The sequence below is a fragment of the Marinomonas sp. TW1 genome, assembly GCF_001625355.1.
GTDB lineage: Bacteria > Pseudomonadota > Gammaproteobacteria > Pseudomonadales > Marinomonadaceae > Marinomonas.
On record NZ_JSEE01000005.1, the window covers coordinates 173,014 to 230,684 of the forward strand.

Below are 57,671 nucleotides of genomic sequence, written 5' to 3' on the forward strand. Positions count from 1 at the left end.
ATTCGTTGCTTGGTATAATTTGGAAAAGGGCGATACAAATACGGTCTTATTGGTTTGGATGAAAAGACACAATATTCTTTGTTATCCTGCTCGGAAACTACGTTTAAAATGTCCCGCAAAACCCATTCAATGCCATCATCTCCTTCATAATAACGCACATTAGTCTGATGATAGTCCGGCTGTTGCTGGTGCAAATTTGGGATAATGGTGTTTTTTAACGATTCAATGGTTTTGTCCAAACGTTGACGTTTTTCCTCAGCCAGATCAAGTAAAATGTCTGGGCTTTCAGCGGAGAAAAAGCGGCGTTTCCCCTTGGGGAAGTAGCTCACAACGCCTTTGCTTTGCAATTGCTTTAAGGATTCATAAGCACTACCACGGTTCACACCACTGTGTTCCGCGATATCTCGAATCGATGACGGCCCCAATTTTAATAGGGTTTGATAAAGCAAAGTTTCTCGTGCAGTTAGTCCGAGTTGTTCAAACGCATCTTGACTCATGGCGGATAAGGACACCTGATTAAAAACAAATAAGTGAGTAGAATACACCGAATACGCGTGACACGCAGGTCTATTGTCCATGCGATAGACAAAGCGTACAGAGAAAAGTTTGGAGAGAAAAGTGACAGATGAACAACGATTTGGTGGCATTCGCCGCTTGTATGGCATTTTGGCTTATGAAGCGTTCCTGCGCTCGCACGTTTGTGTCATCGGGATTGGCGGCGTGGGCTCGTGGGCGGCAGAAGCGTTAGCGCGCTCCGGTATTGGTCGTATTACCTTGATCGATATGGATGATGTGTGTGTGACCAACACCAATCGTCAAATTCATGCGTTAGAGGGCAACGTTGGTAAAGCCAAAGTGGATGCCATGCAAGAACGCATCGCCTTGATTAACCCTGACTGTCAGGTGACTTGTGTTGAGGACTTCATTACTCCAGACAACCTTGCTGAACTGCTCTCTGAGCCGTCTGATTACATTATTGACGCCATTGACAGTCTTAAGCCAAAAGCGGCTCTGGTGGCTTGGTGTAAGCGTAACAAGCGAAAAATCATTACAGTTGGTGGTGCTGGCGGACAAATTGATCCAACACAAATCCAAATCGCGGATTTATCACGCACCGAACAAGATCCGCTCGCGGCCAAGTTGAGAAATTATCTGCGCCGCCATTATAACTTTCCTCGTAATACCAAGCGACGCTTTGAGATTGAATGTGTTTATTCCCTTGAACAGCTAAAATACCCGCAATTGGATGGAAGCGTTTCTGAATCTCGACAAAAAGGGGATACAGAAACCAAGATGAACTGTGATACGGGTTTTGGTGCCAGTACTGTGGTCACAGCGACCTTTGGTTTTGTGGCGGTGAGTCGAGTGCTTAAGAAACTGGCTCACAAGGTGGACTAAGTAATGATACCGACCACAATGACTTTCTTTGAACGCTTTGAGGCCGATATTCTATCTGGCAAAAAGACCATTACTTTGCGTGATGACGCTGAAAAGCACTATGTTCCTGATTCTGTAGTGACTGTATCTACTTTCGAAGGTGGTCGTGAATTTTGTCGATTAAAAATAGTGTCTGTCGAGCCTGTCTTGTTTGACGCTTTAACGGATTATCATGCCGAGCAAGAAAACATGACGCTGGCTGAATTAAGGGAAGTGATTCAAAACATTTACCCAGGGATTCAACAGTTGTATTTGATCTCTTATCAGCTGGTTTATGCATGACAAACAAACTGATTCTGCTCATCTACGACAAAGAATGTCTCGCCTGACATCTTGTATCCAATATTAATATCTTGCTGTCATGTGCTACTGAAAATCTTAGGTAAAACCAAGATTAATAACTTAAAGCAGGATGATAATGAATGATTTTAGTGAGATGTTATCCTGTCCAAAATCGCCAATACGCCATTGGTCCGTGAGCTGGTTAGATAATGAGACAAGTTGAGTTCTGCCAGTTCGGCTTTGAGATCTATTTGTTGGATATCGGCTCGTGTTTTTCCTTGTACTAAGCTCAAGATGGCAACGAGTACGCCACGCATGAGTTTGGCGTCGCTGTCGGCTTTGAAGTGGCGTTCATTGCCTTTTTCTTCAACGATTAACCAAACAGCGCTTTCGCAGCCTTTTATTTTGTTTTCTTCGATTTTTTCGTCGGCGGACAAGCGCGTTAAGGTTTTGCTTAACGTTACTAATGCTTTGAAAGTGTCTTCTTTGCTTCGGCAAGCCTGTAGTTGGGCTTTTATGTTTACTGCCTTTTGTTGTCCTAAAGAGTCGGTCATTGCTTGTTACTCGTCGTTTAATAGATCTATGGCTTCTAGAAGGACATCGCAGAAGCGATTGGCTTCTTGCATGGTGTTGTAACAGGCGAAAGAGGCTCGCAATGTTCCGGACACTCCAAGTTGTGCCATCAAGGGTTGGGCACAGTGGCTACCTGCTCGAACAGCGATACCTTGGCTATCCAGATAGGCGTTGAGATCCAATGTATGAATATTGGGTACAGATAACGACACCAATGTGGTGTGCTGCTCAGGAGAGTATATTTCCACATTAGCGGCTTTTTGTAGGGTCACCCATACATGATTCGCAAGCTGTTGTTCCCAAGCTAGCATGCTTTGTCTGTCTTGTTGGTCGATAAAGTCGCAGGCGGTGGCCAAACCTATGGCACCTTCCATATGGGGAGTGCCCGCTTCAAGACGATAAGGTAAGACATTGAATTCAGTGGCTTGGTAAGACACCTTAGACACCATTTCGCCGCCAGTTTGGTAAGGCATTAACACTTCTAAAGCGTGGTGTTTACCGTACAACACGCCAATACCGGTTGGGCCATACATTTTGTGGCCTGAAAACACATAGAAGTCACAATCTAACTTAGTCACATCCACTGGATAGTGTGCCACGGCTTGCGCGCCATCTACTAGGGTAAAGGCGCCATGTTGTTTGGCTTGCTGGATAAGTGTCTCAATGGGCGTGTGAACGCCAATGGCATTGGAGACTTGTGTGACGGCAAAAATCTTAGTGCGTTCAGTAAAGTAGTGAGTCAATTCCTCTTGCCATTGAGCATCTGATGTTAAAGGCAATACGCGCAGTCGTGCGCCTGTGCGAAACGCCAGTTGCTGCCAAGGCACGAGGTTAGCGTGATGTTCTAAACTGGTGATGAGTATTTCGTCACCGGCTTGAATCAGGTGCTCTAAGCCATAGGCCACAAGATTAATGGATTCGGTGGTGCCTTTTGTCCAAATAACCTGACTTTGTTCTGGCGCATTAAGGAATTGCGCTACGCGCTGACGTGCGTTTTCAAACTGGTCCGTGGCCATATCACTCAAATAATGGGCGCCACGATGAACATTCGCATTGGCGGTTAAGTAATAGTTTTGCATGGCTTCTAACACACTTAATGGTTTTTGTGTGGTGGCCGCGTTATCCAAATAAATAAGAGGGTTGTCGTAGGCCTGTTGAGCCAAAATAGGAAACTGCGAACGAATGGAAAGAGGGTCGAATGCCATAACTGCCTAATATCGGTATATTCTTAGAAAACATCCGTAAAATTGTACCTTAATAGCCATAAAATTCAGGAATTAATGGCCTTTTACTTGCGTTTTTTTTAGACAGAGATAATGATTGATAACAGTTATAAATTCATTGGCTTAAAAAGGTACAAAGCGGTGGCGGATTTTTTATATAAAGGTGTCGTGGACTGGTTTTTGGAGCAAGTATCGCAAGATGCACTCAATCCTGGCGATAAAATGCCGTCACTGCGCGCTTTATCTAAGCAGCTTGGACTCAGTTTAAATACGGTCATTCATGGTTATGAATTATTAACCAAAGACGGTTGGATCGAGTCTCGCCCTAAATCTGGCTATTTTGTCTGTCATCGAAGCGAAGTGAAACCCGCTTTGTTACTTGCTGGCGAGTCTCCACATGTCTCAACAGGACAAGACACAAAATCCGCTTGGGCATGTTTAGCTCACCACGGTGCTCTTGTGGATCAAGCCAGTGCCTATGGCCAAACCTCGTCTAAACAAGAAGACGATGCTTTGCCTGTCTTGGGCAAAGGCCATTTGTCGGTCAGGGAAGTAGTTAATGATTACTTAAAAGACATGGGCATGAAATCCAGAGCTTCCCAACTTTGGTTAGGGCGCTCCCCGCTGGCGATGTTGACCCAAAGTATTCAAACACTGACCGAGAAAGGGGAGTCGGTTTTAGTCATCACACCTTGTGATCCTAGATTGACCAGTACTCTACAAAGCTTGGGCCGTCGTGTCATTACCATCACGGCTGGTGATCGTGGCGTGGATTTGGATTTGGCCATTCGTTGTTTGCGAGAAGAGCCGATCAAACTCATTGTTTTGCCTGGTCAGTTTGCTTTCCCTGCAGGGCAATTGATCAGCAATTTGAGCTTACGTCGTTGGTTAGCCATTATCGAAGAGACTCAATTACCGGTTATTGAATGGGACCTGTGTTCACATTTAGCTTATCGCAGCGGGCCATTACTCACCTATAAGTCTTTAGATCAATCGGATCACATTGTGTACATTGGCGGTGTCGAGAATAAGGCCTCTGAGATGACAATGGCTTGGTGTTTACCGGGTCGTCATCATGAAGTATTGGATGGGGCTTTCTTAGCGGCAGACATGGCCTTGAATGATGTTCAGCAGGCTTGCCTTAGTGACATGCTTAAGATCAACAGTAAAGCGTCTATTACGCGTCGAGCAAGGGACGTTTGGGCGAATGCGGAACGCATCAAAGCCTATTTAGACGAACAATTAGGAGACCAGATTAGTCTGGTCAGCGGTAAAGGTGGGATGGCGTTATGGATGCGCTTAGCAAAACCGGTCAATAAAGAGACCATGCCTGCTTTGATTGCGAGCTTTCGTCATGTCATTGTCCCTGGTGGTTTATTAAGCCCAGAGCAAGACGCAGATCACTGGCTCGCATTGAATGTGACGGTGGACGACGTCACGTCGGCTGTTAGTCTTTTAAAAGATTACTTATTGCCTGACTTGGGGATGTCGGAAGTCGCTTCTGACATCAATGTTGAAGTGACTTCCGAGCTGCCACAAGACGCTTTAACGAAACAAGAGTCATCCACAGAAGATCACGTTAACGCAACAACGGAACCGTCAGCAGATCAGCAAGAAGTTGAGACGTCCCAGGATAAGAGTCGGTCGGAAGAAGAAAGAAAAGCACCTGAACCTCTCTATAATCCTATGTTGGATTTAATTAATCATGATTTTGGTTAATCGCATCAATATTAAGGCGCTTAAAGCGCCTTTTTAATGCTCTCAAGCATGCTCAAATGGTTTTGATAATCCAACGGAATGGAAATTAATTGATCGCCTTTTAATAAAGCTAATGAAGGGAAAGAGTTTAGATGTAAGTGCCTTGCTTGCTCTATTTCTTCTTCCAACAAAGCTTCTTTTTCTACGTGCATCATGGCTTTCTGAAAACCTTCGGCTTTTAATCCTATGTGTTCAGCGCATTCGGTTAAGGTCTCTAGGTTAGAAGGGTTTTTAGCGTCCAAATAATAGGCATGCTGAATAGCATGATACATTTCTTCTTCCAAACCAAAATCCCGTGCCACATAGCAGGCACGACAAGCTGGGTAAGTAGAGCGTCTTGGCTCGTTTTGTTGCCAAAAGTCAAAATTGAATTCTGTGCCGAGTTGTTGGTGAATGTTTTGCCAAGTAGCTTGTAACTTAGTACGCATGTTATTTGGCATGGGCGCATCAGAATCGACAGCTAAGCCGCCTAGCATCGGCTGTATTGATAATTTTTCCTCGTCAATGAGCCCTTGAAGTGCTTTTTGGAGCTTGCTCCAAGTGGGGCGAAACCCCCAACACCAGCTGCACATTGGGTCATAACAATAAATCAGTGTAGCGGTCATTTTGCTTTCCTCTATAGACGAACTGTGGTTACGCCAATAAAAAATACGGCATGACAAATTAGCAAATATGAACCAGAAGAGAAACAAAAAAGCGGCCATCCGTTTTAAACCGATGACCGCTTCTCAGACTTATTTTAGCTTCGGCCGTGTTTAGCCTTTGATTACTTGAGCAATGGCTTCACACAAAGGGGCCATATTATCGTGCGTCATACCCGCTACGTTAATACGCCCAGATCCGACAATGTAAATACCGAACTCATTACGCAATTGGTTGACTTGATCTGGCGTTAATCCAGAGAAAGAGAACATACCTTGCTGCTGTGAGATGAAAGAAAAATCTTGTTCTACGCCTTTCGCTCTCAAGGTATTCACAAACAGGCTGCGCATTTCATGAATTCGCGTGCGCATGGTATCCAGTTCGCTCTCCCATAAAGCATACAGCTCAGCGTCGTTCAAAATTTCAGCAACCACCGCTGAACCATGAGAAGGCGGGTTCGAGTAATTGGTGCGGATACAGCGCTTGATTTGAGTGAAAGCCGATTCTGCTTGCTCACTGGTTTCACAGACAATGGTTAATGCCCCAACACGTTCATTGTATAAGCCAAAGTTCTTAGAGAAAGAACTGGCAATCATCATTTCAGGCACATGATCCAAGAAGGTTCTTAGGCCTTGAGCATCGTCGTTTAAGCTTTGTCCGAAACCTTGGTAAGCAAAATCAAACAGTGCTAAGAAACCTTGCTTACTGCAGAGCTTCGCTAACTGATACCACTGCTCTGGCGTTGGGTCGATACCGGTTGGGTTGTGACAACAGCCGTGAAATAACACCACATCGCCTTCAGGTATTTGCGATAGGCTAGCGAGCATGGCTTCAAAGTCTAATGTTTTGCTGTCAGCGTTATAGTACGAGTAACTGCCTACTTCTAAACCGACTGATTGGAAAACCGATTGGTGGTTTGCCCATGTTGGGTTGCTGACCCAAATAGTGGCTTCAGGAAGGTGTTTTTTAATGAATTCAGCCGCAACGCGAAGGGCGCCAGTACCACCAGGAGTATGGGCAGTCTGAGCAAGTTGCTTACTAATAATCGGGTGACCTTCACCAAACAATAAGGTTTGTACGGCACTGCGGTAGTTAGGTCTACCTTCAATGCTTAAATAGGTTTTTGATTTTTCCTGGAACAACAAACGCTCTTCCGCTTGTTTTACAGCCTTTAGAATAGGCGTGTGGCCTTGTTCATCCTTATACACACCAACACCAAGGTTAATTTTGTTTGGGTTGGGATCTTTTTTGTAAGCGTCGTTCAGACCTAAAATTGGGTCCGCTGGAGCAGCTTGGATATGTTCAAACATGTTAACTCCCCAAGAGGGTTATTTTCTTTTTTATTATGGATTAGAAGATATTAAAAATCAGACATATGGTACTCGAAGACGTGAGTAACCGCTATAAATGAGGTCAAAAAGCAGGTGGAATTACTGTATCAAAATGTCATTTAACGTTAGAGCTTGTTTTTTTATGGTAAAGCGAGCTCTCCAAGAGCCAAGTAGGCTTGGTTAACAAGGCTTCTAGCACGCTGAGCCTAGATTAGGTTAGGGCTAGGTATGTTTGAAAAGGGGGGGATTAATTTAATCGTCCCAACCATTAGATATGTCGTGATATAAGCGTTTCTGTTCTAGATGCTGTTCAATCGCACGTCTTGCTTTCAGCATTCTAGCGGCATCATCCTTTTGATTGCGCTGTTTTTTTTCATTATCCAAACTAATCGAAGCGTGTAGAATATCTGTTTTTACTTCGGTTAGTGTTTCAGACAAATTGCTCATCGTAACCCCCTTTCTAGCCTTTCGATGACGTAGAAATGCACAGAGTACTGTCATCAATCGTTGAAAAAAGTCAAAATAGACAGACAACTTAGTTAAGGAAGGTGCGAATAAAGGGCAATCCACACGCCGATCCCTATGGGGGTCAGAACAGTGCGAAAATGATTGCTATCGCCAGTGGCGCTTATTTGTACCTACCCTAAAAACGTATAAAAAACGTAAATCGTTCAAAAATCAACCTATTTTTTACACGTTTTTTATGACAAACACATTAATTTAATCACGGCGGACGGTAATGGACGTTTCTTTTATCCTGGATTCATTGAATGACAAGCAACGCGAAGCGGTGGCAGCACCATTGCAAAACAGCTTGGTATTAGCTGGGGCTGGATCAGGAAAAACTCGAGTATTAGTACATCGCATCGCTTGGCTGATGCACGCTTATGAGCTGTCTCCATACAGCTTGATGGCGGTGACCTTTACCAATAAAGCGGCTCGAGAAATGCAAGGGCGGATTGAAGAGCTGGTTGGCGTACCTCCGCAAGGTATGTGGGTGGGAACCTTTCATGGACTAGCACACCGTCTATTACGCGCCCATTGGCGTGATGCTGGATTGAAAGAAAACTTTCAGATCATGGACAGTGATGACCAACTGCGGTTGATTAAGCGCATCATGCGAGAGTTAAGCATTGATGATACCCGCTGGCCACCCAAACAAGTCGCCTGGTTTATTAACGGGCAAAAAGATGAAGGCCGTCGTGCTGCGCATGTGCCTGACAGTCATGACCCTTTCACAAAAGGCATGCGCGAGCTTTATTACCATTATGAAGAAGCCTGTGAACGAGGTGGATTGTTAGATTTCGGTGAATTATTACTGCGCGCCCATGAGTTGATGCTCAGTACGCCAGCATTACTACGTCACTACCAAGAGCGATTCCGCCACGTTTTAGTGGATGAGTTTCAAGATACCAACACCATTCAATACGCTTGGCTACGTGTCATGGTTGGCGATCAAGGTACGATCACGGCTGTTGGGGATGACGATCAGTCAATTTACGGTTGGCGTGGGGCGAAAATCGAAAACATTCATAACTTTAGTAAGCACTTTGACGATGTTCAGACCATTCGCTTGGAGCAGAATTACCGTTCCACTGGCCATATCTTGAACGCGGCCAACGGTTTGATTCAACATAATGATGATCGATTAGGCAAAGAACTGTGGACCGACAGCGGTGAAGGGGAGCCCATTTCTGTCTACGCGGGTTTTAATGAACAAGATGAGGCGCGCTTCATTTTAGGCATCATTAAAGAATGGCGAGATAAGGGAACATCGCTCACTGACATGGCGATTCTATACCGTTCCAATGCTCAGTCTCGGGTGATTGAAGAATGCCTTGTTAGGGAACAGATTGCTTATCGTATTTATGGTGGACACAGATTTTACGACCGATTAGAAATAAAAAATGCCTTAGCCTATGCTCGCTTAGCACTCGATCCGAACGATGATGGTGCCATGGAGCGAGTGGTGAATGTACCGCCTCGTGGTATTGGTGAGCGCAGTATTGGTACGTTAAGAGAGATCGCGCGTGATCAAGGTTGCTCTATGTGGCAAGCTGCGCAAGAAGTGGTGCGACAGTCTCTTATGCCGGCTCGTGCTACCAATGCCATCAAAGTCTTTCTGCATCTGATCGAAGGTCTCAGTACGACGGTTCAGCAGCCTGATCTGAATTTGAATGACATTTTTGAACAGATCATCGATGAAGCAGGTTTGATTCCTTTCCATGAAAAAGAGAAAGGGGAGAAAGGCGAAGCACGTATTGAGAACTTAAAAGAGCTAGTCGGTGCCGCTGGTGGCTTTAGTTGGAACGACGAAGAGGAAGAATTTAGTTCGCCTCTGATGGCCTTTTTAGATCAAGCGGTATTGGATGCAGGCGATCAGCAGGCGGACGAATATCAAGATGCCGTGCAACTAATGACCTTGCACTCGGCAAAAGGGTTGGAGTTTCCTCTGGTATTCTTAACGGGCGTCGAGGAAAACGTTTTCCCCAGTAAGATGTCATTTGAAGAGCCTGGTCGTTTAGAAGAAGAGCGACGCTTGTGCTACGTCGGTGTCACCCGAGCGATGGAAAAGCTATACATTACTTACGCTGAATCACGTCGTTTGTTTGGCAGTGAATCCTTTAACAGTCCTTCTCGCTTTATCAAAGAAATACCACAAGACTGTTTACAAGAGGTGCGTCTGCGTTCGCAGATCAGCCGTCCAGTGTCCTTACAGCGTCCAGACTACCAATCAGAGAAAGAAAAGCTGCAAAACAGCCGTGTCTTAAACCGTTATCAAGCACCAGAAGTGAATGTCAGCATGGGGGATCGTGTGAAACACCCCGTGTTTGGTGAAGGCTTAGTGGTGAATTATGAAGGTCAAGGGCCACAAGCTCGTGTGCAGGTTAACTTTGATGATGAAGGCAGTAAGTGGTTGGTGCTGTCTTTCGCCAAATTGGAAGTGCTTTAGGTTTTAAGTATTCGAGAGATCACTTACATAGATTGTAGGTGATCTCTTTTGCTTGCGCCTGTCTCCCCTCGGGAGCAACGCGTCAGCACAAATTAGGTAGACATGAAGAGATTAAACTCATTTATATTCATTGAAAAAAATTTCGAATCGATCTGGATCTTTTTCCGCTTTCACTGCATTTAAAAATATTTGATCATAGGAGCTCCAAAATATTCTTGGATCTGATTCTTGAAGTGATTGTTTTAATGTATCTATTTTGGTGTTTAAACCTAAGATTAATTTATTTAAGCTTCGGGGAGCGAGTGCAATGCCAAAAATAAAACCGTTTTCATTGCTATTTCTAAATACATCCCACCAAAACTCTTGGTTAGAATCCCCCTGAAATAGAAGAGTGGCATCGAAAATATCATTTTCTACTTTTGGGCTATCGATACCTTTTTGTCTTAATAGCGCCATACCTTTTTCGTTTTTAGTATCGACATACACTCTATTGGCGCTAGTAAAGGGGATGATATATCGCCACTCCTTTTCGTACATCCATTCGTCGGATTTGGTTAAGTAGTAGTATTTCGCAATTTCTTGAACAGAGGTCGCCAGAAATGAACCATCATAAGGACGCTTTTTTCGATAATTAACTTTGTCGAACATTGCATCAGAGCTAGTTGCTATGTGGGCTACATTGAATAATTGAAAAGGATCTAATTGATCAATATCCAATTCTATTACAATGCCTTGATGATCTTCAGCATAGTGAGACCACATCAATAGATTATCTGGTGATTCGGTTAATGAAATAACTCCATGCCCATCCATAAATTTACTTAACTCTCTAGCAAAATCACTTCCTAAAGGGTTGTTATGCGCTATGGCAAGTTGACCTATTGATTGCGTAGTTGATTCAGTGATGGAAACTTCAAAGGGGTCGTTTAGTCCTGACCTTGGGGTGACCCTTAACCAAGGATCTTTTAGGAACTTTGAAGAAACAGATTTTGATAAATATTTATATAATTTCATAGCTAGGACGGTTATACCTAAAATATATTTATAGAAGACTAATTTAGGGAAATGATGGTTGCTGTAGGTTTAACGTTCACCCTCAAACCCATGCCAGATACGAAGTACGATGATTATTTCTCTGTGAATGGAATAACGCACAATGTAATTGCCAAATATCATATCTCTTACTGTTTCTGGTGACGGCGCTAATTTAACAGCGGCTCCGATATGAGGAAAATCCACGAGTAGATTTATTTTACTAATGAGTTCTTGTGCTACTCGTAACGCTGCATTTGGGTTGTGTTTAGCTATAAAATCACGCAACCGTTTTAAGTCGTTAATGGCTTCTTCCGTGTAAACCAGTTCCATTATTTTACCCTCGGTGCGTCCTGTTCGTTATCTGTTCCCCAGCTGTTTAGCCATTCGTGAACTTCTTTGCCCGCGACCACTTTTCCTTTTGCAGCGGATTCCATCGCCTCTAGAGTTTGTTGCCAACGTTCTTGTTCTAGCTGCTGCTTCTCAAGATACTCAATTAAAGCTTGATTGATTACCCAGCCTTTGCTTCGTTGTAGTTTGTTAGCAATTATCTCTAAGCGCTGCTCAGTATCATCTTGTAGTCTTACTGTTGTGACGCTCATATCATTTATACTCTCGTTTATAATCTACAATACAAAAAATACACTGTAATACATCATAGTTTAGTTTGTATTTTTTTAATTGCAGCAAATTTTTTTAATTGGTTGTAGACTGTTTAGAGTTGTAAGTATTTAGTTATTAGGAGTGTGACATGGCGATTCGTGTTGGTTTGATTGGTTTTGGTTTGTCTGGCCGGGTGTTTCATGCGCCTTTTGTGGCAAATGATCCACACATGTCGTTAGCTTATGTTTGCAGCTCTAAAGCGGACGAAGTCAAAGCCGTTTGGCCAGATGTGGCGGTTGTGACGGCGGCAGAAGACATCTTTACGGCATCAGATGTGGATTTAGTGGTGATTACGACACCGAATCAGTTGCACTTTGATCAAGCCAAACAGGCTTTGGAAAATGGCAAGCATGTTTTATTGGAAAAACCATCTGTTACCAGTGTTAAACAAATAGAGTCTCTCTGTACCCTTGCTAAGCAAAAAAGCTTGATCTTCTGTGTGTATCAAAATCGCCGTTTTGATGGTGATTTACTGAGATTAAAGTCTCTTATCGACAGTGGTGAGTTGGGTGAACTCAAGCACTTAGATTCTCGCTTTGATCGCTTTCGCCCGTTTCCTCAATCTCGCTGGCGTGAAGAGCCGGGAGTTGGGACGGGGATTTTTTGGGATCTCGGGCCGCACTTATTAGATCAGGCGTTGTTTTTGTTTGGTCCTCCAAAATGGCTGCATGCCAGCATTGATCGTTTGCGAGAAGCGAGTCAAACCCATGATTGGTTTGAAGTGGAACTGGGTTATGAAGACAAAAGGGTTCGTTTGGCCTCAACACCGTTTGAAGCGGGAGATATGCGTCGCTTTAACGCCAGGTTTAACAAGGGCAGTTGGCAATGTCTTGGTTTAGATCCGCAAGAAGAGGCTTTGAGAGCAGGTCAAATGCCTTGGCAAGAAGATTTTCCATCGCAAGCTCAACAACAGATGAACAAACGTTTCATTGCTCATACTCAAGAGGATATTGAGACCATAGTAGAAGCCTCGACAGCGGGACAATACGCGTCATTTTACGCGCAATTAAGACAAGCTATCTTAGGTCAAGCGGATGCCCCTGTGCCCATGACGGAAGCTTGTCAATTGATCTATTTGCTTTGTTTAGCTGAGCAATCAGCCGAGACAGGGCAACGTGTCTCATGGCATTACACTGCTCAATTTTAGGAAAACGCTTAAATTCTGACTTTTTGTTCAAAAAAGGTTGAGCAAAATTCCTACAATTCTTATTATCTGTCGCCCTTTTTGTGTTTTTGCGTGAAAAGGGCACTTTTCTGTCTGATCTTATAATAAAAATACAATCGATGGCGCATTTAGGGTGTTCTATTGATTCGACCTATCTCAATGTTTGGTGATGACGACATCACACTGACATGTCACAGACAGCATTTCATCATAATCAAGTAACTGGCTTCCTAAGGGAAAAAAATGCGTAAATTAATGGTCATGGGCAAATTAGCGTTCGCTGGTTTATTCGCCCTTCTTTTAGTCGCTTGTGGCGGCGCTGAAAAAACAGAAGACACTGCGCAAGCAGAACAGAAAGCGAAAACCATTCACTGGAAAATGGTCACCACTTGGCCAAAGAATTACCCAGGTTTAGGCACAGGTGCACAAGCCTTGGCTGACAACATTAAGTTGATGTCGAATGGGCGATTGGACATCAAAGTCTATGCGGCGGGCGAATTAGTACCGGCACTAGAAGTATTTGATGCGGTGTCTCGTGGCACAGCGCAAATGGGCCATGGTGCGTCTTATTACTGGAAAGGCAAAGTGCCAGCGGCGCAGTTTTTTACCACGGTACCGTTTGGTTTAACGGCCCAAGAATTCAATTCTTGGGTGGCCTACGGTGGTGGTCAAGAATTGTGGGATGAGTTATATGCTCCATTCAACTTGATCCCAATGGCAGCGGGCAATCCTGGCGTGCAAATGGGCGGTTGGTTTAATAAAGAAATTAACTCCCTAGCAGATTTTCAAGGCCTGAAAATGCGTATGCCTGGTTTAGGTGGCGAAGTCTTGAAGAAAGTCGGTGCGATGCCGGTTAACTTGCCTGGTGGCGAAGTCTTTACCGCGCTGCAAACTGGAACCATTGATGCCACCGAGTGGGTTGGTCCCTACAATGATTTAGCGTTTGGCTTATACAAAGCGGCTAAGTACTACTATTACCCTGGTTGGCATGAGCCAGGCTCTGCGGTAGAAGCTCTTTTCAATAAAGAAGCGTTTGAAGCGCTTCCTGCTGATTTACAAGCCATTGTTCGTACTGCTGTGAAGCAAGCGAACCTAGACATGATCAATGAGTTTACCGCTCGTAATAATGCGGCCCTACAGACTCTGATTAATGAACATCATGTGGTGTTGAAGGCTTATCCTGCGGATTTATTGTTAGCGCTTAAAAAGGCATCTTACGAAACCATTGCTGAAGTGGCATCACAAGATCCGCAAAGTCAGAAGGTTTATGAATCCTTTAAAACCTTCTTAAATTCTGTCAGCGCTTGGCACGATGTGTCTGAGCGAGCGTTTATTAATGCTCGTGCGGCTGAATAGATATCCACTTTAGGTTGGCCGTTTCAGCCAACCATTCCAGTGATAAACGAAAACGCCTTTCTCTGTTGAGGAAGGCGTTTTTTGTTTTACGCCAAAAAAATCCTCTAAATCAACAATAAATAACAAAAAGGCCTTGAGAGCAGGCTCAGCAATTCATACTATCTCAATCACTTAGTGCATAAAATGTGTCTATCGAGTCCTGTTTTTTACATATTTAAAGGCAGGCATGTGATTAGGGTTGCATAAATAGATTTTTTACCAAGCTAAGTCCTATAAAAATAAGTGAAACTAGCCTCTTGAGGGATAACGAATGAGTAAAATAAAAACCTGGAGTAAGTTGGCATTGCTCGGCTTAACAACGGCGACTTTAGTAGCCTGTGGTGGTTCTGAGAAAGCGGAAGAAACCGCAAAAGTGGAAACCAAAGCAGAAGTTATCAATTGGAAAATGGTCACCACTTGGCCAAAGAACTTCCCTGGTCTGGGAACGGGTGCTGAAAACCTAGCGAAAAGCATCAATGAAATGTCCAATGGTCGTATCAATATTAAAGTCTACGCAGCGGGTGAATTAGTACCGGCACTTGAAGTATTTGATGCCGTGTCTCGCGGTACGGCTCAGATGGGTCATGGCGCGGCGTATTATTGGAAAGGCAAAGCGCCAGCCGCACAGTTTTTCACAGCGGTTCCCTTTGGTTTCACCGCCCAAGAAATCAACTCTTGGATTCATCACGGTGGCGGCTTAGCACTGTGGGAAGAAATTTACGCACCGTTTAATCTAATCCCAATGGCGGCTGGTAACACGGGCGTACAAATGGGTGGTTGGTTCAACAAAGAAATCAACTCTCTAGAAGACTTCCAAGGCTTAAAAATGCGTATCCCTGGTTTGGGTGGCGAAGTATTGAAAAAAGTCGGTGGTATTCCCGTTAACCTACCTGGCGGCGAAATCTTCACTTCCCTACAGACAGGGGCGATTGATGCGACCGAGTTTGTTGGCCCATACAATGATCTAGCCTTTGGTTTGTACAAAGCGGCGAAATACTACTACTACCCAGGTTGGCATGAGCCAGGTTCTACGATGGAAGCCATCTTTAATAAAGAAGCGTTTGAAGCTCTACCGAAAGATTTACAGTTGATTGTTCGCGCGGCAGCTCGTCAGGCCAATGCTGAAATGTTGGATGAGTTTACAGCGTTGAACAACTCAGCATTGCAAACGTTAGTGAATGATCACAATGTGTCTTTAAAACCTTTCCCAGAAGATGTGTTGTCTGCTCTGAAAAAAGCGTCTGCTGAGACACTAGAAGAAGTGGCGGCGGCTGATCCAATGAGCCAAAAAGTGTATGACTCCTTCAAAGACTTTGGTAGCAAAGTTCGAGCATGGCATGAAGTCTCTGAGCGTGCTTACATCAATGCTCGTGAAATTGATTAAGTTATTCTAGCGGTGTAAATCCTATAGATGAGCGTATAAAAGCTCTGTTATCTAAGATAGCAGAGCTTTTTCTTTAGGGACCTGGCCATATACTCGTGGTCGTCATACGTAATGTAATATTTAAAAGTTAGACAAAATAAGAAGGTTTTATAAATGGACGTAGTAAACAGCTTGATTAAAGGATGCCTAATTGCCATGACAAGTTTGCTATTGGTCGCTTGTGGTGGTTCTGAAGAGACCAAAGAAACCGCTAAGTCAGACTCAAACGCAGAGGTCATTCATTGGAAAATGGTGACAACTTGGCCGAAAAACTTTCCAGGTTTGGGGACAGGGGCGGAAGGTTTGGCAAACAGTATTACAGCGATGTCTAACGGGCGTTTAACCGTAAAAGTATATGCTGCAGGTGAGTTGGTTCCAGCATTGGAAGTATTTGATGCGGTATCGCGTGGTACGGCTCAGATGGGGCATGGTGGTGCTTTTTATTGGAAAGGAAAAGTACCGGCTTCACAGTTTTTCTCCGCGGTACCGTTTGGTTTTACAGCACAAGAAATGAATTCTTGGCTTCACTATGGTGGTGGTTTGTCTTTGTGGGAAGAGATTTACGCACCCTTTAATCTAATCCCAATGGCGGCTGGTAATACGGGCGTACAAATGGGCGGTTGGTTCAACAAAGAAATCAATTCATTAGAGGATTTCCAAGGACTAAAAATGCGCTTGCCTGGTTTGGGAGGAGAAGTCTTGAAGAAGGTGGGTGGGATTCCGGTTAATTTGCCTGGTGGGGAAATATTTACCTCCCTGCAGACGGGAGCAATCGATGCAACAGAGTGGGTTGGTCCCTATAATGATTTGGCATTTGGTTTACATAAAGTGGCGAAATATAACTATTTCCCAGGTTGGCATGAGCCTGGTTCTACGATGGAAGCGCTGTATAACAAAGAGGCATTTGAGGCCTTACCGAAAGACTTGCAATTGATTGTCCGTGCGGCAACCCGTCAAGCCAATGCGGTGATGTTGGATGAGTTTACCGCGAGAAATAATGCCGCCTTAGAAACGTTAGTGAACGATCATCAGGTTATTTTGAAACGCTTTCCAGATGAAGTTTTATCAGCTTTAAAGACCGCTTCCATTGAAACATTAGAAGAGGTCGCGGCAGCTGATCCTATGAGTCAAAAGGTGTATGACTCGTTTAGTGCCTTTAACCAGAAAGTAAGAGCATGGCACCAAGTCTCTGAACGAGCTTACATTAACTCTCGTGCTATGAATTAGAGAATGAAACAAGCGAGAGACTAAAAAGCCCCTGCTGTCACTGAGACAACAGGGGCTTTTTGATGCTGAGCCTTGCTTAGTCGTTCATGCTACCCAGTTCTAATAGAGTCGCATTACCACCGATCGCTGTTGTATTGTTCGACACGGTGCGTTCTGTCACAAAGCGAAGTATGTAGTGCGGCTTGGCGATGGTCGACAATTTTTCACTCTCTGTTTCTGCAACCAACTGACAAATGAGTCCAGATTTGGCGGCGAGTGTCTGATTCAATACCATGGCTTGTGCTGGTTCACACAATACGGCCACGCCAGCTAGATCGTCGGCTTCAATGAGTGAATCTTTAGCGGACTCGGCAATGTTCTGAATCACCCCTTCCGGGACAAAAGGCGCAATGTAATCCATGATTTGCTGACCTTCTGGGCCAACCGTAATAACTGGATTACCAGCGATTAATGCCGTAAAAACTTGTCCAACCAAACCAACCTTGGCTTTATCGGAGGAGATCTCGGAATAGCATAAGAAAGCGCCTCGTCCTTGGTTGGACAGTTCGTTACTTTCACCGGTTGGTCCCGGCATGATGCGAGTTTCAGCGATTTCTTTACGGGCATTTTCAATCTGCCATGTCGCCATTTGCTTTTGCTCGGCGGTAAAGGCATACAGGCTTTGTAGCAGTTTTTCTGCACGACCATGAACACCCAACATGTCCCATTTTTCGAACACAGCTTGCGCGACCTGAATTTGAATAGGTTTTACGATTGTCATGTCTGTCTCCCCTTAAAGGTCTTGTTCTGTCGCGAAACGTTGTAGGTAGTGAGGTCCGCCTGCTTTTGGCCCGGTACCAGATAAGCCTTGGCCACCAAATGGCTGTACGCCAACCACGGCACCTACTTGGTCACGGTTAATGTAGAGGTTACCGACACGAGCGCGGTTCGCAATACGAGCACACGTGGTTTCGTTGCGGCTGTGTACGCCCATGGTCAATCCAAAACCAGATTGGTTGATGGTGTCGATGATCTTGTTCAGGTCACGTGCTTTGTAGCGTACTACGTGCAGTATAGGACCAAATTTTTCATCGGTTAACTGATCAATACTGTCGATCTCAAAGGCCGTTGGTGGCACAAAGGTACCTTTGTTCGCAAGGTCTGGTAATTCCGTCTGTGCGATCAGTTTGCCCACCTTGGACATGTGCTCAATGTGCTCAAGCAACATCGTTTGTGCTTTTTGATCAATCACAGGGCCCACATCGGTACTGTGCAGGTAAGGCAAGCCAACGCTTTGTTCTTGCATCGCGCCCTTGATCATTGGAATTACGCGATCGGCAATGTCTTCTTGAACAAACATCACGCGTAAAGCAGAACAACGCTGACCCGCTGAAGCAAAGGCCGAACGTACGGCATCGCGAACCACTTGCTCTGGTAAAGACGTAGAGTCAATGAGCATAGCGTTTTGACCGCCGGTTTCAGCAATCACTGGCACTGGTGGAACATCTCGTGCGGCTAGGGTACGGTTGATCAATTGTGCGGTACCCGTAGAGCCTGTGAAAGCGAGGCCAGCAATGCGTTGATCGCTAGTTAAAGGAGCACCGACGCTGGCACCGTCACCAGGTAATAGATGTAAAACATCGCCTGGCACGCCAGCTTGATGTAACAATTCGATTGCACGTACCGCGATTAAGCTGGTTTGTTCCGCTGGTTTAGCAACGACTGTGTTACCAACGACGAGCGCCGCGACTACTTGGCCTGTGAAGATAGCCAATGGGAAGTTCCATGGGCTGATGCAGGTAAACACGCCACGTCCTTTCAACTGTGCCAGTTTTTCTTGGCCTAGGAAGTCAGTGTACTTGTGTGGTTCTGCAAAGTTGCTACGAGCTTGTTGCGCATAGTAACGGCAGAAATCCACGGCTTCGCGAACTTCGTCAATGCTGTCCTGAATGGTTTTACCCGCTTCACGATGACAAAGCGCCATCAATTCAGGGTAATTTTCTTCCATGAGGTCGGCCATCTTGTCTAGGCAATCCGCTCGTTCTGAGGCTGGTCGTGCGGACCAAGCAGGGAAGGCCGCTTGCGCTAAATCAATGGCGTTGGCCACGGTTGTTTGGTCTGCCCAGTCAATCTCACCAACCGCTTGGCTGTGGTCGTATGGACTCTTGATGGCGTGAGTTTGTCCGGTTTCGACTTTTTCACCGCCAACAATAGGGTAAGCGCGCCATTGTGTATCTTGTTCCATGAAAGCATCAATTTGCGCTTTGAACGGCGTCCATTCGGAATCAATTTCGATGTTTGGTCCAAAAGAGTTTTTGCGATCAGCAAACAATTTGCTTGGCAAATTAATATGAGGATTGGCTAAAGATTGACGGCTTTCCAATGTCGTCACTGGGTGATGTACCAGATCTTCAATTGGATAACTGGCATCTATCAAGCGGTGAACAAAGGAGCTGTTCGCGCCATTTTCCAGTAAGCGACGTACTAGGTAAGGTAGCAAGTCTTTATGGCTGCCTACTGGGGCATAAATGCGCACACACAAATCATTTTCTTTGATTAGGTGATTGTATAAAGCATCGCCCATACCGTGTAGACGTTGGAATTCAAATTCGTCATTTTGAGCACCCAGCTGCTTCGCTAAGCAACTAATGGTCGCAATAGTATGTGCATTATGGCTAGCAAATTGTGGAAAGATGTTGGCGCGAGTGTGTTCACTCAATAGAAAGTGGGCACAAGCAAGGTAAGAAACGTCGGTCGCTTCTTTACGAGTGTACACAGGGTAACCATCAATACCACGCTGCTGGCAGAGTTTGATCTCAGAGTCCCAGTAAGCGCCTTTCACTAGGCGTACAGGAATGCGATCGCCTTGTTCTTTGGCCAAGGCCGCAAGCCAAGCTAGTACAGGTAGAGCACGCTTAGAGTAAGCCTGAACGACCAAACCAAATAGTCCCCATCCCTGTGCAACCTCATCGCGGTACAGTTTTTCGAACAAATGCAGGGAAAGTTCCAAGCGGTCGGCTTCTTCGGCGTCTATGGTGATGCCAACGTTAAGCGCACGCGCTTTGGCGATTAAGCCTTTGACGCTGTCGAACAGCTCGCTCATCACGCGCTCTTCGTTAGCCACTTCATAGCGAGGGTGAAGGGCGGATAGCTTAATTGAGATGGTTGGACGATGACCCTTGTTGTAAGTGTCTTTACCAACGGATTCAACGGCTTGCTCGTATGAGCGTAAGTATTTTTGAGCGTCGTCAGCGGTTAACGCGGCTTCACCCAACATATCGAACGAATAGGTATAGCCTTTATCGCGATAGCCTTTACCACGAGATAACGCTTCCTTGATGCTACGACCTAATACAAATTGATGTCCCATGATTTTCATGGCTTGGTTCATCGCTTTACGGATGACAGGCTCAGAAACTCGATTGACCATGCGATTCACTAGATTAGCGGGTGTGCCATCTTGGCGCTCATCCATAGTAACGATTTTACCGGTGAGCAGCAGTCCCCAAGTGGATGCATTGACAAAGAAAGAGTCAGAATTTTGAGCGTGGGAAGCCCAGTCCGCGACACTTAATCTGTCTTTGATGAAGGCATCGGCCGTTTCTTTGTCAGGCACACGCATCAGTGCTTCGGCAAGGCACATTAACAAGATGCCTTCTTTTGTATCCAGACTGTATTCCAACAGCAGGGCATCAATCATGGACATGCTGTCGTCATCTTTACGCACTTCTGCAATAAGTTTAGACGCCGCATCAGTATGGCTCGCCAGCTCTGTCTCCGTGGGTTTTGCCAAAGGCAAAAGCTCTTTTAACCAGCTTTCTTCGTCCGCTTTGTAAAGAGGGGATATGAGCTGCCACAACTCATTGAGTGGCTTTTGAATGAAGTTAGGTTGTAATACCTCAATCGCTTTAAACATGGTTGTATTCTCCCGCGGGCAGCAATATATCTCGTGTTAATTTGACGGCCGCACATTGTGATAGAGCACATAACACCTTGCTGTTGACTTGCATCCCTAAGTCAGCAAAGCGCATGTCTGGATAATGGGCACACTTTAGTGACAGAAGGGGGAAACTGTCTTTCGAAAAAATCGTTTTTTTTTATAAGAAAATCCGGCTCATGGGCGACGATAGGGTATTTTGCCAACAAGTTCGGTTTTGATGTGGGAAATAAAGCAAAAAAGAAACCTGCCTGTCACCCTCTTAAAGATAGAAGAAAAAGACAGTTTGTCTATTATCGAACACTAAATTGCTTCTGATAACGCAGGGGCGTGATGCCGAGGGTTTGCGAAAAAATATTGGTCATCGCACTTTGACTGGAGAAACCGCACATTTCAGCCACCTGAATTGGTGGAAAGCCTTCTTGTAATAAAGTTTGAGCACGCTCTAAGCGTTTACGCATCAAATATTGATGAGGCGTCATACCGGTTCGATCTTTGAAGCGCTCATGAAATTGGCTGACGCTGAGGAAACAGAAATTCGCCAGTTGATCAATGTGTACCTTGCGCGACAGGTTAAGTTCGATGAACTGGTCCAGTTTATCGATGTCTAACTGGTTACCACGAGTACGCACATCCTTGCTGTTTACCTGATGGCGGATTGCGCTAAGTAAGGTATTGCCACAAGCACGGGCTAAAATGGGATCATCTGGGTACTGTTGTAATTCCCCTGATAAAGCGGAAGCCAAAATTTGCAGGCGTGGACTGAGTTCAAAATAGGCCGCTTGATCAAAAATACGAGAGACAATTTCGTATTCTTCATCGGTAATGCTTTTTTGTGGGGGCACAGGTAGATTGACTACCATGATACGGTTTTCACCTAGCCCTGCGAAAGCATGAGAATTGGCCGAGGGTAAAATGCAGCCTTCGCCTGAATGCAATTCTTTGCCTTTTCCTTGAACGTCGAAGTCCGTATTGCCATCTAACACAATCACCAATTGATGGTAGTCGTGGTCATGGGCATCCGCTTCATTTGGTAGGCTAAATACATCGGATTCAGACGAGGTCAAAATTCACCTATAGGATTAAAGTAAAAAAAGAAGTATAGCCCTGTTGGATTGCCTTTGACAGAATGTTTTTTTGGGAGATGGCGTATTTTTCATCCTTTTCCGTCGAAAAAACACCAACAAACAAAAACGGCGTGGTCAATTGACCACGCCGTTATGAGTTTTGCACCCGTAAAATTAGCTTACTCGGACAACAAGGTTGCCTAATGCGCCTGATTTTAGAACATCTTCGTGAGCTTGTGCTAACTCAGTTAGCTCATACGTCCGACGAATCACCGGCTTCAAGACTCCTTTTTCAAACAAAGGCTTGAGAGCTTTCGAAATCAATGTCAGCTCAGCGGGTTTGACATTGGCAAGTGCCACACCAAATACCGCCGCATCACGCGCCATCAAGTCGCGTGGATTAATTTCGACAGTGCCTCTGTTTCCGACCACGGCAACACGTCCACCGAAAGCCAGCGCTTTTAAATCTTGATCCAAGTTGTGGTTTGCTAACATTTCAATGATGACATCAAAGCCAGTTGGCAAAGATTGGAAAGACGCCAAGTGGTCGGCTTCATTGTGCATGATGACGGTTTCAACACCTTGTTCACGCAACAGTTTGGCACCGTCTTCAGTACCTGCACTGGCGACAACATCCATACCCGCTGCAAGAGCCAGTTGAACCGTCGCGATACCAACGGCTCCTGTGGCACCGTGTACCAATACTTTGTCCCCAGTTTTGGCGTTGGCTCGACCAAACAAAGCGCGATGCGCCGTGGTATAAGGAATGCCAACACACGCGCCTTCTTCGAAACTTAACGCATCCGCTAATGGGTAGGTATGTGTTGTCGCGCAAACACAGTACTCTGCCGAAGAACCACTTAAATTACGGCTAAAGTAAACTCGTTGACCTACTGCAAGCTCTGTGACGTCACTACCGATGGCAGTGATGGTGCCAGCGCCATCAGAACCCGGTGTGTGAGGGAAATTCGCAGTGTAATTATTCGTGCCTGAACGAATGTAAGTATCGACAGGGTTCACCCCAGCGGCACCGACTTTCACCAAAACTTGATTGGCAGCCAGAGTGGGTTGTGGAGCCTCTGCCAAAGCAAGAGCGCTGGCAGGACCATATTCTTGAATTTGCATTGCTTTCATAAAACTATCCTCAGTTTGCGTAGACTTGTTCAGGTAACCAAGTAGCAAGGTCAGGCCAGATTGACAGCATCAGCAGGACGACCAGCTGGATGATGATAAATGGCAGAACCCCTTTGTAAATGGATTGCGTTTTGACTTCTGGTGGCGCCACACCACGTAAGTAGAAGAGGGCAAAACCAAATGGCGGTGTTAAGAAAGACGTTTGTAGGTTAATGGCCATCATAATACCAAGCCATACCGGATCTAATCCCATTGCCAACAACACTGGAGCGACGATCGGTACCACAACGAAGGTGATTTCGATGAAATCTAAAATGAAGCCTAAGAAGAACATCAATAGCATCACCACAATCATGGCACCCACAACGCCACCAGGCAGTTGAGAGAAGAAGTCTTGAATCAATTCTTCACCACCGAAACCGCGGAACACTAATGAAAATAACGAGGCACCGATCAAGATCATAAAGACCATACAGGTGACTTTAGTGGTGGAATACACCGCCTCTTTTAGTGTTTTCAGGCTCAATTTACCACTTACCCAAGCCAGTAGAGCCGCTCCTAGCGCTCCAACGCCTGCCGCCTCTGTTGGGGTGGCAATACCGGTTAGGATAGAGCCCAGTACAGCAAATATTAGAATCAGCGGTGGTAATAAGCCTTTAAATAGTTGCAGTGCTAATGGCTCAGTCGAACCATTGCGTAACTCTTCACGTGGTACCGCTGGTGCTTTATGAGGTTGCAGCCAAGCGACAACGATCACATACAAGATATAGAACACCACAAGAATGAGGCCTGGAATCAAGGCTCCCACAAATAAGTCGCCAACTGAAATGGTTTTAGGTGAGAAGATGCCCATTTCAAGCTGAGCTTTTTGGAAAGCGTTGGACATCACGTCGCCGAGTAGTACTAAGGCGATAGATGGTGGAATGATTTGTCCGAGTGTGCCAGTCGCACAAATGGTTCCGGTGGCAAGCGCTGGATCATAACCACGACGTAGCATGGTCGGCAATGAAATCATCCCCATGGTTACCACAGTCGCGCCAACAATCCCTGTACTCGCGGCCAACAGCATGCCCACAAGAATCACCGAAATGCCTAAACCACCACGCATGGTACCAAACAGCATGGCCATGGATTCCAAAAGTCGCTCAGCGAGCTTGGATTTTTCCAATAACACGCCCATTAATACGAACAGGGGCACGGCAATGAGAGTTTCGTTACGAACAATACCGAATAAACGGTTTGGTAGGGCTTCTAGAAAGACGCCATCAAACGTCCCAAATAATGAACCAACCGCTGCGAAAATCAACGCGGTCCCGCCAAGAGAAAATGCCACAGGGTAGCCGAATAATAAGCAAACACAAACGCCTGCAAACAGCCATAAAGGTAAAAATTCAGCCATGGGTTAAGTCCTCTGAGCAGCGCGAGCGGCAGTAATAACGCCAAGATTTTTTAAAATATCGGCCATACCTTGAATGATGAGGCTAACCATCATTAAAGGAATCAGTGTTTTAAGCAGATAAACGAAAGGTAAACCACCGGGCTCTTGAGAGGTTTCTAACACACGCCAAGAAGCACCAACATATTCCAAGCTTAAATAAGCGGTATATAGGGTAAAAGGTAACAGAAAGAAAACGCCGCCAATCAGGTTAACCCAGGCTTTCTTGGTTGCAGAGAAGTCGCGGTAAAACACATCCACTCGAACGTGTTCATCTTCTTTAAAGGTATAGGCTGCGCCCAACATAAAGACCAGCGCATGAAAATAGAGAACCGATTCTTGTAATGCAATGGAGCCAATACCAAAGCCATAGCGTAGTAGCACGATGAGGCAAGTAAGTAGCATCATCATCAATGTGAGCCAAGCAACGCATTTCCCTGTGTATTGGGAAATGGCCTCAGCCAAGCAGATTAGTTTGTTAAACATTAAAATACCCACAGTTTTTTAATCATTATTGTCGGATGCTTCCCCCACAGGAAAAATCCGACAGTTAGTCTATTGGATAACGCCACTCTTGGGAATATTACAGATGGCTAGGAAGGAAAGTTAGAAGGTATTTAAAGGAAATTAAGCGTATTTTAGAGTAAAACAGTGTGAGATGATTCATCGAACGTTAGAAAACAGACACGACTTTGCCGTGTCTGTTTATTAAAACGTTACTTAGTTTGATCTTTTACAAACGTCGTGTCTTTTTCACCTTTAAAGAAATCACGACCGTATACCAAAAGACAAAGAACTACGCCAACGGCGAATGCCCATGTAGCACCACGAGTGGCTAGTACAGCAGCAACGATACCTGCGATACCAAGATCGCGTTGAGATCTGGCTTCCATAATACCGATTTTTACCGATACATAGCCTTGAATCAGCAAGGTTAACGCCAGAGCTACGCCTAGAATAGGCTGGACTAGCGTGACAATAGGCATGAATAATAAGCCAGTATTCGTTCCCCAGCGGAATGAACCTGCACCACCAAAGATGGAGTTCATGGCTTTCTTGCCTTGGCTGAAACGCTCTGTGATAACTACGTGCATAGCCGCCCAAAGAGGTCCACACATTGTAACATCAGGCCCAAGAATCGACATTGCTGAGTTTCTTGCACCAAAAATCATGTGTGCACGGTCTGGGCTGTAATCGATTTTTTCATCGGAACGAACTAGATCGGCTTCATCCAAAATCGCCTTGCTTTGTAGCACGTCACCAAATAGTACGATGTATGCTGCTAAAACCGTCGGAACCGCAGTGACAAACATCATCAGTGGCGGCATGCCTAACCCAAATACAGTGTACTCTTTCCAAAGAGTCACAAAATCTGGAGAAGAGAAGCCCCACTGAATCTCAGGCCAAGAAGTTTCACCAACCGTTGGTGCAATAAGAATGGCCAGAACGATGATTGGGAAAATGCCGAGTTTTCCAATCAGATTAAACAAAGCGTTGTTTTGCTTTAATGCGGCGAAATGACGTGAAAATATCACGTAAAAAGCCACACCAACCGCGAGTGTGATGGTTACAGGATAGGTATCAAAACGGCCATCGACTTTAAATACTGCCATGACAGCGGCAATCCCAGCCCCGATTATGATGCCCGATTTTATGGCCTGTGGAATGAGTGATACGACTCTGTGCGCCAATCCCGAGGCCCCGATGAAAATGGCAAACACCCCTAAGAGCAGTTGGAATGAGACGAGAGCGTATATTCGTTCAGGCCCTTCTGGGAAGGTCGAGCAATATGCCATGAGTAGTGGGATAGCGGGAGTAATCCAGCCAGGAACAACAGGATCACCTAATAAATGGTGTAACAAATAGAACAGGCCATTAAGCATGACGACGGCCAATGCGACTTCAAATGGCATGCCGAGTAGTTCGGTCATTAGTGGGATAGCGGCTAAATCGACCGCACACATTATGAGGCCTTGGAAGTAATCCGGCCATTCAAAACGATAATGGACAAATGGTAGTCTGACTTTAAAAGGCCCCATCTTCCAATAGGGCGTTTCTTGGCCATCAATGCGTTCTTCTCTCATGAGTTTTTCCTTTTATTTTTTTAGTTATGAGCTCCACCTTCGTGGAGCTGGGTGGGTTTGAAATTAAAAAGCCGCTCGATATAGCGCTAATGCATCGTCTTCGGTGACGGTAACGGGATTGTTGCCGAGTAAACGCGTTTGTAGCATGGCGTCTTTAGCAAGCGTTGGCAGACTTTCCTCGGTGACACCAACATCTTGTAGACGTTGTGGTGCACCAGACTCATTCATCAGTGTTTGCATGAAATCAACGAATTTCGCTGAGCGTATTTCCACTTCTTCTTCTGAAGAACCCAGCACAACATCAGCAAGTTCTGCGTACAATGGCGCCGCAACGGCCATGTTGTAGCGCAAAACAGGGCCAAGCATGAGAGCGTTCGTTAAGCCGTGAGGCAGGTGATAATGTCCACCCAATGGATAAGCAAGCGCATGAACGGCTGCGACTGGGCTATTGGAGAAGGCTTGCCCTGCTAAGTTTGCACCCAACAACATGGCTTCACGAGCCGCGCGGTTTTGTCCATCTTGACAAGCAGTGACGAGGTTTTTGCTTAGCAAGCGTAAAGCCTCTTTTGCCAATGCATCAGACAAGGGGTTTTTAAGATGTGCTGAGGTGTAGGCTTCTATAGCGTGAACCATCGCATCAATGCCGGTTGCTGCGGTTGGCAACGCGGGAAGACCGACTGTTAATTCTGCATCCAACAAAACACGGTCTGCGTATAATTGCTGAGATACCACACCCATCTTAGTGGTTTCACCAGTGGTAAGAATGGTGATATTGGTGACTTCTGACCCTGTGCCTGCTGTGGTAGGAACTTGTACCAATGGTGTTCGAGTACCTGTGACATTGCCAATACCGTACAGCTCAGACAGTGGTTGTTCTGATGTCAGCATGACAGCAACGAGTTTGGCGATGTCCATTGAAGACCCGCCTCCCAAGCCTAGAACGATATCAGCATGGCTCTTTTTGCCTTGTTCGACACACGCCATTAACACATGTTCTGGTGGATCTGCGACTACATCATCAAACACCGTTACTGTGAAACCGTGTTTTTTTAGCGAGTCTTTGGTTTGCTCTAATAGACCGCTTTCGTTCAAAAATTTGTCAGTGACGATTAATAAGTTACGTTCTTTGAACCACTCACTAAGTAATTCGCCAAGACGTTTTGCGCCACCCCATTCAAGGTGCATGGAGCCAGGTGCATTAAAAGAAAAAGGTTTGATGCCATCAGTCATAATGATCTCCTATTTATTGTTGTGGGCTACTGTCTTTGGCTTATAGGGCACTGCATACGTATTTCATTTCGAGATATTCTTCGATGCCATACTTAGAGCCTTCACGACCAAGACCTGACTGTTTTACGCCACCGAAAGGCGCGACTTCGTTTGAAATCAATCCAGTGTTGTGACCAACCATGCCGTATTCAAGCGCTTCTGATACACGAATCATGCGGCCGTGATCGCGAGTATAGAAATACGCGGCGAGCCCAAAAATCGTATCGTTGGCCATGGCAATGGCTTCTTCTTCAGTATCAAAGGCAAACAATGGTGCCATCGGGCCAAAGGTTTCTTCTTGTGCGACTTTCATGTCTGCCGTAACGTCGGTCAAAATCGCAGGTTGTAGGAATAACCCGCCCAAGCGATCACCACCAAAAGCAAGTGTCGCGCCTTTGCTGACGGCGTCTTGGATGTGATCTTCTACTTTAGTGATGGCTTTTTCTTCGATCATTGGACCAATGTCGGTGCCAGCTTCAACACCGCTACCGACTTTTAAAGCTTTGACTTTTTCGGTCAGCTTGGCGGTAAATGCCTCGTAAACACCGCGTTGGACTAAGATTCGGTTGGCACAAACACAAGTTTGTCCTGCATTACGATATTTAGACGCCATAGCGCCTTCGACAGCTTTATCCAAATCGGCATCATCAAAGACGATAAAGGGTGCGTTACCGCCCAGTTCTAAAGAGACTTTTTTGATGGTTTGGGCGCATTGCGCCATCAATAAACGACCGACTTCCGTAGATCCAGTGAAAGATAACTTGCTAACAATTTGGCTATCGGTCAGTACCTTGCCGAGTTTGCTAGCAGAGCCTGTGATGACTTGAAAAACACCATCGGGAATACCGGCGCGTTGTGCTAATTCACCAATGGCTAATGCGGTCAGCGGTGTTAGGTCTGCAGGGCGGACGATCATTGAGCAACCTGCTGCCAGTGCTGGCGCAGCTTTACGTGTAATCATCGCGGCGGGAAAGTTCCATGGCGTAATCGCGGCGGTCACACCAATGGGCTGACGGATAACGGTCAGTCTCTGGTCGGCGCGAGGTGCTGGAATGGTGTCGCCATAAATGCGTTTTGCTTCTTCAGCAAACCATTCAATGAAAGAGGCAGCGTAGCCTATTTCGCCTTTTGCTTCCGCCAATGGCTTACCTTGTTCAGTGGTCATCAATTGAGCTAGATCGTCGGTATTTTCGATCATTAGCTCAAACCAGCGCTTTAGGATGACTGAGCGTTCTTTTGCTGTAAGCGCGGCCCATTTTTTTTGTGCAATACGAGAGGCTTCGATAACGGCAGGGATTTCCTCTGGAGAAAGGTGAGGAATGTTTGCGATGACGTCACCGGTCGCAGGGTTGGTGACAGTATGTGTTGTTTTGGCTTTAGCTTCGACCCACTCACCATTTACTAAACAATGAGTTTTTAGAAGTGACATGTCTTTTAACATGAGTATCACCTTTATATTGGTTATTTTTAAGACGCTCTGTTTTTGTCGTTGCTAGGGTCACAAGGGATCCATAAACAGATGACGAACACGTCATTGCTCATTAGAAATAATCAAATAAGAGGCCGCTCAAGTTGCTGGGAGGGCTTGTGAGATAGGATGGCATTTGTAGTAATGCGCGCTCTTATTATTTTTTTACTAAGAACAATGTTGCTTCTTAGCTAAGAGCAATCAGGATGCCAGTTTTTTAAATTGATCTATCTGTTTGATAAATATATAAAAAATTATTTCCCTGTATGTTTTTATGGAAAATATGAGCGATTTCCGATCGCAATGATCGGTTTTTTTGATCGAAAATCGCTCGGAAGAGTTAGTGTGATAATCGACGATCAGGATAATAAACCGACCAGTTATGCAATAAACGTGTAGCAGGGGGAAAGGAAGTGTCTCTAGTCGAGGTTCCGATGGAAATCACTTGTTGAAGTTGGTGAGTGTTTGCATCCATGTAAGACGAAAAACCTGTGGGGTCTTCTGGGAGTTTAATCACTAAGTTTTCGAGTACGGTTTGCAATTCTTCATTACTGGCATCGACCCCTGCAAGGTGAACGGCCTCGGCAATACTCATTATACCTGAATACGCCCCTTCGGCAGCGTAAGAAGGGTAACGTCCACTTAGCTCATAGAAGCGTGATACAAACCACTGATTAAATACTGTATCAGGCCAGTTGTTATGATGGCGAGAGGCTAAAATGAGCCCTTCGGGCATATCTTCACCCAATGCGGCAAGGACTTCAAAGTTAGCACCAGTGTCGAAATTGGCAAAACGTGCATGTTGGAAAAGTTTAGCGCTATTGGCTTGCTGAATGAAGGTGACGAGGTCTCCACCCCACATAGCATTCACGATTAAATCGGTCGGTTTTTCGAGCAATGCCTGAATGAAGGTAACATAGTTTGGTTCATAAAGTTTGGGCCATAAAGTGGTGACGATTTCATAGTTTACTTGTTGTTGTTTCAGTGCTTTTTCTAAATCGTCCCACATGGTGTAGCCGTATTCATAGTCTGGGCCAATATAAGAAATTCTAATCGGTTTCTCAGTAGAGGAGGAGAAATGCTCACGGATGTATTTGGCTCCGGCCAGCATACTTTGTTGTGTGTTATTGCTGACTCGGAAGTATAGCGGACGTTTCCCCGAACCTGTCATTCGCGACGAGGCGTGATCCGTACCAATAAAAAAGACGTTTTCTTGCTCGGCAACTTGGGCAACTTGCCATGCAATCGACGAATTTACCACGCCACAAATAAAGCGCGTCTGATGATCTCTTATTAATTCTTTTACCAAGCGAGTGGCTCGTGAGGCTTTCGATCTTGAATCTTCAATAATGATTTTTAAACTAGGGTAGTCATCCGTTTTGTCCGCTAATTTTTCTAATGCCAGTTGGATACCTATTTTGCTGTCTTCCCCGTACAGGCCACCACGACCAGTAAGAGGAAAAAGGCAGCCGACATTTACATCCGCCTTATCTTGGTGACCAAGCACTATCTCCGCTTGGCTGTTTGTCGCTGTGAAACACCCTAATAGGGTGAGTAACCAGGTTAATTGTTTCATAAGAGCTCTTATTGTTATTTTTCTGAGTTTAAAGGTCGATATGAAGTCTCTGTATTCTGCGTTTTAGCGCGTGTCGAGAGATACCGAGCTGTTCGGCAGCAAGGCCTTTTCTACCACCACATTGGCTTAAAGCACTTAAAATAAGCTCTCGCTCTTTATTTTCTACCACTGACGAATAATTGGAATCCTCTGTTTTTGGAGGCGTAGGGTTTTGTCTATACTCATTGGGTAAGTGTTTTGGCATGGCCGTTTGGCCCGGATACAAAATAGTAATGCGTTCGACTAAGTTTTTTAATTCTCGAATATTGCCTGGCCAAGGGTAGGTTTTAAGTTGCAAAATAACATCATCGCTCCATATTGGCGGTTTACACCCTTCTTGTTTTGCAAACTGCTCGCTGAAGAAGCTAACCAATAAAGCAATGTCACTGGTTCTTTCACTTAGCGCTGGGGCACTAATCGGCACCACGTTGAGACGGTAGTATAAATCGGCGCGAAAAGCGCCTGCATCAACTGCCTCTTTAAGGTCTTTATTGGTGGCGGCAATAACCACGACATTGGCTTTACGTTCTTTTCCACCACCAATAGATCGGTAAACACGGTTTTCTAGAAACGTCAGTAGCTTTGCTTGAATAGGTAGTGGCATTTCACCAATTTCATCTAAGAACAATGTGCCATTATCAGCCAATGAAATCAGGCCATCTCGCTTCTGCACAGATCCTGTATAGGCACCGCGTTCCGCTCCAAACAGTTCTGCTTCGATAAGCTGTTCAGGTAACGCTGCACAGTTTATTTCGATAAAGGGGGCATTATTAAAACGGATGTCGTGTAGGCTACGTGCGATTAAGGCTTTCCCTGTCCCTGATTGACCGGAAATTAAAATGGTTTTTGCCGCACTGTTTCCAACCTGTTCTATCATTTCTCGAAGTTGCTCGATGTTATGACTGTTGCCAATAATTCGTTGAGTATGACGTTGTTTGGAGCGTAAAAAACGCAATTCTTTTGATAGTCTTTGTTGCTCACCGCAACGCCTAATTAAGAGCTCTAGCTCGTCGATATCAAATGGTTTGGTAATGTAGTCGAGCGCGCCTTCTTTGACGGCTTTTACTGCCGTTCTAGTGTCTCCATGGGCGGAAATCATGATGACTGGCGTGTCTGGAGAGTGGTCTTTTAATTGTGTTAAAACATCTAAGCCGGACATGTCTGGTAGACCTAAATCCAATAACACCACGTCTGGAGCTAAGGTGGTAAATGTTTTGACGCCTTCGTTTCCTGAATAGGCTGCATGGAGGTCAATGTTTTGGTCATTAAGAGAAAACTGGATGCTGCGAACTAAGTTAGGTTCATCATCTATTACCAAAACAGTTAGGCTACTCATATTTATCTTCTTCTATCCGATCATTTTGAAAACGTAGTTGAATTTCTGTACCCGTATTTTCCTGACTTTCAATGAAAAGCTGAGCATTGTTAGACTTGGCTAATACATGGCAGATTGCTAACCCTAATCCAGTGCCAGCAGACTTTGTCGTAAAGAAAGGTTCCGATACACGTGGCATGAGTGAGGTTGGAATGCCCTTGCCATTGTCAATGACGGATAAAATAATTTGCCCATTTTTCTTTGCGCCAAGTAAGGTGATTTGCCCTCCTTCTGGAGGCATGGCCTGAATCGCGTTTAGTATTAAGTTCATTAAAATCTGTCGAATATGAGACAAATCGGCCGTTATCTCAAATAAGGGATCACAGTCTAGCGCAATCCCAACCTTTTGTTTTCTCGCTGACGCGTTGATCAGTGATCTTATACCTTCTAGTAGCTCCAACAAGCTTATTTTTTCTAATTTCGGTTGTGTCGGCCGAGCAAAGTTTAGCAAGTTTTCAATGACCCGATTAACACGTTCTATTTCTTCTTCGACCATTACCAGCATTTCGTTATGCTGAGGATTGGATTCTCGTTTGATTAAGGTTTGTATCGTCATACGAATAATGGTCAGTGGGTTACGGATATCATGAGCTAATCCGGCTGCCAGTTGTCCCAAGGAAGCTTGTCGTTCCATTTCAACTGATGCCTGAATAACGTGATGTAGTTGTAAGCGCATACGATCAATAGCCAAGGTTAGTCGCTTTAACTCTGTTCCAGGCTGCAATGGCACAGGGGAGTCTAAATCGCCAGCAGCGATGCTTTCAACGCGATCAATCAGTTTGTCTAGCTGTCTGTTTAAGCGTTTTGATATATACCAGTGCAGTAGTAATAGGCCTGCGGCGGTAAATAGCACCAAGAGTATTAGCCAGTAACGCATTTCGGCACTGGGCGGACTGGAAAGGTCTTTGTTTTGACGCAGTTTTAGCGACCAGTTTGGCAATAGCTCATAACTGGTGTTTATACTGGCGTTTTTGTCTACAGGCTGACCGACAATATCAAATAAGCGATTGCCAGGAACGTCTAAGAAAGGCGTATAAGTACCATCGCTACCAAGTATCTTGGGTATAGCTGTCAGCGAGTTAAAGCGCAAAATGATGCCGATATATGGTGCTTGCTCAATAGCAAAGCTACTGGTGTTAATTTGTTTCAATAATAAGACAGAGGAAGGGCGGTTAAAAGAATAGGTTTCTGGGCCATAAATGCCTGCGTCTTCAAATTGTGTTACTGGATAGATAAGGGATTGATCGTAGCGATTTTGCGAATAGGCGTATTCAGGGAAACTCCATAAGTAGTTTTTGTGCTCATCAAAAAAGGCAATGCCATAGACATTTTGTAAATCAGTTTGAATTCTTAGCAAGGTTTGCAATTCAGCAGACAATGACTGCGCGCCATCAAGAGTATAAGTTTTTGGGTTGTCTAATTCATCGGCAAGGACATCAAGTTGATAAAGTCGCTCACGAAGGTTGGCCTGAAACTCATTCTGAACAGTTGCAACGCGCGTACTTAATTGTTCACTCGATATTTTTATTACCAACTGATTCAGATAAGTATCATAGAGGCCAGAAAAAGCTAATAAAGGTACGAGCGCCACCACTAGGGACAATAATAAGTAACGATTGGATAAGCGTTTGTTTTGATTGTTGAACAACTTATTCGGCTCTTTGCATGCTGTAGTATCTGGGTATGTTACAGCGATTAAAATGGTATGAACAAAGAAACTTCTTATTAACGCCCATTCATTACCCCTTTGAAGACGGCTAACTTATTTTTGAAATATTTCACTCTTTAACATTTTTGTCATATTCGCCTTTTATAGTGAACAACATCGAACGAGCTATGGGCAGTTGCTCATAAATATTTTGATTACAACCACTGAGGTTTATGTGATGAAAAAACTAGTTGCAGGTCTAGCAGTAACAGCAGCAATGGGCGTTTCTGTTAACGCTGTTGCCGATGTTGATCCAAATTTGATGTCTTACAGTAAAGCAAGTGGCGTTTCCGGTAACATTTCAAGCGTTGGCTCTGACACATTAGCTAACTTGATGACATTATGGGCTGAAGATTACAAGCGTCTATACCCAAATGTTAACATCCAAATCCAAGCAGCTGGTTCTTCAACTGCGCCACCAGCTTTGACAGAAGGTACGTCTAACTTCGGTCCAATGTCTCGTAAAATGAAAGACAAAGAAGTGGCTGCTTTCGAAAAGAAATACGGTTACAAGCCAACCGCCATTCCTGTTGCGATTGATGCACTAGCAGTTTTCGTACATAAAGATAACCCGCTAAAAGGTTTGTCTCTTCCAGAAATTGATGCGATCTTCTCTTCTACTCGTAAAGGTGGACACAAAGAAGACATTACTAACTGGGGTAAAGCTGGCCTAACAGGTGCTTGGGCGAACCGTGATATTCAATTGTTCGGTCGTAACTCAGTATCTGGTACTTATGGTTACTTCAAATCCAATGCTTTGTTCAAAGGCGACTACAAAAACTCTGTAAACGAGCAGCCTGGTTCGGCTTCTGTTGTACAGTCTGTTTCAACGTCTCTTAACGGTATTGGTTACTCAGGTATTGGTTACAAAACGTCTTCTGTACGTGCGCTTCCTTTAGCGAAGAAAGAAGGTGGTAGCTACATTCCGGCAACGCCTGAGAATGCGGCAACTGGTAAATATCCATTGTCTCGCTTCCTATACGTTTACGTAAACAAAGCGCCTAACAAGCCACTTGCTCCTTTAGAGCGTGAGTTTGTGAAAATGGTACTTTCTAAAATGGGACAAGAAGTGGTTGTAAAAGACGGCTACGTTCCACTACCAGCGAAAGTGGCTAACAAATACCTACAAACTTTGGGTATTAAATAAGCTGTCGCTATAACGAGCTTATGAAATGAGAATTAAAAGTAGGAGGGCAGAAACGCTCTCCTACTTTTCTCTGTTTCATCAGTTGTCACAAAAATGTCACACAAAAAGATGAATGCGGATGACTAAATCAACTGACCATCAGATGCCGGAGCTGGATTTTGATACACCAGCATTAAAGCGTCATCGTAAAATTCGCGCCCTGAAAGACCGTATGGCTGGAATGGGTATCGCAGTCGGAGGCAGCAGTGTCATTCTCGCTGTTCTTTTGATCTGCTTCTACTTACTTTATGAAGTTGCGCCTTTGTTCTCAAGCGCATCCATTGAACCAGAAGCAAACTATAGCTTGCCTGCGGCAGATCAAGGTGAAAGCTTATATTTGACCACAGAAGAGCAAGCTGAAGTTGGTATGCGCGTTGCCAGTAATGGCAGCATCGTGTTCTTTTCCGTTGCTGATGGCAGCGTCATAAAAACGGTCAAAAACCCTAGAGCTGAGAAAGTAACGGCTGTTGCGGTGGAATCTGATACCAGTCAATTGCTCGCCTTCGCTTACGAAGACGGTAAAGTCATCATTTCGAAACACGTTTATCGAATCACTTACCCTGATGGTAAACGTAAAATCACCCCTGCTGTTGAATACCCATATGGTAAAGATGCGATTGATGTCGCCGATTTTCCGATTCAACAGTTGTCTTTTAGAGACGGTGATGAAGGCTTTACTTTAGCGGCCATTGGTGAAAACCAGAGCGCGGTGACCAAGGTAACAAAAGACGTTAACTTCATTACAGAAGAAGTGGAATTGAGCGAACAGCGAGAGTCTCTTCCTTTCGTCGCGGATGTGACCAGCCTGCTGATCAGTGGTGATCAACGTTACCTTTATGTGGCAACTCACTCAGGTGAGCTGAGCGAATTTGATCTTCGTGATTTCAGTGACATTCGTCTAAAAGACAACATTGCGTTATTGAGTGGTGATGCCAAATTGGTGTCGATGAGCTACTTACTTGGTCAATCATCTATCATGGTGGCAGATTCTACGGGTCGCGTGAGTCAGTGGTTTAATGTTCGTAACAATGACACAAATGAAGAAAAGCTGACCTTTATCCGTGACATTAAGCAACCTGTAGCGTTAGTAAATGTCGCCATGGAGCAACGTCGTAAAGGTTTTGCCACTCTAGATGATCGTGGGGTAGTCGCGATTTATAACGCCACTTCTACTCGTCAGGTAATCGACGAAAAGTTGAGTGATGCTACGGCGAAGCTGATCAGCTTTGCCCCTCGTGCCAATGGCTTATTATTAGAAGACAGTAAAGGTGTGCACTTTTTCCATGTGGACAATGAACACCCTGAAGTGTCTTGGTCGTCAATCTGGGGCAAGGTTTGGTATGAGGGCTATCAAGAGCCAACGTATACTTGGCAGTCTTCGGCGGCAAACAACGACTTCGAACCTAAATACAGTCTGATGCCGTTGGCCTTTGGTACATTAAAGGCGGCATTTTATGCGATGTTGATGGCGGTGCCATTGGCCATTTGTGGCGCTATCTATACTGCGTACTTCATGGCACCAGCGCTGCGCCGTAAAATCAAGCCTGTTATTGAGTTAATGGAAGCACTTCCGACGGTGATCTTGGGCTTCTTAGCGGGTTTGTTCTTCGCACCTTTCTTGGAAGAAAACCTCGCTGCCACTTTTAGTGTGTTGGTGGTCTTACCTTTGGGCATTCTGTTGTTTGCTTACCTTTGGTCTCGCTTGCCACAAAACATTCGTTGGTTGGTACCAGAAGGTTGGCAGCCATTGCTGTTGATTCCTGTCATTGTCTTTCTTGCTTGGGGCTGTTTGGCAGTAAGTCCTGCGATTGAATTGAATTTCTTTGATGGCAATATTCGAGGTTGGATAACTAATGACCTTGGTATTACCTTTGATCAACGTAATGCCTTGGTAGTGGGCTTCGCAATGGGCTTCGCCGTCATTCCGACCATCTTCTCTATTACCGAAGATGCCATCTTCAGTGTACCGAAAGCGTTAACCCAAGGGTCTTTAGCATTGGGTGCAACTTACTGGCAAACCATGGTTCGAGTGGTATTACCAACGGCTAGTCCGGGTATTTTCTCTGCTGTAATGATCGGTATGGGCCGTGCTGTTGGTGAGACAATGATTGTACTCATGGCAACGGGTAATACCCCAATTATGGACATGAATATCTTTGAAGGTATGCGTACTTTGGCCGCCAACTTGGCTGTAGAGGTACCGGAATCTGAGGTGGGTAGCTCACACTATCGTATCTTGTTCTTGGCGGCGTTTGTGCTCTTTATCTTCACCTTTGTGGTGAACACAGTCGCTGAAACCGTGCGTCAGCACCTACGCAAAAAATACGGGTCGCTATAATGAGTACTGATATGAAAATGAAGAAAAAGTCCGTATCTGAATGGGTTAAATCCGGTGATCCTTGGGTTTGGCTGAATGCGGGTGCGGTGGCCATTTCCGTTATTATGGTTATTGGCTTGTTATTATTGATCGCGGTGCGTGGTCTTGGTCACTTTTGGCCAGCCGATGTGGTGGAAGCGCATTACGAGTTGCCGGGCAACCAAGCTTACAACATAGTCGCAGAACGTGTTGAAAGTGTTGAAGTACCTGCTGCTCAGTTGCGTGAGGCGGGCATTGATATTCCCGATCATCATAAACTTATGCAGCGTACCCTGATGAAAACAGGTAACCGTGACATTTACGGTTCTGATTTTCGCTGGGTGATCGATGAGTACCTAACGGATGTGAAGCGTCCGGAAATGTTGTTTACGGCTGAGCGTCATGAATGGGGCAACTTGTATGGCTATTTGCAGTCAGTGAAACAAGATGGTCAAGTCGTGTCTGAAACCAATGATACGACACCAACGGAGTCTGCATTAGCCACTTGGGCAGCGTTTGAAAGCAGCATTGATCGCGCGACAGATATTTTCGATGAAATTCATGAAATCGAAAAAGGCGACATAGGTAAGATTAACTACGGTCTTGAGCGCATTCGTTTAGAACAGCGTCGTTTGGAACTGAATGGTGAGCTTACACCTGCTGCTGTGGCGGATCTGGCTGTCGAACGCAGTCAATATGACGAAGAATACAAGCTGCTGCAACAGAGCTTGATTGACCTGTACGCGAAAATCAATCGCGACACCTTTGTCGTCCAAGCAATGGACGGAACCGTTCATGAGCTTCCGGTTGCAAAAATCGTTCGAGCTTACCGTGCCAATGCCATGAACTTTGGTCAGAAGATGGCGTTTTACTTTGCTAAGTTAGGTGAGTTCCTATCGGCGGAGCCACGTGAAGCTAATACGGAAGGTGGGGTTTTTCCTGCGATCTTCGGTACAGTAATGATGGTCTTGTTGATGACAGTATTGGTGACACCATTTGGTGTTGTCGCGGCGGTTTACTTGCGTGAATATGCGAAACAAGGTGTATTAACACGTATTATTCGAATCGCGGTAAACAACTTAGCTGGTGTTCCATCGATTGTATATGGTGTGTTTGGTCTGGGCTTCTTTATCTACTTTCTAGGATCTGGTATTGACCAAGCCTTTTTCCCAGAAGCCTTGCCTTCGCCAACCTTTGGTACCGGTGGTTTGATGTGGGCATCCATCACTTTGGCCTTGCTGACTGTACCTGTGGTGATCGTGGCGACGGAAGAAGGTCTATCACGTATCCCTCGTAATGTGCGTGAAGGTAGCTTGGCTTTAGGTGCGACCAAAGCCGAAACCTTATGGCGAGTTATTTTGCCGATGGCCAGCCCAGCGATTATGACTGGGGTTATCTTGGCGGTGGCTCGTGCTGCGGGTGAAGTGGCACCATTGATGTTGGTGGGTGTGGTGAAATTAGCACCGTCATTGCCTTTAGATGGCAATTACCCATACATCCATTTAGATCAGAAATTTATGCACCTTGGTTTCCACATTTATGATGTTGGTTTCCAAAGTCCGAATGTAGAAGCGGCACGTCCATTAGTGTACGCAACAGCCCTATTGTTGGTCGTGGTGATTGCACTGTTGAACTTAGCAGCAGTGACCATTCGTAACCACCTACGTGAAAAATACAAATCGCTGGAAATGTAAGCGGCGGAGAAGAGATTATTATGAGCGACGTAAAAACACACTCAATTGACATTTCAGCGATGCAACGCAGCCAACAGGCTTTGCGTATTGAAGATGAATCTGTTTGCCTTTCGGTGAATGATTTACACCTTTTCTATGGTGAAAAGGAAGCCTTGAAAGGGATCGATATGATCATCCCTGAAAAGAAGGTGACCGCTTTTATCGGACCTTCAGGTTGTGGTAAATCCACCTTGTTGCGTTGTTTCAACCGCATGAATGATCTAGTGGACAGCTGCCGTATTACGGGTGAGATTAATCTACACGATCAAAACATTTATGCGAAAGGCACGGACGTTGCGGAACTGCGCCGTCGTGTTGGTATGGTATTCCAAAAGCCAAACCCATTCCCTAAAAGTATTTATGAGAATGTGGCCTACGGCCTTCGTATCCAAGGCATCAATAAAAAGCGTATTTTGGATGAAACGGTCGAGTGGGCATTGCGCTCAGCGGCATTGTGGGACGAAGTAAAAGACCGTTTGCATGAAAGTGCATTGGGTATGTCTGGTGGTCAGCAGCAACGTTTGGTCATTGCCCGTACTGTTGCGGTGAAACCAGAAGTACTCTTGTTGGATGAGCCCGCGTCAGCGTTGGACCCTATTTCGACCTTGAAAATCGAAGAGTTAATACACGAATTGAAAAACGACTTCACCATCGCCATCGTAACCCACAACATGCAACAAGCGGCGCGTGTATCGGATTACACGGCATTTATGTATTTGGGTGATTTGATTGAGTTTGGTGATACTAATACGCTGTTTACTAACCCAGGTAAGCAACAAACGGAAGATTACATCACAGGACGCTACGGCTAGGTGGAGGATTTATCATGCAAGAATTAACAACAGATCATATTTCTCAGCAGTTTAATAATGAGCTTGAACAGCTTCGCCAGCACTTTTTAACCATGGGTGGTGTGGTAGAAAATCAGGTACAAGACGCGATTCAAGCGCTATTGGATGCCAATGGTTCGTTGGCGGAAGACGTTAAAGATAAAGATGCGACGGTGAATCAGTTAGACGGTTTGATTGATGAGGAGTGCACACGCATTCTGGCCAAGCGTCAACCAGCCGCATCGGACTTACGTATGATCTTATCGATCAGTAAGGCCGTTAGCGAACTAGAGCGTATGGGTGACGAAGCGAAAAAAATTGCCAACTTGACCCTCAATTTGATCAATGAAGGTGAGTCGCCACGAGGTTATGTGGAGATTAATCGTATTGGTCAAATGGTGTCTCGAATGATTCACGATGCACTAGATGCGTATGCTCGTCTTGATATCGATACCGCCATTAAAGTGGCGAAACAAGACCGTGCGGTTGACCAAGAATACAATACAGCATTGCGTTCTTTGGTGACTTACATGATGGAAGATCCGCGCAGTATTTCACGTGTGATTAATGTGATTTGGGTGCTTCGTTCTCTTGAGCGTATTGGCGATCATGCCCGTCATACCTGTCAGCATTTGATTTTCATGGTGAAAGGGGTGGATGTTCGTCACGTGCATGTGAATGACTTAGCGGGTGAAGTCAAAGACGCATAAGCCTTTCAAACTCTGGTCTTCTGTTATGGAGACCAGAGTTTATCTCCTCTATAGCATTTAGCTCTGTCGCGTCATTTGCTACCATCGGTTTTTCTTTTTGATTGGTTAGGCGCAGATGTTTACCCCAGATACTTCTTCCTCTGAATCCTCAGAACATTATTATCAAAGTCTAAATGAGCAGTTAGCCGCTTTATTGGCAGGTGAGACCGACCTTATCTGCAATGCCGCTCAGTTTTCGGCGTTTATCATGCAAACTCTCGATGATTTGAATTGGGCCGGCTTTTATTTTGCGCGTAATAATGAATTGGTGCTTGGCCCCTATGTAGGCAAAGTCGCTTGTACACGTATTCCTTTTGGCCGAGGTGTGTGTGGCAAAGCGGCGATGACGGCGACCACTCAATGCATTGCGAATGTGCATGAGTTTGAAGGTCACATTGCCTGTGATGCGGCGTCAGCGTCTGAACTGGTTGTGCCGATCTTCGTCGGTGAGACTTTGTTGGGTGTGTTTGATATTGATAGCCCTAGTGTGGCGCGTTTTTCTGAGGTTGATCAGACTGGCATTCAAGTTTTACTGGCGACTTTCTTACAGGCCACCACCGTTCAGTGGTCCATTTAGTTTTTAGCAAAGACAGCGGTTAGTGAAATGACGGTTAGTGAATGTTGTTGTCGATGCTATTTGAGCATAGAAAAGTAGCCGGAAAGCGCCATTAGAGTCTCTTTGTGAACATCTGACACACTCTTAATGGTTGTTTGGATCGGCGTTTCGTCTCCTTTTCCTGCGGACTTTTCAATGATCTCGCATTGTTGGGCAAATTGTTTGGCCGCCATATTTAGACTGGCCGATTTTAGGGAGTGACTGACCTGCTTTAATGTCTCGAAATCTCGCTCTTCCCATGCTCTCAGTAATTGCTCTAATTTAAGGGTACTGTCTTGAACGTATTCAAGACGAATTTGATTAACGGTATTTTTTCCCAGTAATTCTGTCAGGGAGTCTAAATAGGCCTTGTCTATCATTTGCTATCCTTATGTTTTGGTTGATCTAAAAATAAAGCCTCAATCAGTGGTAATAACTTCCGTTGAGTTATAGGGAAGGAGAGGGATTTAGAATCTAAATAGGTGTCTCTTAAGTCTGGTGAATGATAGCTCCATAGGGTAGTACCTGTTTTCACACAGTCTAATAGACGCTGCTCTAAATGATTGTCGAACCCCGGAAATTGTCCCAAGAGAATCAGGTCATATTGATCTAATGAACGGTGTCCATCATCTTCTTGGGCTAGGCTTACCTTAATATTAAAGCTGGTTAGCTGTAGCTCAATGACTTTGGCCAAGTTCATGTCTTGTTCAAGAATCAGTGCCGTTTTTTGTGGTTGAGTGATTGCCTGTCTATCCGCAGGAGGGTCTTGTTCCGCCGGCACATAAAATGGCAAATCGACCCAGAATTCACAACCTTCATTCTCGACACAGGAAAAATGCATTTCGCCCTTCATTAAATAAATGAGCTGGTGGCATAAGGCCAAGTCTAAGCCGACGGTATTGACGCCCGGGCTGTCTTTTTGTTTTGGTAGATTGGGATTAACGCGCAGGCTTTGCTGCAGGTTATGAGGCATTCCTAAGCCAGTGTCTCGTATAGCCAATTGCATTACACGCGTTTCATGGGTGCCATCTGGCAAAAGGACCGTTGGCGCGTCCAAGGCCGAAGGGCGCAACTGAATGCTAATACTGCCAGCGGGACAATGAGTAATCGCATTTTGTAATAAGGCTAAGACAATTTCTTTGAAGCGCCCAAAATCCAAATGTACAGAGTTAGGTAAGGCTGGATCGATGTATAAAGCACAGGCTAAATTTTTGCGGGACATTTGCGCTTCTGTTAACTCAACAAAGGTTTCCATTTGTGTCTTTAAATCATCGGTTGACGATTGGAGACTGAGTTTTTGTGCCTCTAAGAGGGATAGGTCAGAAAGCATTTCGATGGTATGCAGTAATTGCTGCCCAGACTCTTCAATGTGTTTGGTTAAGGCTTCAGGAACACCGTGAGATGATTGCTTAAGCGTTTTTGCTGTCCCCAAGATTGCGTTGATAGGGGGGCGAACTTGTTGATTAATAAAACCCAATAAATCCGCTTTGTCACTGCGAGAGTTTTGCATGTCGGCTTTGAGTTTTTTGTTACGTTCGTGAGCAAACCTTAATTGAGAAAAACTCTTAGCGATGAAAAAACATAAGCAAAGTAAGCAGAGTAACAAAGCGATGGATAACAGCTGAATATAATGAAGCTTAGCCTGTAGGATCTGGTGCTGATGATTGATAAAGGCATTACTGCCACTGTTCACCAAACCAACAAACTCATTCAATTGAGGGTCCAGTTTTTGTATGCGATCAATGAAGCTGGGTAAGTAGCTTAAGTCCCCTTCCTCTAGCTTGCTGATATGAAAGCTAAGCAGCTCCAGTTCGCCGTTCATGATGTTTAATAAGCGCGTTGTTCTACCGCCTTCAAACTCTCTAACCAAGGAGCCAACCTCTCCATCTCTTAGTAAGTCAATACGGCTCATGAGCAAATCGTATTCGAAATAAGCTTGGCCATTGAGCGGTAGGTCTGGTGCTTTTAACAACACCAGATAATTAAGCAGGCGATAGGTCTGTACTTGTAATTGTAGGGCATTCCAAAGGGCACTTTCGAATACTCGGCGGCTGTTTTGTTTGGCGCTGTCGCTGGTGTAAGTAATGATGCCGAACAGTGCGATGGTGATGACGATGATTAGCACAATAAAACCATACATCATCCATTGTTTGAATCGCGATAACCAGTTATGTCCTTTTAACATTGGCCGCTTCCTTACTCAGCCAATGGGGCGATTTTGATGTGTCGGATTTGCCAAATGGAGCGGCCGTAATAGACCTCTGATTTTAAATCTAGATTTTGGTCAAATGGGTAAATGACCATGATGGGGCCAAGGTTACGCACACTCATTGGCACCCCGTCACGATGGGTGGCGAAGATTGCACCGTTAACTTGAAAGTCCTCAACAGGCACTTTGGTCATGTATTTATTAAGGGCTGTAACCTCAAGCATGGTGCCTTTTGCTTTAAGTAACTGCAGCAAGTCAGCGGCTGAAAAGCCCTGATAAGAATGGACGCCTTTTGTCCAAGGGTTTTTCGTGGTGATAGAGTATTGTGGCAAGGCCGCTAACATGGGGAGATCGAAATTGGCGGCTTGCTTTGCGTTGGTGTTTTCGAAATCGCCCTCGACCGTTAGGATGACTTTTTGATTCGGTTGCTCTAGGGCGAAGATGGGGAAAGACGTTAGGCCAACGAAAATCAGAAGTGTGGAGATGACTGAGTTCATATTTGGCCTCTTACGAACAAATGAAAAGTGACATCAAATGAAAATTATTGACACAATGATCAACTTATCAAGAATGCCGTTTAAAAGCCAGTTCGAGTCACGTCTTTTAAGGATTGAGGAGCGTGGTTACCTTCCATGGTAACCAATTTTGAACGGCTTTTAAGCGAATTCCAACAGTCTAGAACAGGCCGCTTGATGCGAACGGTCATCGGCAATGACGCTAAGCGGTGGTTTGTGTTCTGCACAGTGTTCATTCGCATGAGGGCAACGAGTTCGGAACACACAGCCTGACGGCGGACTGATCGGGGAGGGCAAATCTCCTGCTAGAAGTTGAATGCTTTTATGACGTTCTATTTTCGGGTCTGGGACGGGCACAGCAGACAATAGCGCCTTGGTGTATGGGTGCTGAGGGTTATCGTATAACGACGTTTTGTCCGCTAACTCAACGGCATTGCCAAGGTACATCACCAAGACTCGATCTGAAATGTGTTTTACCACACTCAAATCATGGGCAATAAACACCAGCGACAGCCCCATCTCTTTTTGCAGTTCTTTTAATAGGTTAACCACCTGCGCTTGAATGGACACATCCAGTGCCGAAACTGGTTCGTCGCAAACCACTAACTTAGGTTTCAAAATGAGTGCTCGAGCAATGCCAATACGCTGACATTGGCCACCCGAAAATTCATGGGGATAACGATTAATAACGTTTGGTAGCAAGCCAACACGGGCCATCATTTCACGTACTTGTTCCTTTACTTGCTGTTTGCTCAGATGAGGTTGAAAGGTATGCAAAGGTTCGGCAATGATATCCCCAACCGTCATGCGTGGATCCAGTGAGGCCAATGGATCTTGAAAGATCATTTGCAACTCTTGGCGTTTATCACGCATTTGCTTTTTATCCAGTTCCGTTAGGTCTTGGCCACACCACACCACATGGCCTTGTGTAATTGGCACAAGGCGTAATAAGGCTCTTGCTAGAGTGGATTTACCACAGCCCGACTCGCCGACGACGCCAAGGGTTTCCCCTTCAAAAATGGACAGGTTGACGCCATCTACGGCTTTTAGCGCTTTGGCTTTGCTCCAAGGCCACGCGTTATCCGATTTAATCGCAAAATGAACTTTTAAATCGCTGACTTCCATTAAGGGGTTTTTGCTGGTTTGTACGTTCATGATGCCACTCCCCAATCGGCTGATTTATGACAAGCCCTTAATTTTCCAACTTGATACTCTTCCAGCGTCGGCGCTTCTTTCACACAACGTTCTTCTGCAAATTCACAGCGAGAATGGAACGGGCAACCAGAAGGTAGGTTCAGTAGGTTGGGTGGGTTACCAGGAATGGTCGTCAGTATGTCGCCTTCACTGTCCAATCGTGGAATGGCTTGTAATAAACCTCTGGTATAAGGGTGAGTCGGTTGATAGAAGACATCTTCCGTTGAGCCATACTCCATTGTCTGACCTGCGTACATGACTAACACCTTGTCACACAGTCCTGCGACCACGCCTAGATCATGAGTGATCATGACAATGGCGGTGTTGAAGTCCTTTTTCAACTCGTTTAACAGGGTTAAAATCTGCGCTTGAACTGTCACATCCAATGCTGTTGTGGGTTCATCGGCAATCAGGAGTTTTGGTTGACAGAGTAGTGCCATGGCAATCATGACCCGCTGGCGCATGCCCCCTGAGAATTCATGAGGGTACATGTGCATACGTTTGCGAGCTTCGGGCATTTTTACCGCATCGAGCATTTGCACAGAGGCCTCAAAGGCTTCTGCCTTGGACATTCCCTTGTGCAGCATCAAGACTTCCATAAGCTGCTTGCCGACTTTCATATAAGGATTGAGGGAGGTCATCGGATCTTGGAAAATCATGGCGATTTCTTTTGATCGAATACGGTTCATTTGTTGATCGCTGAGGGACAAAATATTTTGTCCCTCAAAGCGCGCTTGTCCTTCAATGACCCCATTTTTGGCCAGTAGTCCCATTAAAGCAAAGGCGGTTTGGCTTTTACCGGAGCCCGACTCGCCAACAATGCCCAAGGTTTCTCCTTGTGCCAAAGTAAAGTTTAAATTATTGACCGCAGTGACAAAGCCATCGGGGGTTTTAAAGTTTACTTGTAACTGATCGACTTCTAATAGATTCATATCGCCTCCTTAGCGGTCTTTTGGATCAAGCGCGTCTCGTAAGCCGTCGCCGAGGAAGTTAAAGCAAAACAACGTCACGACAAGAAACGCCAATGGCCAAGCCAGCTGCCAAACGGCAATCTCCATATTTTGAGCACCTTCTGAGATCAGTGCGCCCCAACTGGTCATGGGTTCTTGTACCCCCAAGCCAAGGAAGCTGATGAAGGACTCAAGCAGAATCATATTCGGCACCAGCAAGGTGGCGTAAACCACGACAATGCCCAGTACATTCGGCACTATGTGTCGCAAAATGATTTTTGGTGTCGATACGCCGCAGGCATAAGCCGCTTCAATGTATTCTTTGTTTTTCAGACTTAGGGTTTGCCCGCGAACAATCCTCGCCATGTCGAGCCATGAAATCGCACCGATGGCAACGAAGATGAGGAAAATGTGTCGACCAAACAGGGTCATCAAAATGATGACGAAAAACATAAAGGGAAAGGAGTTAAGGATTTCTAAGAAGCGCATCATGACACTATCAACTCGACCGCCGATGTAACCTGAAGCGGCACCATAAAGTGTACCAATGACAATGGCCACCGCACTGCCCATGATGCCGACCAGTAAGGAGATTTGTCCACCTTGTAAGGTTCGCACAAAAATGTCTCGGCCTAAGGTGTCTGTACCAAAGTAATGACCATTTTCAATGTTTGGACGTCCAAGGACGGAGATATCGGATAGGGCTTCCCAGTCAATATCATCGTAATTCCATTGACTGAATAACGGGCCAAGTAATGAGACGACAGTAATCAGTGTTAATAAGATCAAGCTGATGACGGCCGCATGATTAGAAAAAAAGCGTCGGCGCGCGTCTTGCCATAAACTTCGGCCTTCCACTTCCGTGACTTGTTCAGCGAACTGTTCAATGGCCTGGATTTTATCTTGTGTAGTGATCATATTCGGGTGGCCTTAGTAACGAATTTTAGGGTCAATAACAGCGTATAAAATATCAACAACCGCGTTGAACAATATGGTCAATGTTCCCACCAAAATGGTGACGCCCATGACCATGGAATAGTCGCGATTAAGAGCACCATTAATGAAATGTTGACCGATGCCGCCGGTCCCAAAGTACACATCCACAATCACCGAGCCGGTGACAATACCGACGAACGCTGGGCCCAGATAAGAGATAACTGGCAGCATGGTAGGGCGTAGGGCGTGCTGAAAAATGATGCGATGCTTTGGCAAGCCTTTAGCGTGTGCTGTACGAATGAAATTTGAATGCATGGTCTCAATCATGCTGCCACGCGTAATACGGGCGATCTGTGCGATATAACTAGTCGACATGGCGATCACTGGCATGATCAAGTAAGGCCAAGCCCCTCCATTCCAGCCACCAGGTGGCAACCAGTGGTTATAAATGGAGAAAAATAGGATACAAAGTGGAGCCAAAACAAAATTAGGCAACACAATACCAAGGTTGGCAAACGCCATGACGGAATAATCTACCCACGAATTTTGCCTTAAGGCGGCGATAATGCCGCACCCCACGCCAAGTATCAGAGCAACAAGAAATGACCAGATGCCTATTTCAGCGGAGACGGGAAAGCTTTGTGCGATCAATTCGTTAATGGTGAAATCTTTGTATCGAAAAGAGGGGCCCAAATCCCCTTGTAATAAACCGCCTAAATAATAAAAGTACTGATTGATAACAGGCTCGTCCAAATGGTACTTAGCATTGATGTTCGCTAACACCTCAGCAGGAAGAGCGCGCTCGCTGGAAAAAGGGCTGCCTGGAGCAGCGTGCATCAGAAAGAAGGATATCGTGATCAATACCAACAAGGTGGGAATCGCTTCTAAAATGCGCTTTGAGATAAATGTAAACATAGTTATTACCGGATTATTAGACTCGTCAATAGACGGCTAATATTTGCAACCTATAGAGGGTTCAAAAGATACCCAACGACGTTAGCCGTTGGGTATGGTTTTCAACAGACGCTTGTTTATGAAACGAGAGTCTTAGTGCTTGATGATGTACATATCTCGAACGTACACGTTATCTTCTGGGTTAGGCATGTAGCCGCCTAAATAGCTTTTCACTAGGCGCTTCTCGGTATATTGATAAATGGGGGCTACTGCCATGTCTTGCTCAATCGCAATTGCTTCTGCCTTGTTATAATTTTCGGCAGGGTTTTGCATGGTTCGAGCCTCGTGTAGCAGCTTATCGTAGTTGGCGTTACTGTATTTGCCGTCGTTATTACCGTGAGTGGTCGTTAGCAGGTCAAGCATGGTGGACGCTTCGTTGTAATCCCCAATCCAACCGGCACGAGCAACGTCAAATTGTTGATGCTTTTTGGTTTCCAAGTATGTCTTCCATTCTTGGTTTTCCAATGTCACTTGCACCCCTAAGGTTTTTTTCCACATGGAAGCAATCGCAATGGCGATCTTCTTATGGTTTTCGTTGGTGTTGTACAGTAGCTTGAAGGACAGCGGGTTGCTCTTATCGAAGCCGGCTTCTTCTAGTAAGGCTTGTGCTTTTTGATTACGCTGCTTCTGAGTCCAAGTCGCGTAATCTGGTGTCTCAGGGTTAAAATCATTGACGACTTCTGGGGTGAATGAATACGCCGGGATTTCACCAACCCCTGTTACGTATTTGGTAATGACATTGCGATCAATGGCATAAGACAACGCTTTACGGACGCGAACGTCGTTGTAAGGTGCTTTGGTGGTATTAAATTGGTAGTAATAGGTGCCCAATTTAGGCGTGACCACGACCTCGTCAGGTATTTCTCGTAGAAGTTGCTTGTAATGATCGTTGGGTAATTCGTAGCTTAAATCCATCTGACCCGCTTGGAAACGTTTTAGCTCCGCATTAGGGGATTCAATTGGCAAATACGTGACTTTGTTGATGACGGTTTTCGCGTCGTTCCAATAGTGTTGGTTACGAGTAAAGACCATCTTCTCGTTGACAATCCACTCATCCATTTTATAGGCACCGTTTGAGACCATGTGTTCAGGTTTCGTCCAATCATCACCCCATTTCTCAACCACTTTTTTCGGAACAGGAAACATGTTTTGGTGTGAGGTCATCTTCACAAAGTAAGGAACTGGGCGCTCGAGAGTGACTTGGAATGTATGGTCGTCGAGAGCTTTGACACCCAAGGTGGATGGATCCGCTTCACCAGCAATGATTTTGGAGGCGTTAACAATGGATGGAATTTCCATGAACCAGGCATAAGGTGACGCCGTAGCAGGATCAACAGAACGAGTGAAGGCAAACACAAAATCTTCTGCGGTAACTGGCTCGCCATTAGACCATTTGGCGTCTTTACGGAGGTGGAACGTGTATTGAGTATTGTCGGCGTTTACATCGTAACTTGTCGCGACACCAGGAATTTGATTGCCGTCGCCGTCTTGATTATACAAACCTTCAAACAGGTCTTTTGAACGAATAGAGCCTGGTGTGCCTTCAATTTTTTGAGGATCAAGGGTGGCAGGCTCTGAGCCACCACCACGAACCAATTCTTGTTTGTCGGCTAAGACAACACCCGCAGGTACGTCCGCAGCTTGCACTTGCAGTGCGCTAATAGAAGCGGCCAGTACGGCACTGGCGATGAGTGTTTTTGAGATAGTCATATCGTTCCCTTTGTTAGTTAGCTGTTAGGTGTGCTTTGTTATTTTGAGGCGTGTGAATTGCACGATTCAGATTCGCCCTTAAGCTTCCATAGTTCATCAATTAACAAAAGGTCACAATCGAAATTCCGTATTGCCTTATACGTCTAGTAAATGTGGAGACGCGGAGGACCTCGTGATATTCTCAAACGGGTTTGATAAGAAAGATTGATAGGGTTGAATTTATTTTGATTACACAACCATTTAAAGCGGCTGGGGCTTTTTTGAAGGCCTTACCGTTAATTGCGTCCAAAGAATTAAGACTGTTTATTTTAGCGCCACTACTGGCAAACTTTTTGTTGATTGCGCTGATCTACATGGTGGCGTTTAGTTATTTTCAAGACATATTAAATTGGGCGATGGGCTTTTTACCGGATTGGCTGTCGTTTATCAGCTGGCTCCTAGATCTGATTTTTGGGGCGGTCATTGCTGTCTTGTTGTTTTACAGTTTTTCGATTGGGGTCAATATATTGGCGGCTCCGTTTATGGCGTTTTTAGCGGAAAAAGTCGAACAGAAGACCACGGGTAAAGTGTTTGATGAACGTCTGACTGCCAGTGTGATTTTGGCGGTGATTGGCCGTAGCTTGCAACGAGAAATGCAGAAGGTTCTGTATTTTGTTCCGCGTTTTTTACTGCTGTTGGTGTTGTCTTTTATCCCATTAGTCAATGTCATTGCGCCAATTCTGTTGTTATTGTTTTCTGCTTGGATGCTTGCTCTGCAATATATGGACTATGCTTTTGATAATAATAAGGTGTCGTTTTACGAGATGCGAATGGCCCTTAGAACTCAGCCACTATTATGTTGGACGTTTGGTGGCATAGTGATGGTGTCTTTGACCATTCCACTGTTTAATTTGTTTGTGATGCCAATAGCTGTAGTGGCAGCGACTTTATTATGGGTATCCATCTTTAGGGTAGAGAATGGAGATTTCTCTGCGTTGTTAAACTCTCATAATGGAATGAAATAATGTCGCTTAAAATATTGGTCGTGGACGACGCTTCGTTCACACGAGATTTGATTCGCCGAACCTTACGTAAGCAGTTTCCAGCCGTGGAGATTGAAGACGCTGTAAATGGTCGTAAAGCTCAGCAATTAATGAATAAAACCCAATTTGACATGGTGCTATGTGATTGGGAAATGCCTGAGATGACGGGCGTTGAATTGTTGAAATGGTGCCGTGAGCAACCTAAGTACCAAAAAGACGATGTGCCTTTTGTGATGATTACCAGTCGTGGTGACAAAGATCATGTGGTGGAGGCTGTGCAAGCTGGCGTCACCGATTATTTAGGTAAGCCCTTTTCTGGAGAGCAGCTGGTTAACAAGGTGTTGGGTGCCGCGAAAAAGCACAAGCTGGCGGGTAAATTGACGGCTCAAAAACCTAGAGCGGCGAGTGGTTCGCCACAAGGCATTGCGACGGCTTCCATTGATGTGTTGATGGGGGGTGGAAATGGTGCCGCTAAAGCTGCGAAAACGCCTAAGATTGTGAATCCCAGCGATGCAGAAGTCAGTATTAAGGATGTGAAAATTCCAACCTTAGTTCGCTTTGAAAACAAACAGTTTCGTTGCATGGTGATTCAATTCAGTAAGCAAGAAGCGTCTATGCTGATTAAGAGTGATGACGTGGTGCCTCAAGTATTAGGGCAGGCGGTACTGGATTTAGAGCATAAATCCACCATTAATCGCCTGAATTACTACGTGCAATCTGTGGCGACCACAGAAAAGAAACATGATTCAACCTTCTTAACCGTTGGTTTGCGTTTGATCGATCAAGACGCGGAAAAAGAAGCCTTCATCAAGAGCTTGTTTGACGCGTTATAAGTCTCTGTTTTGAAGGCGTTCAATTTTAAGCTGAAGACGCGACATATGGCTGCCGCGCCTTTTTATTCTGTTAGGGTGCTGGTGGTTTGGGTGACGACATCTTTACGCACACGACTGGCCGGGAAGTGGCAAGAGAAGGTACTGCCAGTGCCTGGTAGACTGCGAATCTGTAGCTTGGCTTCATGATGCAAAAGAACGTGTTTAACAATGGCAAGCCCTAAGCCTGTGCCGCCAGTTTTTGATCCACGCCCCTTATCCACTCGGAAAAAGCGTTCCGTGAGCCGCGGGATGTGTCGAGGATCAATGCCTAACCCTTGGTCTTTTACGGAAAAAATGCCATTCAATTCACTGGATTCCCACTTAATGTTGATTTCACCACCGTCAGGTGAATATTTGACGGCGTTCACAATTAAGTTGGAAAAAGCACTGTACAGCTCTTTATAAGAGCCATAAATTCTCGCGTCTTCAGATATCTGAGTCACTAATTTGTGTTGATCTGTCATGATGGCGGTGGTAGTTTTCAGAATGGCTTCTACGATGTCAGACACACGAAACCATTGATTTTCTTCGCGTTTATCATCGCTCTCAAGACGAGATAGCAATAATAAATCTTCAATCAGTTGTTCCATCCGGACAGACTGCTCAGCCATGTTTACTATGCCTTTTTGCATGCTTTTTGGCAGGCTGTCTTTAAACATGTCTAAGGTCTCAACATAGCCTTTGATCACGGTTAGAGGAGTCTTTAGCTCATGGGAGGCATTGGCGACAAAGTCTTTTCGCATCTGCTCTAATAGGTGTAAACGAGTCACATCACGAACGAAAATAAGGTGATCATTTTTATCGTATAAGGTGGTTTGAACCTCTAAATAGACACCGTCTTTTGCCGGAGACTTGATGACGAGCGGCTCACCAAAGCGCTTTTGCGTAAAATAGCGGAAGAACTCTGGACTACGAACGATGTTGGTGATCACTTGCCCACGATCAACCGGTCGCATTAAGCCTAAGAAGTGCCCTGCTGAGTTGTTCCACCATTCGAGGTTACCTTGGTTATCCGCCATAATCACGCCTTCTTTGAGCGCGCTGGTAGAGCTTTCAATCCGAGTTAAGGCTTGTCGCATACGACGCTTGGATTTTCGTTGTTTCTTTTGCAGGCGATATACCGCGTCAAACACTTCTCCCCAGATACCATTCGACTCTGGTGGAGCTGCGCGCCCTGAATGACGTAGCCAGTTGTGGAATTGATAAAGTTGGTATAACTGCCAGTACAAGGTCCCTAAGGTATACAGCAGTAGAACCCCCAAAAAATGACCAAGAATGTAGCCAATTACCGCACAGGCGATAAAGCCTGCTAACCAAGAAAGAATGGTGTTCCGCCAAATGGTTTTCATACAGACCTTTTTGCTGAGAAACGGTAGCCTGTGCCTCGCACGGTTTGAATCAAGAAGTCATGACTGTCACCAATGGCTTTGCGCAGACGACGAATGTGCACATCAACTGTACGCTCTTCGACGTATACGTTACCTCCCCAAACTTGATCCAATAGCTGTGCTCTTGAATACGCTCGTTCTTGGTGAGTCATTAAAAATTTGAGTAAACGGTACTCAGTTGGTCCCATCTCCAGTGGACGAGCGCCAATAGTGACACGCTGACTAATCGGGTCTAGGGTCAGGCCTTCTACTTCGATTGGTTCATCAATGCCCTGTGGTGTCGCTCGGCGTAATACGGCTTTGAGACGCGCCACTAATTCACGTGGTGAAAAAGGTTTGGTGATGTAATCATCCGCCCCGACTTCTAAACCTTGAATTTTATTGTCTTCTTCACTTTTAGCCGTCAGCATGATGACTGGAATTTCGGCCGTGGTACTGTCTTTTTTGATGCGGCGAGTTAACTCAATACCGCTTCCGCCTGGCATCATCCAGTCGACCAAAATCAAATCTGGTCGATGGTCCACGATAATTTCGTGAGCTTGCTGAATATTTTCGGCTTCCATGTATTCATAGCCTGCCATCTCTAAAGCAATGGCAATCATCTCGCGAATAGAAGATTCATCATCAATAATTAAAACTTTTTTACCGGTCACAGGATCTACCCTCATCTCAGGAACGGTTTTTATTAAAGCGAGCAATTATGACAATTTAGTTAAACTGTCATAACTTTGCCACATATTAAGCAAAATAGCTGATAACTAAACCGATAAAGACACAGCATCCAATGCGATTGTTTTCTAGGAAAGAGCGAAAACAAGCTTGCCTGTTTCTGTCACTTGCTTGTTGATATTGCTTGTAAAACAACCAGATGCAAGTCAACAATGCGAGAAAATAAGGCCAGCCCAGTGTGGCGAAGAAGCCGATCCATGTCAAAAGGGATAAGGTTAAAGCTTGTAAACACACAATGACCAACAAATCATACTGACCAAACAGTATTGCTGTGGATTTGACGCCAATTCTCAAATCGTCTGGTCGATCGGTCATCGCATAATAAGTGTCGTAAGCAATGGTCCAGAAACAATTCGCGAGAAACAGCATCCATAGAATAGGGTCGCTTAAGCTGCCCCCTTGGGCGCTGTAAGCCATAGGAATGGCCCAAGAAAAGGCTAAACCGAGAAAAAGCTGAGGCAGATGGGTATAACGCTTCATAAATGGGTACAGAGCGGCTAACCCAAGACCGACAAAGGACAGTAATATGGTTTGTAGGTTGGTCAATAACACCAAACAAAAACTGAGTAAGGATAAACCGACAAACAGAGTTAGGGCTTCTTTTTCGGATACTCGCCCTGAGGGAAGTGGCCGGTTCTTCGTTCGATCAACATGCCCATCTACCTTTCGATCCGCATAATCATTGATCACACAACCAGCGGATCGCATGCTAAACACCCCTAGAATGAAAATCACCAGTAGCGACCAGTCTGGTCGACCCTCGGCCGCTAACCAAAGTGCCCACAGGGTAGGCCACATTAAGAGTAATGAACCAATCGGGCGATTAAAACGGGTAAGCTCGGCATAATCTTTTAGCTTGTTCATGGCAATCCAAAGGGTGATTTGAAATGAGAGATTGTGTCAAAGATGGCTTCATTTACCAAGATGCCAACACCATATTGATGGAACACAGAGCGTCTTGCCCACACACTATGAGGTTGATCAGGGAACATTGCCGCAGGTAATTCCGTAATTTCAATTGGGCTACGGGTTAGGGTACGATGCTGGAAAAGATAGCCACCTAATGGTTTATCGTTTAAATGAGGTACCTGACGCCAGTGACCCAGTAATGAGCGAGCAGGAATAATAGAGCGGGCATAGATCACGGTTTGACCATCCAGTTTTAACAGGACAGTGCGGACGCGGACCGCTTCTCTTGGCTTCAATTTGAGCTTACGTCTTTCTCGCAGACTGGCCGCGCCCCACTTGTCTTCAATGACGTCGACACTGAGTTTACCAATGCGCTGTAATTTACTGGTTAATGATTTATCCGTGGTCAGCCAAGGCCATAAATAGTTGGGTATTTTGGTTTTATTAACACAGTGAGCAGGTTGCCAACGGTAGTCAAATTGCTTGGTGGCAAGTGAATTAAGGCGAGTCATACAATGTTAGGCATTCATTTTATCGATAAGAGAAACCATTTTATGCAGCTCATGAGAAGACTGGTATACCTCTTCTCGACACGCTTCTGCCTGATCAATGTCTAAGCCCACTTCGACCAGCACAGACGGATCGATATCCAAGCCATTGCGCAGTTGGTGAGAAACATAGAGAAGTTTGGCTAACGTCGCGTGCTCTCCATAATAGTGAGGCTTTTTACTGTAACGAATGGCTGTCCAGATGTTGTCTGGCAAACTCCAATAACGTAATAGCCAAGAGCCTAGCTGTTCCTTGGTAAAGTGCAGAATTTGCATTTCGACCAATTCGCTGGGTAAGTGAGCATTGGCTTCATAATATCGAGATAAGATCGAAAAATGCGGCGGTAAAATGCTACTGATGGCCAAATACCCGAAGTTTTGCAAAAGACCCGAAAGATAAGCGTGGCCAAGTTTAGGGCGTATTTCATTGGGCATGGCTTTTACTAAGGTTTCCATTAGTACGGCATTGGACACCGAATCCAACCAAAAATTTTCATAATGTCTTGGGCCATTATCGGGCGTGTGGAAGGCATTGCCCATCGATAAGCCCAGCGCCAGATTCATCACCATATCAAACCCCAGCACCCGAATGATGGCATCTTCGACTGACTCAATTGTCCCTGGGGCACCATAGTAAGGGGACGACGCCCAACTGATGACTTGTGCTGCTAAGCTTGGGTCCAGCGCGATGACTTCACACAATTCATCCGTGCCAGCGGTTTGGTCTGCGGACAAGCGGATAATACGGTGAGAAGAAGCCGGTAGTGGTGGAATCTCTAAGGTTTCTTCGAGGCGTTGTTTAAGACGAATCGACTGAAAACGGCCAAGCGCTTCTAGTATCTGCTCTTCATCATTCTCATGATTGTCTGCCGGACGTTTGATCTTATTGATATCGAGTGAAATGTCTTCAAAGCGATTCAAAGGGCCGCTAAACATGGTTTTCAATTCATCCGAGCTGAGTTCATGATACGGGCCGTCGGACTTTAATCGTATCAGTACTTTTGGCTCGGCTAATAAGCTGGATTCAATAATGCTCGACACACTGTTGGGTTTGATGAGTGGGTCGCCCTCACTGTTGAAGTTAGTGATGGGTTCAAAACGTCGTTTAGTGATGCGAGAAACCGCGGCAATGTCTAACATATGTTGTTCAGGAAAAATCACCTGTAAACGGCCTGTATGGTCTGCTAGATGAACTACTCGCAGTCGCTTGCTTGGCTGTTGGTCGGCTGATATTTCCATATATTTTCTCTGTTAGAACAAGGATTAATTAAACTAAAAAAGCCCCTATGATAGGGGCTTTTGCAAATATAACAGATTTTAAAGGCAAATATCGAATCAGTGATTCAAAATTTGGCTTAAGAAGTTTTGCGTGCGGTCATGCTGTGGATTATCGAAGAACTCGTGAGGCCCATTGGCTTCCACGATTTCGCCTGCGTCCATGAAGACCACTCGGTCAGCAACGGTTTTTGCGAAGCCCATTTCATGAGTCACACAAACCATGGTCATGCCTTCTTCTGCTAATTGAACCATAACGTCCAATACTTCTTTGATCATTTCTGGGTCAAGTGCCGAAGTCGGTTCATCAAACAGCATGATGCGTGGCTGCATACACAAACCACGAGCAATCGCCACACGCTGTTGTTGCCCACCAGAAAGTTGGCCTGGGTACTTCAAGGCTTGGTTTGCGATTTTGACGCGTTCCAAGTAGTGCATCGCCATTTCTTCGGCTTGTTTCTTTGGCATTTTACGAACCCAGATTGGTGCTAAGGTCAGGTTCTCTAAAATGGTCAAATGTGGGAACAAGTTGAAGTGCTGGAACACCATACCCACGTCTTTGCGGATCGCTTCGATGTTTTTCAAGTTGTCGTTCATTTCAACGCCATCGACGAGAATCGTACCTTTCTGGTGCTCTTCTAGGCGGTTAATACAGCGTGTCATCGTAGACTTACCGGAACCGGAAGGTCCACAAACAACGATTCGTTCACCCTTCTTAATGCTAAAGTTGATGTTTTTAAGTACGTGGAAATCACCGTACCATTTATTGACATCATTAAACTCGATAATTGCTTCTTCGCCCAGCGCTAGTTGGGCACGAGCCATATTGGTATTTG

At 45.2% G+C, this 57,671-nt stretch carries 51 protein-coding genes (2 of these 51 only partly in view); 16 read left to right on the forward strand and 35 right to left on the reverse strand.

Features of this window, described 5'->3' with window-relative positions:
• Window positions 1-497, reverse strand: partial view of a TrmB family transcriptional regulator gene (locus OA79_RS06175; protein WP_063332346.1) — the 5' portion only. Its footprint begins 244 nt before the window's first position; only the first 497 of its 741 coding nucleotides appear in the window; the start codon lies at window positions 495-497; its stop codon lies off the left edge, out of view.
• Window positions 498-618: 121 nt separating this feature from the next.
• Here OA79_RS06175 and tcdA point away from each other — a divergent pair, with 121 nt between their 5' ends.
• Together tcdA and yqfB are read left to right on the forward strand one after the other, a co-directional pair.
• Window positions 619-1,398, forward strand: coding sequence for a tRNA cyclic N6-threonylcarbamoyladenosine(37) synthase TcdA (tcdA, locus tag OA79_RS06180; protein WP_063332347.1), 780 nt, complete (start codon window positions 619-621; stop codon window positions 1,396-1,398).
• Window positions 1,399-1,401: 3 nt separating this feature from the next.
• Complete coding sequence (gene yqfB, locus OA79_RS06185) at window positions 1,402-1,719, forward strand: N(4)-acetylcytidine aminohydrolase (RefSeq protein ID WP_063332348.1); 318 nt, start codon at window positions 1,402-1,404, stop codon at window positions 1,717-1,719.
• Window positions 1,720-1,865: 146 nt separating this feature from the next.
• Here yqfB and OA79_RS06190 read toward each other — a convergent pair whose 3' ends face one another.
• Together OA79_RS06190 and OA79_RS06195 are read right to left on the reverse strand one after the other, a co-directional pair.
• Window positions 1,866-2,273, reverse strand: coding sequence for a SufE family protein (locus OA79_RS06190; RefSeq protein ID WP_063332349.1), 408 nt, complete (start codon window positions 2,271-2,273; stop codon window positions 1,866-1,868).
• Window positions 2,274-2,279: 6 nt separating this feature from the next.
• Window positions 2,280-3,497, reverse strand: a complete 1,218-nt coding sequence (locus tag OA79_RS06195; protein WP_063332350.1) for an aminotransferase class V-fold PLP-dependent enzyme — start codon at window positions 3,495-3,497, stop codon at window positions 2,280-2,282.
• A gap of 111 nt (window positions 3,498-3,608) precedes the next feature.
• On the opposite strand from OA79_RS06195, the gene OA79_RS06200 reads away from it, so the two are divergent.
• Window positions 3,609-5,234, forward strand: a complete 1,626-nt coding sequence (locus tag OA79_RS06200) for a GntR family transcriptional regulator (RefSeq protein WP_063332351.1) — start codon at window positions 3,609-3,611, stop codon at window positions 5,232-5,234.
• A gap of 20 nt (window positions 5,235-5,254) precedes the next feature.
• Here the strand turns inward: OA79_RS06200 and OA79_RS06205 are convergent, their stop codons facing one another.
• The 3 genes from OA79_RS06205 to OA79_RS06215 all read right to left on the reverse strand — a co-directional run bounded on the left by OA79_RS06205 (window position 5,255) and on the right by OA79_RS06215 (window position 7,693).
• On the reverse strand, window positions 5,255-5,878 hold the full coding sequence (locus OA79_RS06205; RefSeq protein ID WP_063332352.1) for a DsbA family protein: 624 nt from the start codon (window positions 5,876-5,878) through the stop codon (window positions 5,255-5,257).
• Window positions 5,879-6,028: 150 nt separating this feature from the next.
• Window positions 6,029-7,225, reverse strand: coding sequence for an amino acid aminotransferase (locus tag OA79_RS06210; protein WP_063332353.1), 1,197 nt, complete (start codon window positions 7,223-7,225; stop codon window positions 6,029-6,031).
• Between the two features lie 273 nt (window positions 7,226-7,498).
• Window positions 7,499-7,693, reverse strand: coding sequence for a PA3496 family putative envelope integrity protein (locus OA79_RS06215; protein WP_063332354.1), 195 nt, complete (start codon window positions 7,691-7,693; stop codon window positions 7,499-7,501).
• A gap of 292 nt (window positions 7,694-7,985) precedes the next feature.
• On the opposite strand from OA79_RS06215, the gene uvrD reads away from it, so the two are divergent.
• The gene (uvrD, locus tag OA79_RS06220) at window positions 7,986-10,199 is read left to right on the forward strand and encodes a DNA helicase II (RefSeq protein WP_063332355.1); all 2,214 of its coding nucleotides are present in this window, start codon (window positions 7,986-7,988) and stop codon (window positions 10,197-10,199) included.
• A gap of 117 nt (window positions 10,200-10,316) precedes the next feature.
• On the opposite strand, the gene OA79_RS06225 is transcribed toward uvrD, so the two are convergent.
• The 3 genes from OA79_RS06225 to OA79_RS06235 form a co-directional block, all read right to left on the reverse strand.
• Window positions 10,317-11,213, reverse strand: a complete 897-nt coding sequence (locus tag OA79_RS06225; protein ID WP_082825396.1) for a DUF2971 domain-containing protein — start codon at window positions 11,211-11,213, stop codon at window positions 10,317-10,319.
• A gap of 69 nt (window positions 11,214-11,282) precedes the next feature.
• On the reverse strand, window positions 11,283-11,564 hold the full coding sequence (locus OA79_RS06230; RefSeq protein WP_063332357.1) for a type II toxin-antitoxin system RelE/ParE family toxin: 282 nt from the start codon (window positions 11,562-11,564) through the stop codon (window positions 11,283-11,285).
• Complete coding sequence (locus tag OA79_RS06235) at window positions 11,564-11,833, reverse strand: CopG family ribbon-helix-helix protein (RefSeq protein ID WP_063332358.1); 270 nt, start codon at window positions 11,831-11,833, stop codon at window positions 11,564-11,566. The genes OA79_RS06230 and OA79_RS06235 overlap by 1 nt, the downstream gene beginning before the upstream one ends.
• A gap of 149 nt (window positions 11,834-11,982) precedes the next feature.
• Between OA79_RS06235 and OA79_RS06240 the strand changes: the two genes are divergently transcribed.
• From OA79_RS06240 to OA79_RS06255, 4 genes are all read left to right on the forward strand, one after another.
• Window positions 11,983-13,041: a Gfo/Idh/MocA family oxidoreductase gene (locus OA79_RS06240; protein ID WP_063332359.1), complete on the forward strand. Its 1,059-nt coding sequence runs from the start codon at window positions 11,983-11,985 to the stop codon at window positions 13,039-13,041.
• Between the two features lie 261 nt (window positions 13,042-13,302).
• Complete coding sequence (locus tag OA79_RS06245; RefSeq protein ID WP_063332360.1) at window positions 13,303-14,415, forward strand: TRAP transporter substrate-binding protein; 1,113 nt, start codon at window positions 13,303-13,305, stop codon at window positions 14,413-14,415.
• Between the two features lie 310 nt (window positions 14,416-14,725).
• Entirely contained in the window at window positions 14,726-15,838 is a 1,113-nt protein-coding gene (locus tag OA79_RS06250; protein WP_063332361.1) for a TRAP transporter substrate-binding protein, read from the forward strand.
• Between the two features lie 153 nt (window positions 15,839-15,991).
• Window positions 15,992-17,104: a TRAP transporter substrate-binding protein gene (locus tag OA79_RS06255; protein ID WP_063332362.1), complete on the forward strand. Its 1,113-nt coding sequence runs from the start codon at window positions 15,992-15,994 to the stop codon at window positions 17,102-17,104.
• Window positions 17,105-17,180: 76 nt separating this feature from the next.
• On the opposite strand, the gene OA79_RS06260 is transcribed toward OA79_RS06255, so the two are convergent.
• From OA79_RS06260 to OA79_RS06315, 12 genes are all read right to left on the reverse strand, one after another.
• On the reverse strand, window positions 17,181-17,864 hold the full coding sequence (locus OA79_RS06260) for a hypothetical protein (RefSeq protein WP_063332363.1): 684 nt from the start codon (window positions 17,862-17,864) through the stop codon (window positions 17,181-17,183).
• Window positions 17,865-17,876: 12 nt separating this feature from the next.
• Entirely contained in the window at window positions 17,877-20,999 is a 3,123-nt protein-coding gene (gene putA, locus OA79_RS06265) for a bifunctional proline dehydrogenase/L-glutamate gamma-semialdehyde dehydrogenase PutA (protein WP_063332364.1), read from the reverse strand.
• Window positions 21,000-21,313: 314 nt separating this feature from the next.
• A complete protein-coding gene (locus OA79_RS06270; RefSeq protein WP_063332365.1) occupies window positions 21,314-22,087 on the reverse strand; it encodes a helix-turn-helix domain-containing protein in 774 nt (257 codons plus the stop codon).
• A 174-nt stretch (window positions 22,088-22,261) separates the two neighbouring features.
• The gene (locus OA79_RS06275; protein WP_063332366.1) at window positions 22,262-23,221 is read right to left on the reverse strand and encodes an NADPH:quinone reductase; all 960 of its coding nucleotides are present in this window, start codon (window positions 23,219-23,221) and stop codon (window positions 22,262-22,264) included.
• A gap of 10 nt (window positions 23,222-23,231) precedes the next feature.
• The gene (locus OA79_RS06280; RefSeq protein WP_063332367.1) at window positions 23,232-24,620 is read right to left on the reverse strand and encodes a TRAP transporter large permease; all 1,389 of its coding nucleotides are present in this window, start codon (window positions 24,618-24,620) and stop codon (window positions 23,232-23,234) included.
• Window positions 24,621-24,623: 3 nt separating this feature from the next.
• Window positions 24,624-25,142 carry a TRAP transporter small permease subunit gene (locus tag OA79_RS06285; RefSeq protein WP_063332414.1) on the reverse strand — a complete coding sequence of 173 codons (519 nt, stop codon included), beginning with the start codon at window positions 25,140-25,142 and terminating at the stop codon, window positions 24,624-24,626.
• A gap of 230 nt (window positions 25,143-25,372) precedes the next feature.
• Window positions 25,373-26,740 (reverse strand): hypothetical protein, encoded by a 1,368-nt coding sequence (locus OA79_RS06290; protein ID WP_063332368.1) that lies wholly within the window; start codon window positions 26,738-26,740, stop codon window positions 25,373-25,375.
• Between the two features lie 63 nt (window positions 26,741-26,803).
• Entirely contained in the window at window positions 26,804-27,958 is a 1,155-nt protein-coding gene (locus OA79_RS06295; protein WP_442919199.1) for an iron-containing alcohol dehydrogenase, read from the reverse strand.
• 52 nt (window positions 27,959-28,010) lie between these two features.
• Window positions 28,011-29,450 (reverse strand): NAD-dependent succinate-semialdehyde dehydrogenase, encoded by a 1,440-nt coding sequence (locus OA79_RS06300; protein ID WP_197465364.1) that lies wholly within the window; start codon window positions 29,448-29,450, stop codon window positions 28,011-28,013.
• Between the two features lie 367 nt (window positions 29,451-29,817).
• A complete protein-coding gene (locus OA79_RS06305) occupies window positions 29,818-31,053 on the reverse strand; it encodes an ABC transporter substrate-binding protein (RefSeq protein WP_063332370.1) in 1,236 nt (411 codons plus the stop codon).
• Window positions 31,054-31,081: 28 nt separating this feature from the next.
• Window positions 31,082-32,428, reverse strand: coding sequence for a sigma-54-dependent transcriptional regulator (locus OA79_RS06310; protein ID WP_063332371.1), 1,347 nt, complete (start codon window positions 32,426-32,428; stop codon window positions 31,082-31,084).
• The gene (locus OA79_RS06315; RefSeq protein ID WP_063332372.1) at window positions 32,421-34,115 is read right to left on the reverse strand and encodes a sensor histidine kinase; all 1,695 of its coding nucleotides are present in this window, start codon (window positions 34,113-34,115) and stop codon (window positions 32,421-32,423) included. The genes OA79_RS06310 and OA79_RS06315 overlap by 8 nt, the downstream gene beginning before the upstream one ends.
• Before the next feature lie 238 nt (window positions 34,116-34,353).
• On the opposite strand from OA79_RS06315, the gene OA79_RS06320 reads away from it, so the two are divergent.
• The 6 genes from OA79_RS06320 (at window position 34,354) to OA79_RS06345 (ending at window position 41,606) form a co-directional block, all read left to right on the forward strand.
• A complete protein-coding gene (locus tag OA79_RS06320) occupies window positions 34,354-35,322 on the forward strand; it encodes a PstS family phosphate ABC transporter substrate-binding protein (protein ID WP_063332373.1) in 969 nt (322 codons plus the stop codon).
• Window positions 35,323-35,440: 118 nt separating this feature from the next.
• On the forward strand, window positions 35,441-37,699 hold the full coding sequence (locus OA79_RS06325; protein WP_063332374.1) for an ABC transporter permease subunit: 2,259 nt from the start codon (window positions 35,441-35,443) through the stop codon (window positions 37,697-37,699).
• Window positions 37,700-37,710: 11 nt separating this feature from the next.
• The gene (gene pstA, locus OA79_RS06330) at window positions 37,711-39,411 is read left to right on the forward strand and encodes a phosphate ABC transporter permease PstA (RefSeq protein WP_063332375.1); all 1,701 of its coding nucleotides are present in this window, start codon (window positions 37,711-37,713) and stop codon (window positions 39,409-39,411) included.
• 20 nt (window positions 39,412-39,431) lie between these two features.
• Window positions 39,432-40,262: a phosphate ABC transporter ATP-binding protein PstB gene (gene pstB / locus OA79_RS06335; RefSeq protein ID WP_063332376.1), complete on the forward strand. Its 831-nt coding sequence runs from the start codon at window positions 39,432-39,434 to the stop codon at window positions 40,260-40,262.
• A gap of 14 nt (window positions 40,263-40,276) precedes the next feature.
• Window positions 40,277-40,990 (forward strand): phosphate signaling complex protein PhoU, encoded by a 714-nt coding sequence (gene phoU / locus OA79_RS06340; RefSeq protein WP_063332377.1) that lies wholly within the window; start codon window positions 40,277-40,279, stop codon window positions 40,988-40,990.
• A gap of 115 nt (window positions 40,991-41,105) precedes the next feature.
• The gene (locus OA79_RS06345; protein ID WP_063332378.1) at window positions 41,106-41,606 is read left to right on the forward strand and encodes a GAF domain-containing protein; all 501 of its coding nucleotides are present in this window, start codon (window positions 41,106-41,108) and stop codon (window positions 41,604-41,606) included.
• A 56-nt stretch (window positions 41,607-41,662) separates the two neighbouring features.
• On the opposite strand, the gene OA79_RS06350 is transcribed toward OA79_RS06345, so the two are convergent.
• The 8 genes from OA79_RS06350 to OA79_RS06385 all read right to left on the reverse strand — a co-directional run bounded on the left by OA79_RS06350 (window position 41,663) and on the right by OA79_RS06385 (window position 50,092).
• The gene (locus OA79_RS06350) at window positions 41,663-42,004 is read right to left on the reverse strand and encodes an Hpt domain-containing protein (protein ID WP_063332379.1); all 342 of its coding nucleotides are present in this window, start codon (window positions 42,002-42,004) and stop codon (window positions 41,663-41,665) included.
• Window positions 42,001-43,809 carry a sensor histidine kinase gene (locus OA79_RS06355; RefSeq protein WP_063332380.1) on the reverse strand — a complete coding sequence of 603 codons (1,809 nt, stop codon included), beginning with the start codon at window positions 43,807-43,809 and terminating at the stop codon, window positions 42,001-42,003. The genes OA79_RS06350 and OA79_RS06355 overlap by 4 nt, the downstream gene beginning before the upstream one ends.
• Window positions 43,810-43,820: 11 nt before the next feature.
• Window positions 43,821-44,330: a hypothetical protein gene (locus OA79_RS06360; RefSeq protein WP_063332381.1), complete on the reverse strand. Its 510-nt coding sequence runs from the start codon at window positions 44,328-44,330 to the stop codon at window positions 43,821-43,823.
• 159 nt (window positions 44,331-44,489) lie between these two features.
• On the reverse strand, window positions 44,490-45,503 hold the full coding sequence (oppF, locus tag OA79_RS06365) for a murein tripeptide/oligopeptide ABC transporter ATP binding protein OppF (protein ID WP_063332382.1): 1,014 nt from the start codon (window positions 45,501-45,503) through the stop codon (window positions 44,490-44,492).
• Window positions 45,500-46,474, reverse strand: coding sequence for an oligopeptide ABC transporter ATP-binding protein OppD (oppD, locus tag OA79_RS06370; protein ID WP_063332383.1), 975 nt, complete (start codon window positions 46,472-46,474; stop codon window positions 45,500-45,502). Before oppD ends, oppF begins: the two co-directional genes overlap by 4 nt.
• A gap of 9 nt (window positions 46,475-46,483) precedes the next feature.
• Window positions 46,484-47,410, reverse strand: coding sequence for an oligopeptide ABC transporter permease OppC (oppC, locus tag OA79_RS06375; RefSeq protein ID WP_063332384.1), 927 nt, complete (start codon window positions 47,408-47,410; stop codon window positions 46,484-46,486).
• A gap of 12 nt (window positions 47,411-47,422) precedes the next feature.
• The gene (gene oppB, locus OA79_RS06380) at window positions 47,423-48,343 is read right to left on the reverse strand and encodes an oligopeptide ABC transporter permease OppB (RefSeq protein WP_063332385.1); all 921 of its coding nucleotides are present in this window, start codon (window positions 48,341-48,343) and stop codon (window positions 47,423-47,425) included.
• 132 nt (window positions 48,344-48,475) lie between these two features.
• On the reverse strand, window positions 48,476-50,092 hold the full coding sequence (locus tag OA79_RS06385; protein WP_063332386.1) for a peptide ABC transporter substrate-binding protein: 1,617 nt from the start codon (window positions 50,090-50,092) through the stop codon (window positions 48,476-48,478).
• 224 nt (window positions 50,093-50,316) lie between these two features.
• Between OA79_RS06385 and cysZ the strand changes: the two genes are divergently transcribed.
• On the forward strand, window positions 50,317-51,096 hold the full coding sequence (gene cysZ / locus OA79_RS06390; protein ID WP_063332387.1) for a sulfate transporter CysZ: 780 nt from the start codon (window positions 50,317-50,319) through the stop codon (window positions 51,094-51,096).
• Entirely contained in the window at window positions 51,096-51,947 is an 852-nt protein-coding gene (locus tag OA79_RS06395; protein WP_063332388.1) for a response regulator, read from the forward strand. Before cysZ ends, OA79_RS06395 begins: the two co-directional genes overlap by 1 nt.
• A 62-nt stretch (window positions 51,948-52,009) precedes the next feature.
• Here the strand turns inward: OA79_RS06395 and phoR are convergent, their stop codons facing one another.
• The 6 genes from phoR to OA79_RS06425 form a co-directional block, all read right to left on the reverse strand.
• A complete protein-coding gene (gene phoR, locus OA79_RS06400; protein ID WP_063332389.1) occupies window positions 52,010-53,335 on the reverse strand; it encodes a phosphate regulon sensor histidine kinase PhoR in 1,326 nt (441 codons plus the stop codon).
• Window positions 53,332-54,027: a phosphate regulon transcriptional regulator PhoB gene (gene phoB / locus OA79_RS06405; RefSeq protein WP_063332390.1), complete on the reverse strand. Its 696-nt coding sequence runs from the start codon at window positions 54,025-54,027 to the stop codon at window positions 53,332-53,334. Before phoB ends, phoR begins: the two co-directional genes overlap by 4 nt.
• Before the next feature lie 85 nt (window positions 54,028-54,112).
• The gene (ubiA, locus tag OA79_RS06410; protein ID WP_063332391.1) at window positions 54,113-54,967 is read right to left on the reverse strand and encodes a 4-hydroxybenzoate octaprenyltransferase; all 855 of its coding nucleotides are present in this window, start codon (window positions 54,965-54,967) and stop codon (window positions 54,113-54,115) included.
• Window positions 54,964-55,524: a chorismate--pyruvate lyase family protein gene (locus tag OA79_RS06415; RefSeq protein WP_063332392.1), complete on the reverse strand. Its 561-nt coding sequence runs from the start codon at window positions 55,522-55,524 to the stop codon at window positions 54,964-54,966. Before OA79_RS06415 ends, ubiA begins: the two co-directional genes overlap by 4 nt.
• A gap of 6 nt (window positions 55,525-55,530) precedes the next feature.
• Window positions 55,531-56,799 carry an HDOD domain-containing protein gene (locus tag OA79_RS06420; protein ID WP_063332393.1) on the reverse strand — a complete coding sequence of 423 codons (1,269 nt, stop codon included), beginning with the start codon at window positions 56,797-56,799 and terminating at the stop codon, window positions 55,531-55,533.
• A 96-nt stretch (window positions 56,800-56,895) separates the two neighbouring features.
• A protein-coding gene (locus tag OA79_RS06425; protein ID WP_063332394.1) for an amino acid ABC transporter ATP-binding protein crosses the window boundary here: on the reverse strand, window positions 56,896-57,671 show its 3' portion. 4 nt of this gene lie beyond the right edge of the window; 776 of the gene's 780 nt are visible here — the last part of the coding sequence; its start codon lies beyond the right edge, outside the window — the gene reads right to left on this strand; the stop codon is at window positions 56,896-56,898.

Excerpts from the sequence above, each read along its gene's own strand:
- yqfB (WP_063332348.1), top strand. The coding sequence starts at position 1,402 with ATGATACCGACCACAATGACTTTCTTTGAACGCTTTGAGGCCGATATT.
- OA79_RS06190 (WP_063332349.1), bottom strand. The coding sequence starts at position 2,273 with ATGACCGACTCTTTAGGACAACAAAAGGCAGTAAACATAAAAGCCCAA.
- OA79_RS06195 (WP_063332350.1), bottom strand. The coding sequence starts at position 3,497 with ATGGCATTCGACCCTCTTTCCATTCGTTCGCAGTTTCCTATTTTGGCT.
- OA79_RS06200 (WP_063332351.1), top strand. The coding sequence starts at position 3,609 with ATGATTGATAACAGTTATAAATTCATTGGCTTAAAAAGGTACAAAGCG.
- OA79_RS06205 (WP_063332352.1), bottom strand. The coding sequence starts at position 5,878 with ATGACCGCTACACTGATTTATTGTTATGACCCAATGTGCAGCTGGTGT.
- OA79_RS06210 (WP_063332353.1), bottom strand. The coding sequence starts at position 7,225 with ATGTTTGAACATATCCAAGCTGCTCCAGCGGACCCAATTTTAGGTCTG.
- OA79_RS06215 (WP_063332354.1), bottom strand. The coding sequence starts at position 7,693 with ATGAGCAATTTGTCTGAAACACTAACCGAAGTAAAAACAGATATTCTA.
- uvrD (WP_063332355.1), top strand. The coding sequence starts at position 7,986 with ATGGACGTTTCTTTTATCCTGGATTCATTGAATGACAAGCAACGCGAA.
- OA79_RS06225 (WP_082825396.1), bottom strand. The coding sequence starts at position 11,213 with ATGAAATTATATAAATATTTATCAAAATCTGTTTCTTCAAAGTTCCTA.
- OA79_RS06230 (WP_063332357.1), bottom strand. The coding sequence starts at position 11,564 with ATGGAACTGGTTTACACGGAAGAAGCCATTAACGACTTAAAACGGTTG.
- OA79_RS06235 (WP_063332358.1), bottom strand. The coding sequence starts at position 11,833 with ATGAGCGTCACAACAGTAAGACTACAAGATGATACTGAGCAGCGCTTA.
- OA79_RS06240 (WP_063332359.1), top strand. The coding sequence starts at position 11,983 with ATGGCGATTCGTGTTGGTTTGATTGGTTTTGGTTTGTCTGGCCGGGTG.
- OA79_RS06245 (WP_063332360.1), top strand. The coding sequence starts at position 13,303 with ATGCGTAAATTAATGGTCATGGGCAAATTAGCGTTCGCTGGTTTATTC.
- OA79_RS06250 (WP_063332361.1), top strand. The coding sequence starts at position 14,726 with ATGAGTAAAATAAAAACCTGGAGTAAGTTGGCATTGCTCGGCTTAACA.
- OA79_RS06255 (WP_063332362.1), top strand. The coding sequence starts at position 15,992 with ATGGACGTAGTAAACAGCTTGATTAAAGGATGCCTAATTGCCATGACA.
- OA79_RS06260 (WP_063332363.1), bottom strand. The coding sequence starts at position 17,864 with ATGACAATCGTAAAACCTATTCAAATTCAGGTCGCGCAAGCTGTGTTC.
- putA (WP_063332364.1), bottom strand. The coding sequence starts at position 20,999 with ATGTTTAAAGCGATTGAGGTATTACAACCTAACTTCATTCAAAAGCCA.
- OA79_RS06275 (WP_063332366.1), bottom strand. The coding sequence starts at position 23,221 with ATGAAAGCAATGCAAATTCAAGAATATGGTCCTGCCAGCGCTCTTGCT.
- OA79_RS06280 (WP_063332367.1), bottom strand. The coding sequence starts at position 24,620 with ATGGCTGAATTTTTACCTTTATGGCTGTTTGCAGGCGTTTGTGTTTGC.
- OA79_RS06285 (WP_063332414.1), bottom strand. The coding sequence starts at position 25,142 with ATGTTTAACAAACTAATCTGCTTGGCTGAGGCCATTTCCCAATACACA.
- OA79_RS06290 (WP_063332368.1), bottom strand. The coding sequence starts at position 26,740 with ATGAGAGAAGAACGCATTGATGGCCAAGAAACGCCCTATTGGAAGATG.
- OA79_RS06300 (WP_197465364.1), bottom strand. The coding sequence starts at position 29,450 with ATGTTAAAAGACATGTCACTTCTAAAAACTCATTGTTTAGTAAATGGT.
- OA79_RS06305 (WP_063332370.1), bottom strand. The coding sequence starts at position 31,053 with ATGAAACAATTAACCTGGTTACTCACCCTATTAGGGTGTTTCACAGCG.
- OA79_RS06310 (WP_063332371.1), bottom strand. The coding sequence starts at position 32,428 with ATGAGTAGCCTAACTGTTTTGGTAATAGATGATGAACCTAACTTAGTT.
- OA79_RS06320 (WP_063332373.1), top strand. The coding sequence starts at position 34,354 with ATGAAAAAACTAGTTGCAGGTCTAGCAGTAACAGCAGCAATGGGCGTT.
- OA79_RS06325 (WP_063332374.1), top strand. The coding sequence starts at position 35,441 with ATGACTAAATCAACTGACCATCAGATGCCGGAGCTGGATTTTGATACA.
- pstA (WP_063332375.1), top strand. The coding sequence starts at position 37,711 with ATGAAAATGAAGAAAAAGTCCGTATCTGAATGGGTTAAATCCGGTGAT.
- pstB (WP_063332376.1), top strand. The coding sequence starts at position 39,432 with ATGAGCGACGTAAAAACACACTCAATTGACATTTCAGCGATGCAACGC.
- phoU (WP_063332377.1), top strand. The coding sequence starts at position 40,277 with ATGCAAGAATTAACAACAGATCATATTTCTCAGCAGTTTAATAATGAG.
- OA79_RS06345 (WP_063332378.1), top strand. The coding sequence starts at position 41,106 with ATGTTTACCCCAGATACTTCTTCCTCTGAATCCTCAGAACATTATTAT.
- OA79_RS06350 (WP_063332379.1), bottom strand. The coding sequence starts at position 42,004 with ATGATAGACAAGGCCTATTTAGACTCCCTGACAGAATTACTGGGAAAA.
- OA79_RS06355 (WP_063332380.1), bottom strand. The coding sequence starts at position 43,809 with ATGTTAAAAGGACATAACTGGTTATCGCGATTCAAACAATGGATGATG.
- OA79_RS06360 (WP_063332381.1), bottom strand. The coding sequence starts at position 44,330 with ATGAACTCAGTCATCTCCACACTTCTGATTTTCGTTGGCCTAACGTCT.
- oppF (WP_063332382.1), bottom strand. The coding sequence starts at position 45,503 with ATGAACGTACAAACCAGCAAAAACCCCTTAATGGAAGTCAGCGATTTA.
- oppD (WP_063332383.1), bottom strand. The coding sequence starts at position 46,474 with ATGAATCTATTAGAAGTCGATCAGTTACAAGTAAACTTTAAAACCCCC.
- oppC (WP_063332384.1), bottom strand. The coding sequence starts at position 47,410 with ATGATCACTACACAAGATAAAATCCAGGCCATTGAACAGTTCGCTGAA.
- oppB (WP_063332385.1), bottom strand. The coding sequence starts at position 48,343 with ATGTTTACATTTATCTCAAAGCGCATTTTAGAAGCGATTCCCACCTTG.
- OA79_RS06385 (WP_063332386.1), bottom strand. The coding sequence starts at position 50,092 with ATGACTATCTCAAAAACACTCATCGCCAGTGCCGTACTGGCCGCTTCT.
- OA79_RS06395 (WP_063332388.1), top strand. The coding sequence starts at position 51,096 with ATGTCGCTTAAAATATTGGTCGTGGACGACGCTTCGTTCACACGAGAT.
- phoR (WP_063332389.1), bottom strand. The coding sequence starts at position 53,335 with ATGAAAACCATTTGGCGGAACACCATTCTTTCTTGGTTAGCAGGCTTT.
- ubiA (WP_063332391.1), bottom strand. The coding sequence starts at position 54,967 with ATGAACAAGCTAAAAGATTATGCCGAGCTTACCCGTTTTAATCGCCCG.
- OA79_RS06415 (WP_063332392.1), bottom strand. The coding sequence starts at position 55,524 with ATGACTCGCCTTAATTCACTTGCCACCAAGCAATTTGACTACCGTTGG.
- OA79_RS06420 (WP_063332393.1), bottom strand. The coding sequence starts at position 56,799 with ATGGAAATATCAGCCGACCAACAGCCAAGCAAGCGACTGCGAGTAGTT.